The following is a 56,252-nucleotide window of genomic DNA, read 5'->3' as shown; positions in this document are numbered from 1 at the left end:
CGTGGTCGCGTGGGTCGCGCTGCGGGGGTTGCTGGCGCATCCGCTGCTGCCTCTGTGGGTGAAGACGTCGGTCTTCTGGGCGGTGCCACTCACCGCGGCCACCTGGTTGTTCATCATGGCGGCGGACGATCCCGTGCTGTTCCCGGAGACCGCACCCTGCCCCAGAGAGCCGTACGAGGAGGGCGTCATCGGGAGCGGGAAGGTGACGGGGGTCTCCACCCCGTTCCCGCCGCGCGCCTACTGCCTTTGGGAGGACGGCACCGTCTACGAGCTCGCGCCCGGGGCCGAGTTCCTGTTCTGGGTCTTCTTCGCCCTGACCGTCGTACCGCTCGCGGCCGGGCTGTGGCACGCCTTGCGGGATCCGAGGTCGCTCCTGCGGTAGGCGGGCCCCGCACCCGGGCGGGTACGGGGCCGCTCCGCTACCCGAACGCGTCCGCCAGGGGCGTCGGCAGCTCCCCGGTGTGCAGCACGCCCAGCCTCTGGGTGGCCCGGGTCAGGGCCACGTACAGGTCGCTGGTGCCGTAGCGGCCGGGCTCGACCACGAGGACGGAGTCGAACTCCAGGCCCTTGGCCTGGCGCGGGTCGAGCAGGACGACCGCCTGGGTGAGGTCGGGTTCGGCGCCCGCCGTGACGCCGTCCAGCCGGGCAGCCAGGGAGCGGTGGAGGTCGCGCGGGGCGATCACCGCGAGCCGGCCCTCGGCGGGGGTGAGTTCCCCGACCGCCTTGGCCACCGCGCCCGGGAGGTCGTCGGTGGCGCGGGCCCAGGGGCGCACGCCCGTGGAGCGGACCGAGCTGGGCGGTTCGAACCCCGGCTGCTCGGCGCGCACCACGGCCGCCGCGACGTCCATGATCTCGGCCGGGGTGCGGTAGTTGACGCCCAGCCGGGTGTGCTCCCAGCGGTCCTCGACGTACGGGGAGAGGATGCCCGACCAGGAGCCGACCCCGGCCGCCTCCGACGTCTGGGCCGGGTCGCCGACCAGGGTCATCGAGCGGGTCGGGCTGCGCCGCATCAGCAGCCGCCACGCCATCGGCGACAGCTCCTGCGCCTCGTCGACGATGATGTGCCCGAACGCCCAGGTGCGGTCGGCGGCGGCGCGCTCTGCGGCACTGCGGTGGTCGTCCTCCTCGTGCCGCTCGGCGAACCGCTCGGCGTCGATGATGTCGTGCGCGGACAGCACCTCCGAGCTCTCGGGGTCGTCCTCCTCCTTGTCCTCGAACTCGTAGGTCCGGGACGCGTAGGACACGTCGAGCACGCCCTGCGCGTAGGCGATCTGCCGCTGCCGCTCGCGCTCGGCGCGGTCGCGGGCGAGCCGGTCGTCGTCGCCGAGGAGTTCGGCGGCCTCGTCGAGCAGCGGCACGTCCGCGACCGTCCAGCGCCGGGTCACCGGGCGGCGTACGGCGTCGGCGTCACCGGCGGGCAGGAATTCGTCCGGCGCGGCGAGGAAGTCCGCGACGAGCCGCTGCGGGGTCAGCAGCGGCCACAATTGGTCGACGGCCGACCAGACCTCGGGGTTCTCGGCGAGGTCGTCGCGGATCTGGGTGATGTCGCTGGGGTCGAGCAGGCTGGACCCGTCGAAGGGGTCGGTGCCGATCCGCTCGGCGTACAGGTCGGTGAGGGCGTTGAGGATGTGGCCCTCGAAGTGCTCGCGGGCGGCGTTGTGCGGCAGCTTGGCGGCACGGGTGCGCTCGCGGGCGACGTTGACCAGGCCGTCGTCGAGCATGAGGACCTCACGGTCGTGCTCGATGGCGATCACCGGGTCGGGCAGCGCCTGCCGGCTGCGCACGACCTCGGCGAGCACGTCGGCCATGCCGGCCCGGCCCTTCACGGCGGCGGCCTCGGGCGTGTCGGCCGCGGTCGCCTTGACGCCGGGGAACAGCTCGCCGACGGTCGCGAGGAGCACGCCCGTCTCGCCCAGGGAGGGCAGCACCTCGCCGATGTAGCCGAGGAACGCCGGGTTGGGCCCGACGATCAGCACGGCCCGCTTGGCGAGCAGCTCCCGGTGCTCGTAGAGCAGGTAGGCGGCGCGGTGCAGGGCGACGGCCGTCTTGCCGGTGCCCGGGCCGCCCTCCACCACCATGACGCCGCGGTGCGGAGCGCGGATGATGCGGTCCTGGTCGGCCTGGATGGTCTGCACGATGTCGCCCATGCGGCCGGTGCGCGCGGAGTTGAGGGCGGCGAGCAGTACGGCGTCGCCCGTCGGGTCCTCGTGGCCGGTGCGGGTCTCGTCGCCGAGGTCGAGGATCTCGTCGTGCAGATGGGTGACCCGGCGGCCGTCGGTCGCGATGTGCCGCCGGCGCCTGAGGCCCATCGGGGTGTGGCCGGTGGCCAGGTAGAAGGGGCGTGCGACATCGGCGCGCCAGTCGATGAGGACCGGGGTGCGTTCGGCGTCGTCGGTGCGCAGGCCGATGCGGCCGATGCGGTGGGTGACGCCCGAGGTGAGGTCGATCCGGCCGAAGCACAGGGAGCCGTCCACCGCGTTCAGCGCGGCGAGCAGCCCGGAGCGCTCGGCGACGAGGATGTCCCGCTCCAGTCTGGCCTGCATGGGGGTGTTGCCCTGCGCGAGCGCGTCCGTGACGGAGGTCTCGGCGTCGCCGCGCAGCGCGTCGACACGCGCGTACAACCCGTCGATGAATTCCTGTTCCTGTCGCAATTCATCGTCCGGAAATTCGGTGTTTGACAATTCCGCTCCCGCCCGGATATACTGTGCTCACTGAAACTTCCGTGACTGCAATAGACTTGAAGTCACGAACAGACAAATATACGCAAGGAAATCCCCCGAGCGCAATTGCTCGGGGGATTTCTTGTTGTCCGGGCGGGTCGCCTAGATCACGTCCGCGAGCTCCTCCAGCAGCTTCCGCTTGGCCCGCGCCCCCACCATCGCCTTCACGGGCTCGCCGCCGCGGAACACCATGAACGTCGGCACGGAGAGCACCTTGTAGGCGTTGGTCGTCGCCGGGTTGGAGTCGACATCGAGCTGCACCACCTTCAGCCGGTCGCCCTCCTCGGCGGCGAGGGCCTTGAGCACCGGGCCCATCTGGCGGCAGGGCGGGCACCAGCCGGCGGTGAACTCCACGAGCACCGGGAGTTCCGCGCCGAGCACCTTCACCTCGGAATCCGCGTCGGTCACATCGGTCACTCCGGTCACTCCGGTCACCATGGATCCCCTCCCAGTTCGCACACGGGCTCCGGACCGCCCGGAACCTCCGCCTCGGCGGCCAGCTCGGCCCGGGCCAGCTGCCGGGAGACCGTCTCCCTCACGGTGCTCAGCTGGCCGATCAGCGCGTCGAGTTCGCCCAGCTTGCGCCGGTAGACCGCGAGCGACGCCGGGCAGGAGTCGCCCTCAGGATGCCCGGCGCGCAGGCACTCCACGAAGGGCCGCGTCTCCTCCAGGTCGAACCCGAAGTCCTGGAGCGTCCTGATCTGCCGCAGCAGCCGCAGGTCGCTCTCGTCATAGGACCGATACCCTCCCCCAAGCTCTCGGCTTCGCTCGAGCAGGGGGGACCCCCATCCGCTGCGCCGCGCGGGCAGCAGCCCTCGCGACTCGTAGTACCGCAGCGTCCGCGTCGTGGTCCCGGCCCGTGCGGCCAGCTCGCCGATTCGCATGTGCTCGAACGTAATCCTTGACCCCGGCGTCAAGGCAACAGCGGTTTCCGCTCCACCGGGGAGGTCAGCACGATCGAGGTCGTGGTGCGGCCGAGTGCGGACACGGCCTCCAGGACCTCCTCCAGGTGGACGGTGTCCCGCACCGCGACCTTGAGGATCCAGCAGTCCTCCCCCACCACGTGGTGCACCTCGGTGATCTCGGGCCTCTCGATCAGTTCCAGGGTCCTGGGGTGCTTGAGGTTGTAGCCGCCGTGCGGGTTGACGCGGATGAACGCCTGGATGCCGTAGCCGAGCCGGGACGGCACGACGTGGGCGCCGTAGCCGCTGATCACGCCCGCCGCCTCCAGCCGCCGCACCCGCTCGGTGACGGCCGCGGGGCTCAGCCTGACCCGGCGGCCCAGCTCGCTGAGCTTGATCCGGCCGTCGGTCTGGAGCAGCTGCAGGATCTGCCGGTCCAGCGCGTCGAAGGCCACCGATGTTTCGTCGGCGGCGGTCCGCAACTGCCGTGGTTCTTTCGGCGCGGCGGCCTGAACTCCCATGGTTCCCCCTTCAGAGCGTGGATGTACGCCGGGAGAATTATGGCCATGGAAAAGGTTCTGGACGTCCTGGTCATCGGCGGCAACCGGTACGTCGGAAAGCGGCTGATCGCACGGCTGCTCGCCGAAGGCCACCGCGTCACCGTGCTCAACCGCGGGTCCTCCCCGCCGCCCGCCGGGGTGGAGCACCTGCGCGCCGACCGGGACGACGAACGGTCGCTGACCGACGCGCTCGGCTCCCGTGTCTTCGACGTCGTCGTCGACCAGGTCTGCTACACCCCGCGCCAGGCCGCGATCGCCCGCCGTGTCTTCACCGGCCGTACGCGCCGCTACGTGATGACGTCGACGGTCGAGGTGTACGAGTACGAGGACTCCCCCGCCCCCGTGCGTGAGGAGGCCGTCGATCCGTCCACCGTCACCGTCGACCTGGGCCTGCCCTGGGACGACCCGGCATTTCTGGAGGCCCATTACGGGGAGGGCAAACGGCAGGCCGAGGCGGTCCTCTCGGCCGGACCGGAGTTCGCGTCCACGGTGGTGCGGGTCGCCCATGTGCTGGGCGGGGCCGACGACTTCACGGGCCGGCTGGCCCACTACGCCGAGCGGATACGCACCGGCGAGCCGATCGCCGTGCCGGCGGTGAACCGGCCCGCCACCTACGCGTACGTCGAGGAGATCGCCCGGTTCCTGGCCTGGACGGCGGGCGAGGACTTCACCGGGCCGGTGAACGCCGCCTCCCGCGGGGCGCTGAGCACCGAGGAGCTGTGCGCGGCGGTGGCCGCTCATGTGCCCGGCGGCCGGGTCGAGTTCCGGGCCGTGGAGGTCGGTGAGGTCTCGCCGTTCTCCTTCCGCCGCTCCTACGGCATGGACAACACCCGGGCCACCCGGCTCGGCTTCACCTTCGGCGAGGCCCGGCAGTGGCTGCCGCGGGCCGTCGCGGAGACGCTCGGGAAGGGCGACTGACATGCGGTACAGGGCACTTGGCGGACTGCGGGTGAGCGCGGTCGGGCTCGGCGCGATGCCGCTGTCCATCGAGGGCCGGCCGGACGAGGAGCGTGCCCTGGCCACCGTGCACGCCGCGCTCGACGCGGGCGTGACCCTCCTGGACACGGCCGACTCGTACCATCTGCCGGGCGCGGAGCCCGGGCACAACGAACGTCTGGTGGCCCGGGCGCTGGCCTCGTACGGCGGCGACACCTCCGGCGTCCTGGTGGCGACGAAGGGCGGACGCGGCCGGCCGGTGGGCGGTGACTGGACGGTGAACGGCTCGCCTCGCCACCTCAAGGCCGCCGCCGAGGCGTCGCGCAAGCGGCTCGGGGTGGAGGCGATCGGCCTCTACCAGCTGCACAAGCCGGACCCCGCCGTGCCCTTCGAGGAATCGGTCGGCGCGCTGCGCGAGCTGCTCGACGCGGGCACGATCCGGCTGGCCGGTGTGTCCAACGCGGACGCCGACCAGATCCGCACGGCCCGCGGGATCCTCGGAGACCGGCTGGTGTCGGTGCAGAACCGGTACTCCCCGGCCGTCCGGGACAGTGAGCCGGAGCTGCGGCTGTGCGGGAAACTGGGGCTCGCCTTCCTGCCGTGGAGCCCGCTGGGCGGCCTGGCCCGCAGCTCCCTGGACGGGCCGTCGCGCACGGAGGGGGAGCAGCGCTTCGCGGCGTTCCACGCGGTGGCGGCGGAGCGCGGTGTCAGCCCCCAGCAGATCGCCCTGGCCTGGCTGCTGTCCCGGTCCCCGGCGGTTCTCCCAATCCCGGGAGCGAGCCGGCCACGGACGATCAGGGACTCGGCGGCCGCGGCGGACCTGCTGCTCACCGCGGAGGAGCTGGCCCGGCTGAACGGGACGGCGGAGCCGGTGCGCGCCTAGGGGGACCCCGGGCGCGTGCGTGGCGCCTGCCGCCCATCGGCGGAGGCGCCACTCCCGCAACCGGCCCTAGCGGGTCCCGGACGACTCCAGTTCCCTGTTCTCCTCGACGGGCTCGGCCGCCGTCTTCTCCTTGCCGGGCAGCAGCAGCGCCACCACCACCGTGCCGACGCCCAGGATCACGGCCCCGATCAGGCTGGTGTGGGCGACCGCGTCGGAGAAGGAGGATCCGACCGCGTCGGCCATCTGCCTGGCCCCGCCGCCGAGTTGTTCGGCCTGCGCCCGGAGTCGCTCGGCCTGCTGGGGGTCGCTCGTGTGCGCGGCCTGCTCGGCGAGCTGCCGGGCCTTGTCGCCGATGCCCCGGGCGACGGCGTACCCGGCCCCGACGGAGTCCTGGGCCGTGGCGAGGGAGGACGCGGGGAGCTTGCTGCCGGCCGTCGCGTCCGAGAGGTGGCCGGAGTACGAGGTCGCCAGCAGCGAGCCGAGGATTGCGATGCCCAGCGAACCGCCGAGCTCCAGCGACGTGTCGTTCACCGCGCCGCCGACGCCCAGCTTGGATTCCGGGAACGCCCCCATGATCGCGTCCGTGCAGGGCGACAGCGCGAGCCCGATCGACAGACCGAGGACGATCAGCGGCGCGACGAAGTCGCCGTACGACGCGCCGGAGTCGACCTGGGTGAGCAGGGCCAGGGCCGCCGTGCCGCCGACCATGCCGGCCGTGACGGTCCACTTCATGCCGACCCGGGGGGTGAGCAGACCGGTGAGGGCCGCCCCGACGAACACGGCACCCGCCAGCGGCAGCATGCGCAGGCCCGTGTCCAGGGCGTCGTAGCCGAGGACGAACTGGAGGTGCTGCGTCAGGTAGTAGAACGCGCCGAAGACCGCCAGGAAGAACAGGGCGACGGCGAGGTTGGAGCCGGCGAAGCCGCGGTTCGTGAAGCGGCGGACGTCGAGCAGCGGGCGCGGGTGGCGCAGCTCCCACAGGACGAAGGCTACGAGCCCGGCTCCTGCGACGACCGCCGCCGTGACCGCCTTCACGCCCCAGCCGAAGTGCGGACCCTCGATGATCATGTAGACCAGCGCGGCGATCCACACCACCGACAGCAGCCCGCCCCCGTAGTCGATGCGACCGCGGTCAGCGGCCTGGGACGGCGGTACGAGGACGAAGGCGCCGACGAGGGCCAGGACGGCGACGGGGACGTTGATGAGGAACGTCGACGACCAGCCGTGGTCCTCCAGCAGCGCCCCGGCGACCAGCGGTCCGGCCGCGATGGCGAGTCCGGCCGTGGCGGTCCACAGGGTGATGGCCTTGGCGCGTTCGGCGCGCGGGAAGGTCGCGGCGAGCAGCGACAGCGTGGCGGGCATGATCATCGCCGCGCCCGCGCCCATCACGGCCCGGGCGGCGATGACCGTCGTGGAGCTGTCGGCGAGGTAGCCGAAGACGGAGCCGCCCGCGAACACGACCAGGCCGAGGACGAGCGCGCCCCGGCGGCTGTACTTGTCGCCGATCGCGCCGAGCAGCAGCATCAGCGCGGCGTACGGGACGGTGTAGCCGTCGATCACCCACTGCAGGTCGGCGCTGGACAGGCCGAGGTCCTCGGTCATGGCGGGCGCGGCGACGGTGAGGGCGGTGTTGGCCATCACGATGATCAGCAGGCTGAGGCAGAGCACGAGGAGCGCCCACCAGCGGCGCGGGTAGGGGCGGTCCATCCTCTCGGCCGGTTCGTTCATGACGAGTCGCATGGCAGGGGTCGCCTTCCCAGCTCGTAGTTGCACATGGGTGTGCATTTACACAACGCTGTGCAATCTACGCCGTTGCACAGCACTGTGCAACTTCATGAGGGAAGGGGCACAATGGCCTCCATGACCACGGGAACCAGCCGCGCCGACGCCAACCGCCGGCGCATCCTCGACGTCGCCCTCGCCGAGCTGCTGCGTGACCCCGACGCGTCCATGGACCAGATCGCACGGGCCGCGGGCGTCGTACGGCGGACGGTGTACGGGCACTTCCCGAGCCGCGAGGCGCTGATCAGCACACTCGTCGACGAGGCCGTGGAGGCGCTGTCGGCCGCGCACGCAGCGGGCCGCGCGGACGTGCGGGAACCGGCGGAGGCGGTGGCGCGCTCGGTGCTGGCGGTGTGGGCGATCGCCGACCGCTACCGGCTGCTGGTCGCCCTCGCCCAGCGCACGGTCACCATGCAGGGCATCCGGGAGCGGCTCGCCCCGGTCCGGGAAGCGAGCATCGAGCTGCTGCGGCAAGGGCTGGACCAGAAGGTCTTCAGCTCGCCGCTGCCGGCTCCGGCCCTGGCGTATGTGCACGAGCAGATGCTGTTCGCCGTGATGGAGGCCGTGAACGACGGACTGCTGGAAGCGCGAGAGGCGGGCCGCTGCGCCGCGGTCACCGTACTGACCGCGGCGGGCGTGCCCGCCTCTGAGGCCACCGAACTGGTGGCGAAGCTGAACGCGTGAACTTCTCGATGTGACGCTTGGACTTCCCGCTGTGTGGACCGGGCGGCTGAGCGACGGGGGGACACCCAGCCGCCCGGATTCTGCGGGGGCGGCGCGGCCGTCAGGCCTTCGCCAGCTCCTTCTCGCCGCCCTGCTCGGGCACCTCGGCCTCGACGTGGTCGTCGGCCGGGCCGCCGTGGCCGTCGTCCAGCAGCGTCTTCTCGTCGAAGGGCAGCTGACCGGCGAGGACCTGGTTCACGCGGTCCTTGTCGATCTCCTTGGTCCAGGTGCCGATCAGCACCGTGGCGACGGCGTTGCCGGCGAAGTTGGTCAGGGCGCGGGCCTCGCTCATGAAGCGGTCGATGCCGACGATGAGGCCGATGCCGTCCACCAGGGCCGGCTTGTGCGACTGCAGACCACCGGCCAGCGTGGCCAGACCCGCGCCGGTGACACCGGCGGCGCCCTTGGAGGCGACCAGCAGGAAGAGCAGCAGCGGGATCTGCTCGCCGAGCGACATCGGCGTGCCCATGGCGTCGGCGATGAACAGCGAGGCCATGGTCATGTAGATCATGGTGCCGTCGAGGTTGAACGAGTAGCCGGTCGGGACGGTGATGCCGACCACCGGCTTGCTGACGCCCAGGTGCTCCATCTTCGCGATGAGCCGCGGCAGCGCGGACTCGGAGGACGACGTGGACAGGATCAGCAGGAACTCCCGGCCCAGGTACTTGAACAGCGTGAAGATGTTCAGGCCGGAGATGACGCGCAGCAGGGCGCCGAGCACGATGAAGACGAACAGGAAACAGGTGACGTAGAAGCCGAGCATCAGCACGGCGAGGCTCTTGAGCGCGTCCAGTCCGGCGGAGCCGGTGACGGCGGCGATGGCGCCGAAGGCACCGATCGGGGCGGCCCACATGACCATCGCGAGGATGCGGAAGACGAGCCGCTGGATGTGCTCGATGCCGCGCAGGATGGGCTGGCCGGCCGACCCCATGCCCTGGAGGGCGAAGCCCGCGAGGAGCGCGATCAGCAGGGTCTGCAGGACCGACTCGTTGGTGAACGCCGAGACGATCGTGGTCGGGATGATGCCGAGCAGGAACTCGGTGGTGTCCTTGGCCTCGGCGTCGACCTGGGCGTGGCCGGCGTCCTTGATCGCGTCGGTCACCGCGAGGCCGGTGCCCGGCTCCAGGATGTTGCCGACGACCAGGCCGATGCCCAGCGCCACCAGCGACATCACCATGAAGTAGCTGAGGGCGATGCCGCCGACGGCACCGACCTTGGCGGCCTTGCGCACCGAGCCGATGCCCAGCACGATCGTGCAGAAGATGATCGGCGAGATCATCATCTTGATCAGGGCCACGAAGCCGGTGCCGATGGGCTTCAGCCCGACAGCGAAGTCCGGCGCGGCCAGGCCCACCGCGATACCGGCGGCGACCGCGATGATCACCGCGATGTAGAGATAGTGCGTGCGGTCCCTCTTGGCCTTGGGTGCGGCAGGTGCCGTATCGGCTGCGCTGGTCACGGCGGCCCTCCTTGACGACGTCGTCGGCATCACCGGCGTGCGGCTCACGTCCGGGGGAAAAGGGAGCGGGGAGCTCCCGGAGATGCGTTATGGGGAATGCCGTGACTATGTCCTGCTCTGTGAGCGCGGTCACCCTTCCGTTCATTTAGTTCACAATCAGCCACGAGGCAGACTGACGACATGCGCTTCACCGTCCCCGGCCCCCGCAGTCTGGCGGGCCAGCTCTTCGCCATGCAGGCCGTTCTGATAGCGGTCGTCGTGGCCGGATACGCGCTGTTCTCCTACGTCAGCGACCGCAGCCAGGCGGAAGAGGCCGCGACCCGCCAGGCCAGGGCGGTGGCGCGGTCCGTCGCGGACTCCCCGTCGGTGCTGGCGGCGACCCGCACCCCCGACCCGACGGCCGAGCTCCAGCCGTACGCGCTGAAGGTGATGCGGGACACCGAGGTCGACTTCATCACGATCATGGACCCGCGGGGCATCCGCTGGACGCACCCGGACCCCCGGCAGATCGGCCAGACCTTCCAGGGGCACACCGAGCGGGCCCTGAAGGGCGAGACCTTCACCGAGACCTACACGGGCACGCTCGGCCCGTCGGTCCGCGCGGTCACCCCGATCCAGGACGGCGGCAGGGTCGTCGGCATGGTCAGCGCGGGGATCCGGGTCGAGCAGATCACCCAGCGGGTCCAGGACCAGCTGACGGCCCTGCTCGGCGTCGCGGCCGGCGCGCTGGTGCTGGGCGCGGTCGGCACGTACGTCATCAACGCCCGGCTGCGCCGCCACACCCACGGCATGAACGCCGCCGAGCTGAGCCGGATGCACGACTACCATCAGGCCGCCCTGCACGCCGTGCGCGAGGGGCTGCTGATGCTGGACGGGCAGTACCGTGTGGCGCTGATCAACGACGGAGGTCGGGAGTTGCTCGGCGTGGCCGGGGACGTGGTGGGCAGGTCGGTGGCGGAGCTGGGGCTGCCGGCCCCGCTGACGGGTGCCCTGCTGGCGTCGGAGCCGCGGGTGGACGAGGTGCATCTCACGGCGTCCCGGGTCCTGGTGATCAACACCTCGCCGGTGTCCGGCGGTGAGCGGCGCGGTACCGTCGTCACCCTGCGCGATGTCACCGAACTCCAGTCGCTGATGGGCGAGTTGGACTCGGAGCGGGGCTTCACACAGGCGCTGCGCTCGCAGGCGCACGAGGCGGCGAACCGGCTGCACACGGTGGTCTCGCTGATCGAGCTGGGCCGGGCGGCGGAAGCGGTGGAGTTCGCGACGGCCGAGCTGGAGCTGGCACAGGCACTGACCGACCAGGTCGTGGCGGCGGTGAGCGAGCCGGTACTGGCGGCGCTGCTGCTGGGCAAGACGGCCCAGGCGAACGAGCGGGGCGTGGAGCTGATGGTGTCGGAGGACAGCAGCCTGGACGACGGCCTGCTGCCCGAGTCCCTGCCGGCGCGGGACCTGGTGACGATCCTGGGCAACCTGATCGACAACGCCGTGGACGCGGCGCAGGGCAGCGCACGGGCCCGGGTGACGGTGGCGGCGTACACCCGCGGCTCCGGCGACGTCCCGGAGCTGGTGCTGCGGGTCTCGGACACGGGGCCGGGCGTGGACCCCGAGCACGCGGAGGCGGTCTTCCAGCGTGGCTTCTCGACGAAGCCGGCGGGCCCCGGCGGGCGGGGCCTCGGGCTGGCGCTCGTCCGTCAGGCGGCCCAGCGGCACGAGGGCTCCCTGACGGTCGCGGAGGCCGACGGGGGCGGGGCGGAGTTCGAGGTGCGGCTGCCGCTGCGGGAGCCGGGGACGCCGGCGGACGCCGTGCCCTCCGGGGCCGCCTCGGTGGCCAGAGGCGCTGGAGGCGACGCATGACGAGCAACGAGAAGGCCATCCGCGTCCTCGTGGTGGAGGACGACCCGGTCGCCGCCGACGCGCACGTCCTGTACGTCGGGCGGGTGCCCGGGTTCGTGGCGGTGGGCAAGGCGCACTCGGGCGCGGAGGCCCGCCGGGCCCTGGAGCGCACCCCGGTGGACCTCCTCCTGCTCGACCTGCACCTGCCGGACGGGCACGGACTGCACCTGGCCCGGTCCCTCAGGGCGGCCGGCCACCACGCGGACGTGATAGCGGTGACGTCGGCCCGCGACCTGGCCGTCGTACGCGAGGGCGTCTCCCTCGGAGTCGTGCAGTACGTCCTGAAGCCGTTCACCTTCGCGACCCTGCGCGACCGCCTCGTACGCTACGCCGAGTTCCACGCGGCGGTCGGCGAGGCGAGCGGCCAGGACGAGGTGGACCGGGCGCTCGCCGCCTTGCGCGCGCCGGGCCCGGCCGCGCTGCCCAAGGGGCTGAGCGCGCCGACGCTGGAGCGGGTGACGGTGACCCTGCGCGACAGCGCGGAGGGCCTGACGGCCGCCGGAGTCGCCGAGACCGTGGGCATCTCCCGCATCACGGCCCGCCGTTACCTGGAGCATCTGGTCGACGCGGGCCGCGCCGCACGCCGCCCGCAGTACGGCACGGTGGGACGGCCGGAGCTGCAGTACCGCTGGGTCACGGGCCAGTGACCGTTCATCGGCCACCGAACCCCGTGCACCCCTTCCGCCTCGGGAACCGCCCGCTCGGCGCCGCCGTCCGGGGCGACTACCGCACCAGACACGGCCGCTTCGGGTCGAACCGCCAGCCCGGGACCAGGTACTCCATGCCCGCCGCATCGTCCCGGGCCCCCAGCGCCTTCTCCCGGTACAGCTCGTGCGCCGCCAGCAGCCGGTCCATGTCGAGCTCGACGCCCAGCCCCGGCCCGGCCGGCACGGCGATCTCCCCGTCCACGATCCGCGGCGGCCGGACGGTCAGCCGCTCCAGCCCCTCCTGCCAGATCCAGTGCGTGTCGAGCGCGTTGTACTCCCCCGGCGCCGCCGCCCCGCAGTGGGTCACCATCGCCAGCGAGATGTCGAAGTGGTTGTTGGAGTGGCACCCCCATGTCAGCCCCATCTCGTGGCACAGCTGCGCCACCCGCACCGACCCCTGCATCGTCCAGAAGTGCGGATCGGCCAGCGGGATGGACACCGACTGAAGAGCCAGGGCGTGGGCCAGCTGTCGCCAGTCCGTGGCGATCATGTTCGTCGCGGTCGGCAGCCCCGTGGCCCGCCGGAACTCCGCGAGCACCTCCCGCCCCGAGTATCCGCCCTCCGCCCCGCACGGATCCTCGGCGTAGGCGAGCGTCCCCACCAGCGGCCGGCACAACTCGACGGCCTCCCGCAGCGACCACGCCCCGTTCGGGTCGAGAGTGACCCGGGCCTCGGGAAAGCGCCGCTTCAGCGCCCGCACCGCCGCGACCTCCTCGCTCCCCTCGTGTACACCCCCCTTGAGCTTGAAGTCCTGGAACCCGTACAGGTCGTACGCCGCTTCGGCCTGCCGCACGATCGCCTCCGCCGACAGCGCCTCCTCGTGCCGCACCCGGTACCACTCCACCGAGGAGCCGGGCTCCCGCACGTACTCCAGATCGGTCCGGTCCGGGTCGCCCACGTAGAACAGATAGCCCAGCACCCGCACCGAGTCCCGCTGCTGCCCGTCCCCCAGCAGCGCCGCCACCGGCACGTCGAGGTGCTGCCCCAGCAGGTCGAGCAGCGCCGACTCGACCGCGGTGACCGTGTGCACCGTGGTCCGCAGGTCGAACGTCTGCGCACCCCGGCCGCCCGCGTCCCGGTCGGCGAACCGCTCACCGATCTCGCGCAGCACCCGCTTGTAGTCGCCGATCTTCGCCCCGACGACGAGGGACTCCGCGTCCCGCAGCGTCCGCGTGATCTTCTCGCCGCCGGGCACCTCCCCCAGCCCGGTCCGTCCCTCGGAGTCGGTGAGCACGACGACGTTGCGGGTGAAGTACGGCCCGTGCGCGCCGGAGAGGTTCAGCTCCATGCTGTCCCGTCCGGCGACGGGATGGACGGCGAACGACGTGACGACCGGCTGCCGGCCGATGCTCCCTGTGCTCATGGATCGCCTTTCTAGAAAACCCGGTTCACTGACTCAGAACGTCGAGCACCCACTCGACCACCAGCACCCCGCCCAGCCCGAGCACGGCGAGCACCGTCGTGTAGGACGTGCGGACCTTGATCGCCTCGATGACAGACAGGTTGAAGTACTCCTTGAACAGCCAGAACCCGGGGTCGTTCACATGCGAGAACGCGATGGAGCCACAGGCGACGGCCAGCACCATCACCTCCGGGTGGATGCCGCTCCCCGCGAGCAGTGGCAGGGCCACCCCGGAGGCCGTGACCACGGCGACCGTGGCCGAGCCGAGGGCGATGCGCAGGACGACGGCGACGAGCCAGGCGAGGACGATCGGGGAGACGGACCAGCCGTCCGTGGTGTCCTTGATGTAGTCGGAGATCCCGCCTTCGACGAGGACGTTCTTGAACGCCCCGCCCGCGCCGATCACCAGCAGGATCATCGCCATCGCCTGGGCCGCCGACGTACAGGACGCCCCGACGTCGCTCAAGCTGCGCCCGATGCGCGGCCCGAACGCCCACACGGCCAAACAGAGCGTCAGCAGCAGCGCGATCGGCGCCGACCCGATGAACGCGACGGCGTGCAGCAGGGGGCTCTCCCCCGACGTGGCCATCTCGGTCACCGCGGCGGCGACGATCAGCACCACGGGGAACAGCGCCACGCACAGCGACCAGCCGAGCCCGGGCATCTCCTCGACGCCGAACTCGCGTTCGCTGACCAGGCCCTTGGGGATGGACGGTGTCAGCCGCGCGACGAACGGAAGCCGGGGCCAGGTGAGGGCGACGAGCGCGCCGGCGGGGACGGCGACGAACAGACCGTAGAACAGGGTCAGTCCGGCGGAGGCGTGGAAGGTCGCGGCGACGGCGGTGGGCCCGGGGTGCGGCGGCAGGAAGCTGTGCATGGTGGACAGGGCGACGGACATCGGCAGGCCGATCCACAGCAGCTTCGCCCCGGTGACCCTGACCAGGGTGAACGCGATGGGCACGATGATGATGAACGCGACCTCGTAGAACATGGTCACGCCGATCAGCATGGCCGTGACCACCATGGCCACCTGGACCCAGCGTGGGCCGAAGGCGTCGAGGAGACGGCCGGCTATGCGCTGGGCGGCGCCCGAATCCCCCATCACGCGGCCGACCATGGCGCCGAGCCCGATGGTCAGCATCGTGTCGCCGACCTGATCGCCGATGCCCTCGGAGAGGACGTCCGGGATGGTCGCCACGGGGATGCCCTGCACCAGCGCCACGCCCACCGCCACGAGCAGCAGGGCCGCGAAGCCGTTCAGTCTCAGCCTGGTCATGAGCAGAAGCAGGATCACGACGCTGAGACCGACGACGAGCAGAGGCAAGGCAGTTCCCCTTTGAACCGGTGTCGCATCCCTGGTGAGGCATCCCTACGGAGCCGTCTCTGTATGAAGATGACGTCCACGTATGGAGATGGAGGCTAAGTGGGTGAACGGTCGGGGTCAATGGGTCGGACGATCACGCTTGGGCCTGACGGTCACACCTGGGCCGGCTCGCCGCACGCGCGGGAGCGCCCGGCGAGACCTGCTCGCCGGGCGCTCCGATGACCAACCGCCCGCGGGTGAGAGTTCGGCCGACGGGTGAGAGCTCGGCCCGCGGGTGAGGCTTCAGTCCGCCGTCCCCTCCGGCAGCACGCCCGCCCGGAACGGCTCGACACCGTCCAGCCTCCGTACCCGTGTCGGCTCGATCAGCAGCATCACCCGGCGCTCGCCCGGCAGCAGCCACGGATACCGGTCCTCGCCGAGGTACTTCCGCGCCAGCCGGTCCATCGCCCGCTCCGCCTCCTCGCCCTCCACGAACCGGACGACCCGGCCCCGGATCTCCGCCCGGTCGTACGGGTTCTCGGGGTCGTGGTGCGACAGCGAAACGTACGGATTGCGCCGCACGTTCTCCTCCTTCACCCGCCCCACCGAGGTGTTGACCATGACGTACTCCCCTTCGATGTCCGCCCACATGGGCGACACCTGGGGCGCACCGTCCGCCCCCACCGTCGCGAGATGCCAGAAGTTCGGCGCGAGAAGACGCTCGCGAATATGCCCGTTGAGCTTGCCGTTCACGTGAGTCACTGCCTTTCCGGGCCCGTGATCATCGGGCCCGGCGCCATCCTCGCCGCGCCCGCACCCCCGCCGACAGACGATCTTCAGCCCCGGTCGAACCCGCCGGTAGCCGTAGCTTCGTACAATCCGTGATCCTGGCCGAACAGACCGTAGTCAGCCCCTCGCGGCCGTCCTAGCTTGTGGGCCGTGCGCCGACCTTCAGCCCGACAGAACCGCCCGTCCCCCTCTCCCCCGACGCAGACCGCCCCCACCACCCGGCCGTTCAACGCCCCCGCCGCCCGCCGGCTGCGCGCGGCCCTCGGCATGGCACCCGAACATGTCGCCCACGGCATGCGCGTCTCGTACGGACATCCCCACATCACCCCGGACCACGTGATGGCCTGGGAACGCGGGGCCGCCGCCCCGACCGACTCCGAACTCACCGCGCTCGCGGGCGTGCTGTGGTGCTCACCCGCCGAACTGATCGGCACACCGCGCACCCTGCGCGAACACCGCATCGCCCGCTGCCTCGCCCCGGAGGACGTGGCCCGGGCCGTGGGGCACGAGGTACACGCGTATCTCCACATGGAGGAGACCGACAGCTGGCGCGGCACGGAACGCCAGGCCGCCGCCCTCGCCGATCTGCTCGGACTCGGGCTGCCCGACCTCATGACCGTCACGGGCCGGAACGCCAGACTGGGCGACCTGCTGCGCAGCGCCGCGACCACCCGCTGGCAGGCCTACATCCGCCCGGTGGCCAGACTCGTTCCCCTGGACCGGCGGTCCCTGGAGCAGGCCCTGCGGGGCCTGCACGAGGACTACCAGGGCCACATGGCCACCACCCTGAGCTGGGGCGGCGGCAGCGGCGACGCGGGCGACGCCGGCCAGGACTTCCTCGACCGGATCGTGGAGCACTTCTGGACGCGGCTCCAGGACGACACCGACGCGGAGCCAGGCCGGAGGACCGGCCTCTAGAAGACCGACTCGGCCTCGTCCATCCGGTCCTTCGGTACCGTCTTCAGCTCGGTCACGGCCTCGGCGAGCGGGACCATCACGATGTCCGTCCCGCGCAGGGCGGTCATCCGGCCGAACCGGCCCTGGTGCGCCGCCTCCACCGCGTGCCAGCCGAACCGCGTCGCGAGCACCCGGTCGTAGGCGGTCGGCACACCACCGCGCTGGACATGGCCGAGGATGACCGGCTTGGCCTCCTTGCCGAGGCGCCGCTCCAGCTCGTGCGCGAGGGCGGTGCCGATGCCCTGGAAGCGCTCGTGGCCGAACTTGTCTATGGCGCCCTTGTTGTAGTCCATGGAGCCCTCGGCGGGGTGGGCGCCCTCGGCGACGCAGACCACCGCGAACTTCTTGCCGCGGGAGAAGCGCTCCTCGACCATCTTCACGAGGTCGGCCGGGTCGAACGGCCGCTCCGGCAGGCAGATCCCGTGCGCACCGGCCGCCATGCCGGACTCCAGGGCGATCCAGCCGGCGTGCCGGCCCATGACCTCCACCACCATGACCCGCTGGTGGGACTCGGCGGTGGTCTTCAGCCGGTCCATCGCCTCCGTGGCGACACCCACCGCGGTGTCGAAGCCGAAGGTGCGGTCCGTGGAGGAGATGTCGTTGTCGATCGTCTTCGGGACGCCCACGACGGGCAGGCCCGCGTCGCTCAGCATGCGGGCGGCCGTCAGCGTACCCTCGCCGCCGATCGGGATCAGCGCGTCGATGCCGAACTGGTGGATCATGTCGGAGGCGTTCTCGCAGGCCTCGCGCAGCCGGTCGCGCTCCAGACGGGACGAGCCGAGGATGGTGCCGCCGCGGGCCAGGATGCCGCTGACGGACTCCAGGTCGAGGCTGCGGTAGCGGCCGTCGAGCAGGCCCGCGTAGCCGTCCTCGAAGCCGATGACCTCGTCGCCGTAGTTGTCGACCGCCCGGTGCACGACCGACCGGATCACGGCGTTCAGGCCGGGGCAGTCGCCGCCTGCGGTGAGAACTCCGATACGCATCGTGCTGTGTCTCCTGCTCGCTGTTGACACCGGTGAGCCACTGCCGATTGTTTCACGCTCCACAGCCCGGTGCGGCACCCCTACGCTGACGGGCGCCTTATCCAGCGGCAGAGGTATTGTCAAGAGGGTTCTGCTCACCTCGGTGGGCGATTTTTGTGCCCCTGGCTGGATAGCAGTGGGGCGAGAGGCATACCCCCATCCGAGACGAACGGAGAGCGCGCGTGACCCGCAGCGTGTACGTGACCGGCATCGACCGCGGCGACGGACGCCAGGTCGTCGAACTGGGGGTCATGGAGCTCCTCACCCGGCAGGTCGACCGGGTCGGCGTGTTCCGCCCCCTGGTCCACGACGGGCCCGACCGCCTCTTCGAGCTGCTGCGCGCCCGCTACCGGCTCACCCAGGACCCGGCGACCGTCTACGGCATGGACTACCACGAGGCGTCCGCCCTCCAGGCCGAGGCCGGCACCGACGAGCTGGTGTCCACCCTCGTCGACCGTTTCCACCTGGTCGCCCGGGACTACGACGTCGTGCTGGTCCTCGGCACCGACTACGCCGGCACCCAGCTCCCGGACGAGCTGTCGCTCAACGCCCGGCTGGCGAACGAGTTCGGCGCGTCCGTGATCCCGGTCGTCGGGGGCCGCAAGCAGACCGTCGAGTCCGTGCTCGCCGAGACGCGCAACGCCTACCGCGCCTACGACACCCTGGGCTGTGACGTGCTGGCCATGGTCACCAACCGGGTGGCCCGCGAGGACCGTGACGAGATCGCCGGGCAGCTCGGCTCGCGGCTGCCCGTGCCCTGTTACGTACTGCCCGACGAGCCCGCGCTGTCCGCGCCGACCGTCTCGCAGATCGGCCACGCCCTCGGCGCCAAGGTGGTGCTCGGCGACGACTCGGGGCTCGCCCGGGACGTGCTCGGCTTCGTCTTCGGCGGCGCGATGCTCCCCAACTTCCTGAGCGCCCTGACCCCGGGCTGTCTCGTGGTCACCCCGGGCGACCGCGCCGACCTGGTCGTCGGCTCGCTCGCCGCGCACAGCGCCGGCACCCCGCCGATAGCCGGCGTGCTGCTCACCCTGGACGAGGTGCCCGGCGACCACATCCTCACCCTCGCCGACCGTCTCGCCCCGGGCACCCCGGTGCTGTCGGTGGCGGGCACCAGCTTCCCCACCGCCGAGCAGCTGTTCTCCCTGGAGGGCAAGCTGAACGCGGCCACGCCGCGCAAGGCGGAGCGGGCCCTCGGCCTGTTCGAGCGGTACGCCGACACCGCCGACCTCGCCCGCCGGGTCTCGGCGCCGAGCAGCGACCGCGTCACCCCGATGATGTTCGAGCACAAGCTGCTGGAGCAGGCCCGCTCCGACCTGCGCCGGGTCGTCCTGCCCGAGGGCACCGAGGAGCGGGTGCTGCACGCCGCCGAGGTGCTGCTGCGCCGGGGCGTGTGCGAACTGACGCTGCTCGGGCCGGTCGACCAGATCCGCAAGAAGGCCGCCGACCTCGGCATCGACCTCGGCGAGTCCCAGCTGATCGACCCGGCGACCTCCGAGCTGCGTGACGCCTTCGCCGAGCAGTACGCGGCCCTGCGCGCCCACCGGGGTGTCACCGTGGAGCTCGCCTACGACGTCGTCTCGGACGTGAACTACTTCGGCACGCTGATGGTCCAGGAGGGCCTCGCCGACGGCATGGTGTCGGGCTCGGTGCACTCCACTGCCGCGACCATCCGCCCGGCGTTCGAGATCATAAAGACGAAGCCGGACGCCGACATCGTCTCGTCCGTGTTCTTCATGTGCCTGGCCGACAAGGTCCTGGTCTACGGCGACTGCGCGGTCAACCCGGACCCGAACGCCCAGCAGCTCGCCGACATCGCCATCCAGTCGGCGACCACGGCCGAGCAGTTCGGCGTGGAGCCGCGCATCGCGATGCTGTCGTACTCCACCGGCACCTCCGGCTCCGGCGCCGACGTCGACAAGGTGCGCGAGGCCACCGAGCTGGTCCGCGCGCGCCGGCCCGACCTGAAGATCGAGGGCCCGATCCAGTACGACGCCGCCGTGGAGCCGTCGGTCGCGGCGACCAAGCTGCCCGGCTCCGAGGTCGCCGGGCAGGCGAGCGTGCTGATCTTCCCCGACCTGAACACCGGCAACAACACCTACAAGGCCGTGCAGCGCTCGGCCGGCGCCATCGCCGTCGGCCCGGTGCTGCAGGGTCTGCGCAAGCCGGTCAACGACCTGTCCCGGGGCGCCCTCGTCCAGGACATCGTCAACACCGTCGCCATCACGGCGATCCAGGCCCAGACCCCCGCCCCGTCCCCGAGCGAGAAGGCGACCGCCCAGTGAGCAGCCCGACCCGTGTCCTCGTCCTCAACTCCGGCTCCTCGTCGGTGAAGTACCAGCTGCTCGACATGCGCGACAGCAGCCGGCTTGCGGTGGGCCTGGTCGAGCGCATCGGCGAGCAGACCTCCCGTCTGAAGCACACCCCGGCGGGCGGTGAGAGCCGGGAGCGCGGCGGTGCGATCGCCGACCACGACGCCGCCCTGAAGGCCGTCGCCGAGGAGCTCGCCAAAGACGGCCTCGGGCTGGACTCGCCCGAACTGGCCGCGATCGGGCACCGGGTGGTGCACGGCGGCAAGACCTTCACCGAGCCGACCGTGATCGACGACGCGGTGCTCGCCGAGATCGAGCGGCTCATCCCGGTGGCGCCGCTGCACAACCCGGCCAACCTCACCGGGATCCGCACGGCCCAGGTGCTGCGACCCGACCTGCCGCAGGTCGCCGTCTTCGACACCGCGTTCCACACGACCATGCCGGAGTCGGCCGCCCGCTACGCGATCGACGTGAAGACCGCCGACGAGCACCGAGTGCGGCGCTACGGCTTCCACGGCACCTCCCACGCCTACGTCTCCCGGGCCACGGCGGAGCTGCTGGGCAAGGACCCCGCCGACACGAACGTGATCGTGCTGCACCTGGGCAACGGGGCGTCCGCCTCGGCCGTGCGGGGCGGACGCTGCGTGGACACCTCCATGGGACTGACGCCTTTGGAGGGGCTCGTGATGGGTACGCGCTCCGGAGACATGGACCCGGCCGTCATCTTCCATTTGATGCGTGTTGGTGGAATGTCCGCCGACGAGATCGACACTCTTCTCAACAAGAAGAGCGGTCTGATCGGTCTGTGCGGTGACAACGACATGAGGGAGATCCGCCGTCGCGTCGACGAGGGCGACGAGCAGGCGGAGCTGGCGTTCGACATCTACATTCACCGCCTGAAGAAGTACATCGGCGCCTATTACGCCGTGCTCGGGCGGGTGGACGCGGTCGCCTTCACCGCCGGTGTCGGCGAGAACGCGGCTCCCGTGCGGGCGGCCGCCCTGGCGGGCCTGGAGGAGCTGGGCCTGGCGTTGGACGGCGAGCGCAACGCCGTGCGCGGCGACGAGGCGCGGCTCATCTCGCCGGAGGGGGCCCGCGTCGCGGTGGCGGTGGTCCCTACTGACGAGGAATTGGAGATCGCGACACAGACCTACGCGCTGGTAATTGGTTCGGGGAATCACACCTGAGCGGCAACCCGCCCTTTTGTATTTTCCGCCAGACGGAATATTCCGCCGGGAAACAAACCGATAGGATCGCCCCCATGCGCCGTTCGAAAATCGTCTGTACTCTCGGCCCCGCGGTCGACTCCCACGATCAGCTTGTCGCGTTGATCGAAGCCGGCATGAACGTGGCCCGCTTCAACTTCAGCCACGGCTCGCACACCGAGCACCAGGGCCGGTACGACCGGGTCCGTGCCGCCGCCAAGGAGACCGGCCGGGCCATCGGTGTCCTCGCCGACCTGCAGGGCCCGAAGATCCGTCTCGAGACCTTCGCCGAGGGTCCCGTGGAGCTGGTGCGCGGTGACGAGTTCACCATCACCACCGAGGACGTCCCGGGCGACAAGACGATCTGCGGGACGACCTACAAGGGTCTGCCCGGCGATGTCACCAAGGGCGACCAGGTCCTCATCAACGACGGCAACGTCGAGCTGAAGGTCACCGCGGTCGAGGGCCCCCGGGTGAAGACGATCGTCATCGAGGGCGGCGTCATCTCCGACCACAAGGGCATCAACCTGCCCGGCGCGGCCGTCAACGTGCCCGCGCTGTCCGAGAAGGACATCGAGGACCTCCGTTTCGCGCTGCGCATGGGCTGCGACCTGGTCGCGCTGTCCTTCGTCCGCGACGCCAAGGACGTCCAGGACGTGCACCGCGTCATGGACGAGGAGGGCCGCCGCGTCCCGGTCATCGCCAAGGTGGAGAAGCCGCAGGCGGTGCAGAACATGGAGGACGTCGTGATGGCGTTCGACGGTGTGATGGTCGCCCGCGGTGACCTCGCCGTCGAGTACCCGCTCGAGAAGGTCCCCATGGTGCAGAAGCGCCTGATCGAGCTGTGCCGGCGCAACGCCAAGCCGGTGATCGTGGCGACCCAGATGATGGAGTCGATGATCACCAACTCCCGTCCGACCCGCGCCGAGGCCTCCGACGTGGCCAACGCGATCCTGGACGGCGCGGATGCCGTCATGCTGTCGGCGGAGTCTTCGGTCGGCGCGTACCCGATCGAGACGGTCAAGACGATGTCGAAGATCGTCGCCGCGGCCGAGCAGGAGCTGATGTCCAAGGGCCTGCAGCCGCTGGTTCCGGGCAAGAAGCCGCGCACGCAGGGCGGTTCGGTGGCCCGGGCCGCGTGTGAGATCGCCGACTTCCTCGGCGGCCGGGGTCTGGTGGCGTTCACCCAGTCCGGCGACACCGCCCGCCGGCTCTCGCGCTACCGCGCGGTCCAGCCGATCATCGCCTTCACCACCGACGAGGGCACCCGCAACCAGATGGCGCTGAGCTGGGGCGTGGAGCCGTACGTCGTGCCGTTCGTGAACAGCACCGACGAGATGGTCGACCTGGTGGAGCAGGAGCTAGTCAAGCTCAACCGCTTCAACGACGGCGACATCGTGGTCATCACCGCCGGTTCGCCCCCCGGCGTCCCCGGCACCACCAACATGGTCCGCGTCCACCACCTGGGCGAAGCCAAGTCCTGACCCGGAGAGGGCCGTGAAGGCCCCTGAACGGCACCGAGGGCGCCCCCTGGATCCCAGGGGGCGCCCTCGTCTCTTACGTGGCCTTTGCCACTGAGAATCCCTCTACCGCTCTTTCGTTTCCTGTGCAACTCTTGTGAAGCCCTTGGGGAGAGGGTGCGGGGGAAGCGTGCCTGACCAGCGCGCGAGTGCATCTGTCCAACTTGGACGACTCCTGACGAAAGTGACCTGCCGGCAGTCCGACCAGGACTGCCTCGCAGCCATGTCCGCCTGCCCTCCTCCTGGGTCGACCATTCATCCAGCAGACAGGCGACGACATGCGAAGAGCCCTGCGCTCAAGGGGGTTAGCCGGCACCGCCCTGGTGGCGGCATCCGCCGTAATGACGGGATTGGTGTACGCGGCACCGGCCCGGGCCGACGATCCGCCGGCCGAGGACCCGGACGCCGGCAGCTTCCGGATCAGTCTCGGAGTGAGCGCCCGGATGGACCGGTGTGTAGCCGGTATGGCACTGCACATCGGCGGACCCGCGCTCAAGGCCGCGGCGGCAAAGGCCCTCAACGGAACCGACGCCGAACTCACCGCGGCCCTGGAAGGGCACCAGGTGGGCCTCGGAGCACTCGGCGACGCCCGCTCCAAGGACAACGACAGTGTCATCGACTACCTGAACCTCTCCAACAAGCGCAAGCAGCGCTGGGAGGCGGCCAACGAGATCTACGCGAAGACGGGCTGGAGCTCGGGCACGGAATACCACGCTCCCGAGTTCGACAAAGAAGTCGTCGCCTTCACCCTCGGTCCGCAGCGGGACCTGTACGGCAAGCTGGGGCAGGACGGTCGCAGTGTGCCCACCAAGGCCTCGGTGGACCAGGCGAAGAAGATTGCCGAAGACATCAAGGGCCAAGACGACTGGAACGACTTCGCGATCGGCTCGATGTTCGGGGAAACCGACGTTCGCGGCCCCTACAACATGACCACCGGCAGTGACGTCGCCTCCTTCCTGCGCCACGGCGGCTTGGTCAACAAGCCGCTGGAGGAGGGCTCCGCCGAGTACCGCATGGAGGTCGAGGCCCTCAAGGTCGCCTGGGGCGGCTGCGACAGCTTCAACCCCGCCGACGCCCGGCGGCACCTCACCCCGGTGGTCGTGACCGCTCATCAGGAGTGGGAGCAGGAGTATGCCGCTCAGGCCAGGCCGCGGACCACCATTGTGGGCGCCGAGGCGACCGCGTCGGCCGAGGCCCGCAAGGCCACCGAAGCGATGATCGAGTCCATTGGGCAGGCGTGGCTGGCCGAGCAGATCCTGCTGTGGCAGAAGTATTGGGCGGGCCAGCCCAAGGACGACATCCTCCGGCCCAAAGCGGCAGTGTTCACCCAGGCCAGGACGGACCTGGCCAACGCACAGAAGCGGGCTGCGGACCAGCTGACGCTGGCCAACAAGGCCGTGGCGACCGCCAAGACGGCCTCCGGACAGGCCACAACGGCGCAGAACGACGCGTACGCCATCGCTGACGCAGCCAAGACCCCCCGCGGCCGGGGACTGCTCTACGCTCAGCAGTCGGTACAGGTCGCCAAGGCCTCGTACGCAGCGGCCCAGGCAGCGGCGAAGGCCACCCAGACCGCGGTGAACGCCGCCAAGGCGACAGTGGCCGACAGCAAGGCACTGTTCGCCCTCTCCAAGACCCAGGCGCACGCCGTCAACACCGAGTTCCGGCGAATCGCCGCGCAGGAGGCGGCGGCGCAGGCGAAGGCGGCCAGGGTGTCCGCGGACGCGCTGGCCAAGGAGGCCGCCGCCAACGCCACGAAGGCGAAGAACGCCCAAGCGACGGCGGAGGCGGCCGAGAAAACGGCCAAACAGGGGGCCGCGACGGCGGCGGCCGAACGGGCCAAGGCCGAGAAGGAACGCGACACCGCCAAGCGAGAGCGGGCCAACGCGGCGGCCGAACGGGCCAAGGCGAAGGATGCCGAGCAGCGAGCGCAGGCGGATCGAGATGCCGCTGGCCGGGCACGCGGCGCCGCGGAAACGGCGGGCGGCACCGCCGCCGCCAAGCGTCAGGAGGCCGAGGAGGCCGAAGCGCAGGCGTACTTGGCCCGCGATCTGGCCGTCTCGGCCGAACGGAAGCGCGACTCCGCCAAGTCCAGGGCGGCCGCCCTGGAGGCCGCCGCCGAAGCTGCCAAGGGTTCGGCGGCCGCGGGTGAGGCCCGTGAGGCCGCGACAGAAGCCCGCTCCGCCGCCACCGAGGCGACTGAAGAGGCACGCGACGCCCGGGCCGCGGCCGACGATGCGAGCGAGGCCGCAGTGAAGGCTCGGGCGGCCGCCACGCGCGCCGGCGCCGCAGCGTCCCGTTCCCGCGCCGCTGCCGACAACGCGTGGTCCGCGTACGAGACCACACGCGCCGCGGCCGCCACGGCGCACGCCGCCGCGGCCGAGGCGATCGACGCCGCAGCCGCGGCCAAGAAGAACGCCGACGACGCCGAGGCCGAGGGCAAGAAGGCCGCCGCTGCGGCGGTCACGGCACGCCAGGAGGCCACGGCCGCGAAGGCCGAGGCCGCCAAGACGGCCACCTGGGCCGCCACCACGGCCGGTCACGCCTTCGCGGCGGGTGAGGCGGCCACCGCCGCCCGCGACTCGGCCGCCGAGGTGATCAAGCCTGCCAACCAGGCCATCGCCATGGGCACCCCCTACAAGGAGACCGACGTCTCGGCCGCGTTCGCGATCCTCGTGGGACAGACGTCCAAGCCGATCGCGGAACGCCAGGCCGCCGCCGCCAAGGCCAAGGCCGATGAGGCCGCCAGGGCGGCCAAGGAGGCCAAGGCCCTGGCGGAGAAGGCGAAGGGCGACGCCAAGCTGGCCGCCCAGGCCGCCGCCGCGGCAGCCGACGACGCGGCACAGGCCGCGGCGTCGGTGGCCGCCGCGCGCGCCTCCGCGGCCGAGGCCGCCACCGCCGCGGAAGCGGCGAAGAAGGCCGACGCCAACGCCCAGAAGTACGACCAGCAGGCCGGTACGGACGCCGTCTACGCCGGGATGGCCGCGAACGAGGCGGAGTCCGAAGCCGCCGCGGCGGACCGTGAGGCCGGCGAGGCGGAGAAGGACGCCAGCAGTGCCCGCTCGGCCGCCACCGCGGCGGAGAAGGACGCTGCGAGTGCCCGCGGCACCGCCACCAAGGCGGAGCAGGACGCCACGGCGGCCGAGACGGCGGCCAAGAACGCCGACGGTGCCGCGAAGGAGGCCGACCAGGCTGCCGATCGCGCGGAACAGGAGGAGCGCAAGCGGCTCGAACAGCAGCGCCGTGAAGCCATGGAGGCGGGCGACACCGGTGTGTCCGGAGGGAATCCGGGACCGGCCCTGAGCGCCGATGACGAGGCCATCCTGCGGGCCCAGTGCGGCCAGCAGTGCGTCGACGACTTCCGTGCGGCTCAGGCGGCCGTCTCGTTGAGCGTGATCGACTGGGTGAAGGCCAACGGCGGCGAGATCCTGCTGGAGGTGCTGGGCGTCAACAACGTCAAGCGCTGCTTCGGTGAGGACGACATCGAAAGCTGCCTGTGGTCCTTCGTCGACGTGGCGTCCCTCGCGCTGGTCGTGGGCAAACTCCCTGCCGTCGGCAAGGCGATCGTCCGGGTCGCCAGCGGTATCTCCGAGTTCTTCGAGAAGGCCGCGTGGGGCAAGAAGACCCTCGCCCGGCTGAAGGACATCATCGAGAAGTACCGCAAGGGCCAGCTCGGCGAGTGCGTGCTGGACGCCGCGGACCTGTTCAGCGGCGCGGCCGGGGTTTCCAAGGCCAAGAGTCTCGCCGCCGCCAAGGCGGCCGGGGGCAAGAAGCGGTTCTGCGGGATCGACCACGTCTCGCCGATCGACGGGGACTGGTGCACCAAGCGGGGTGCGCACGTCAACCTGAAGAACGGCCGCGAGGTGGGGTTGCAGACCACCGACGTCAAGGGCGGCATCATGGGCTACCCGATCGACGTCAAGGCGGGACCGGCCACCAACGACGAGATCCGTGCGGTCGTCCAGACGCTCATCGACGACGACCGGCTCCGTGAGGATCTGATCGCCAAGTCGACGGACGCGATGCGCATCTTCAACCAGGATGCCGCGAACCAGAGGTACAACGAGAAGCTGGAGACTGGTCAGAAGCCCAAGCCGCTGAGGTGGGGCTGCAAGACCAACTTCGCGCCGAAACTGAAGTTCCTGATCGACGCGTTGAAGGAGATCAGCCGCCAGAAGGGCGTCGGGTAGGCACCTGCGCAGAGCTGAAGGGGGCCGGTCCGCGATGCGGGCCGGCCCCCGCCTTCGCCTCAGTGGCAGACGTGATGGGTGCCTCGGGCGATCGCGCTGTGCAGGACCGTGCCGCTGTCCCCGGACTCGCCCGGGGCGGTCCGGCGAAAGGTGAAGTGCACGTCCGCGGGGGAACGGCGCACCACGAGGGTGATCTGGTCGGCAGGCTCGGGCCAGAGCCCCTCCTCGGCCTGTATTCCCCTCGAGGAGAACGCATCGCGAAGCTGCGTGGCGGTCACGGCCGACGGCAGTTCCTCCGTCTCACCCGGCGCGCCGCTCGGAAGGTCGACGGGCCCGGCCCCGGTGCTCAGTGCCACTGTCTGGAGGACGTCGCAGCAGACCTCGAGACGTACGTCGCCGTAGCGCACGTTGCGCGGCTCGCCCCTCTTCCTCCGCCGGCCCGGGAAGTACTCCCCGTCCTGAGGCGGTCCCAGCCGCTCGGAGACGTCAGCGAGCGACGCCCCCGGTTTGAGAACGCCGATTCCGCCGGACTCGGCGAACCCCGTCAGCACGTCCACGATGGTCATGCCTCGATCATCCCCCATCTGTCCCGTACAGCAGCGAGGGCGCCCCCTGCGATCCAGGGGGCGCCCTCGAGTCCGTCGGGTACGTCAGTCCGTGACGTACTGATGCAGCCCCGGCACCGTCAGCGTGCCGCCGAACTGACCCGCCTGGGTGACCTTCACGTTGGTGAAATAGATCTCCGGGAGATTCAGGGGCGGCGGGTGCTCGGGGTCGAACGTGAGCGGGACCAGCCCGAGCAGGTTGCCCGAGATCTTCTCCGTGTACATCACCGTCTTGCCGTCAGTGATCGTGGACGTCGATCCCTTGGCCGCCTGGACGTGGTGGGTCTTGCCGGACTGCTTGTCCTTGACAAGTTGGTGCAGGTCCCCGATCTCGGTGCCCTTGGAGATGACGAACTTCAGGACCTTCTTGGTGGCACCACTTGCCGTCTTCACCTCGACGATGCCCTGGTAGTCGGCGCCGTGCAGCTTCAGCGAGCTGGCCTCCAGGCGCCAGGGTTCGTCGGGCACGAGGAACTCGTTGTCGACCCCGCCCTCGGCGTCCGTGGCGGTCGGACAGTTCTCGGGGTCCGTGGAGGCGCTCGCGGACGGGCTGGGAGAAGCGGTGGCTTTCTCCGCCGCCTTCTCGGCCGCCTTGGTGGCGTCCTCGACGGTCTTGGTGGTGTCCTCGATCGTCTTGGACGCCTTGTCGGTGGTGTCGTTGACCGTGTCCTCGACCGTGCCGGTGGCCTTCTGGGCCGGGTCCTTCACGGTGCCGGAGGCGTCCTCCGCCGGCTTCTCGGTGCTCTCGGACGCCGAGACGGAAGGGGTCGGGCTCGGGCTCGGGCTCGCGCCGTCCTTGTTCCCACCGTTGAAGATGCCTCCGATGGCCTCGCCGATGTCCTCCAGCACGTTGCCGCCGCTCTCGGACGGCGAGGGGGACGGGGTGGCCGTCGAGTCGTCCCCCGTGGCGGTCTTGCTCGGGGACGGGGTCGGCTCAGGCTCGGCCTTGTCGTCGGAACCTGAATCCGGCGAAGAGGAACCGCCCTTGTCCGCGTCCGTGCCGCCCGAGGGGGACGGCGTCTGGGCGGTGTCGCCCTCGTCGTCCTTCTCGTCGGTCTTGCCATCGCTCGCCGACGGAGACGGGGTGGGCGAGGCCGAGCCGTCGCCCTTGGAACCCTTCTCGGAGTCCTCCAGGGCTGCCACGCAGTCCTTGTACTCGTCTGCCGTCAGGTTCTTCGCCGACGGCGTCGCCGGAGTTCTGCTGTCGGCTATCGCGAGCGTCGACGTGAAGCCCATCCCCATGAGGACCGCAGTCGGCATCGCCGCCATGGCTATCGCCTTGCCGGCAGGCATGTGGAACCGGGTGAAGAGCGGCTTCTTGGGTGCCGCGTGACGCGGCCCGGTTCTCACACGGGACGCTCCCACATCAGCCCCGTGGGTCACCTCGTCAGCCGGCACTGTGCCTCCCGTTCGCCCCGTTCGCCGGGCTCGTTCCTGACAGATCGTTCGGCTCGCCCGCCACGGGCCTGAGGACCGTGGTGTCGGGGTCCGCGGCACCCGCGGGTGCGCTCTCCCCACCCGCCGCGTCCCTCTGCACCGGCTGTGCGTCGGCGTCCTCGCCGGGCGCCCACGCCACCGCCATCGCGCCGCCGACGAGGGTGAACAGGAAACCGACGACGAAGCCGCCGAAGTTGGACACCGGAATGGACACCAGGCCCAACAGAATTGCCGCGGCACCCGCGAAGGTCCGGATGTGCTTCTGGAACCAGAGGCTGATGCCCAGCACAACGAGCAGCACACCGATGATCAGGGAGCCGGCGCCCGCGGTGGTGGCCATCGCCAGGGTCAGGTGGCCGATCTGGAGGTTCGCGTACGGGAAGTACATGATCGGAAAGCCGCCGATCATGATGAACAGGCCGGCCCAGAACGGCCTTGTGCCCCGCCAGGCGCGGAACTGCAGCCTCCGGCGGGTGAACTGACCGGGCGCGGCAGAGATCTCGGCGCTCATGGAAAACAGCTCCCTGGTGCGGCGTTGCTGTGGTGAGGGTGGTACGGCGATGAGGGGTGGGGGTGAAGAGGCGGCCGGAGGCCGGACGGGCGGGGCGCCATCGGCCCCCCGCCCGCCACGGAGTGCTCAGTAGCACTCGACGCCGGCACCCTTGCCCTTGTGCAGCGACATGTGCAGACCGCTCAGTTTGAAGGTTCCGGCAGTGGTCGCCCACGCCGTCTGCTTCACGTCCCGCAGCGTCGCCGACTGCGCCTGCTGGCCGAAGCCGTTCGAGTTGGCCTTTTCCTCGCCACCCTTCATGCCGGGGCCGGGGCCGTTCTTCATGTCACCGGCCGCTACACCGATGTCGATGTTACGGAACTCGGCATCCGCCTGGAGATCCTCGACGTCGATGTACAGGTTCTTGGCATAGACCTGCTTCTTCTGGTCGCTGCTGTCACCTGCCTCCAGCCTCAGAGTGATGTCCCCGACGAACGGCACGCTCGGAGTGACAACGGACTGGCACATCTTCTGGATGTAGGCCGATTCGAACGCCGAGACCGCCACCGCGTGAGCGGTCTTCTCGCCGGAGAGCGTAGTCCCCGGGTCGACGGCCCCGTACTGGGAGAAGCCCGTACCGTTGAGCTCCTTCGCCGTGACCTTGAACGACTGCCCCGACACACTGAACGACGCGGCGAGAGCACCCTGAGCGAGGGCGACACCTATCGCAGCCGTGGCGGCGACGCTGGGCACCATGACCACAGCGAACCGCTTCCATCTGGTCCCGCCACGCACCTGGGACTCCATATTTCCTCCTTCTCGGACGTACATCTCCTGTCCTGGCTCGCCCCGATTGGCGCTCAGCCGGGCAGGGATGGGAGAAGTGCTACGTCCTCGGGAAGGAGAGCGCCTGCACTCGGCGGCGCAACTGCGCCCGAATCACCGGCGATCACCCCCGAGCGACAACCACTGGTCGCGCCTGACACGCATCACGCACAACCCTGCTGGACAGGCTTCACCGAAAGGGCGAAGACCCCCCTGTCCAAGAGCCGGCGCCACTGCCGCCGGCTCTGCTCGGTGGGGACCCAGATTGTCCCGCGACCCAACCGGCTGCCGGGGTACGGGAATGGACCGAGCGTGGCCGATCGTGGTGCATTCTCGCCGCCCGCACAAGGGGGATCGTTACTCGCTAGTAACGGCCGGATAACCGAACAACGACCCATCGGTCTCGGGCGACGACTCAGGGTGGCGCCGTACGGCGTTACAAAGCTGTTGATCGATGGACAGAATCCGACAGATCAACGCCCGCGGCTTACTCCTAGTAACAGCGGCCGCGATTACCAAGTTTTGGTAAAGCGCGGCCGCAGTGACCCTCTGTGGGCAAACTTTTCACGCGGGCACCACACGCCCGCGCGTTTAACGACTGGTCAGAACAGGGCGCGCGCCAAGGCCCTGCGGGCCGCGATCACGCGGGGATCGTCCGGTCCGACGACCTCGAACAGCTCCAGCAGCCGCATCCGCACGGTGTCCCGGTCGTCACCCACCGTGCGCTGCACGGTCTCGATGAGCCGGCCGAACGCGTCATCGACATGGCCGCCCACCAGATCCAGATCGGCGGCGGCGATCTGCGCCTGCACATCGGCGGGCTTGTCGGCCGCGTCCCGGCGCACCTGCTGCGGGTCGACGCCCTGCACCCGCTGGAGCAACTCGGCCTGCGCGAGGCCCAGTTTGGCCTCCTCGTTGCCCGGGTCCTCGTTCAGCACGTTTTTGTACGCCTGGACGGCACCGGACAGATCGCCCGAGTCCAGCGCCTGCACCGCGGCCTCGAGAAGCCCGTCGTGCGGGCCGGCCGGCCGCTCGGGAGCCGCCGGGGCCCCGCCCGGCACGGCCTCGGGGTCGACGGTGAGACCGGTCAGGCCGAAGCGCTGCTCGCCGACCTGCACCAGCTGGTCGAGGGTCTGCCGGATCTGGGCCTCGCCCGCCGCTCCCTGGAAGAGCGGCAGCGCCTGCCCCGCGACGACCGCGAACACCGCGGGGATTCCCTGGATGCCGAACTGCTGCATCAGCATCTGGTTGGCGTCGACGTCGACCTTGGCGAGCAGGAAGCGGCCGTTGTACTCGACGGCCAGCCGCTCCAGGACCGGGCTGAGCTGCTTGCAGGGCTCGCACCACTCGGCCCAGAAGTCGATGACGACGGGGACCTCGGCGGAACGCTGCAGGACGTCCCTCTCGAACCCCGCCTCATCGACGTCGATCACCAGATCGGCCGGGGAGATCGCCCCCGTCCCGCCCTCCCGGGCTGCTTGCGCGCGCGCCTGCTCCGCCTTCGCCTTGGCCTCCTGGGCCGCCTTCACCGCGGCGAGGTCGACGACTCCGCTCATGGACATGTTCCGTGGCTGCATGCGCCTATCCTCCCCCGTACTGCGCGCGTGTGTGAAAAACGGTGTGAAAGCAAGGCCGGTCCGTGCCTTTCGGCGCCGGGTCCCCACCCCACGCCGGATGTATCGAGGCCCGTGTACGTCCCTCACGGGCTTTCGCTACGAGTCGTAGCGTAATGCCACACCGCACCGCCCGGACACCACGCCCCGGTGATCTCCCTCACGGCGCCCCGCGGGAACCGCCGGTTTATGGTCGGGAGATGCAGAGCCGCAGCCCAGCCAGCCGCACCGGGCGTCCGCGCAGTGCCACGGCGGACGCCGCGATCCTGGCCGCGACGCGCGAGGCGCTCGTGGAACTGGGCTGGTCCAAACTCACCCTGGGAGACGTCGCGACGCGCGCCGGGGTTGCGAAAACCACGCTCTACCGCCGCTGGGCGGGCAAGAACGAACTGGTCGTCGACGCGGTTGCGGAACTCTTCGACGAGCTGGAACTCCCCGACCGCGGCTCCCTGGCCGCCGACATCGAGGGTGTGGTCCTGCAGTTCGCCACGATCCTGGCCCTTCCGGAGGCGAAGAGCGGCCTGATGGCGGTGGTGGCGGAAGCAACCCGCGACGAGGCGCTGCGCGAACGCATCCGGGCCTCGGTCGTCGACCGTCAGAAGCGCCTGGTCCTGGAGGGCCGCGCACGGGCCCAGGCCCGGGGCGAACTCCCCCCGGAGCCGGACCCCGCCGCGGCCGACCGCACGGTGGACCTGATCTTCGACATGGTGGCGGGTGCGGTGGTCCACCGCACCCTGGTGAGCGCGGAACCGGCGGACGAGGAGTGGGTCCGCAGCTTCACCAGGGTGCTGCTGCACGGGCTGAACAGCTAGATCAGAACCCCGCGGGCTCGGTGTACACCCCCCACTCGTCCCGCAGCACTCCGCAGATCTCCCCGAGCGTGGCCTCCGCCCGTACCGCGTCCAGCATCGGCTCGATCATGTTGGCCCCGCTGCGGGCGGCGGCCAGCATGGCGTCGAGCGCCGTACGCACCGCGGCGTCGTCGCGGGCCGTCTTGCGCCCGCCGAGCGCGCGGACCTGCTCGCGCTCCACCTCGTGGCTGACCCGCAGGATCTCCAGGTCCCCGGTCACCGACCCGTCGTGACAGTTCACGCCGACGACCCTCTTGTCGCCCTTCTCCAGCGCCTGCTGGTACCGGAACGCCGACTCGGCGATCTCCCCGGTGAACCAGCCGTCCTCGATCCCGCGCAGGATCCCGGAGGTGATCGGGCCGATCGGGTGCCGCCCGTCGGGGTGCGCCCGCAGACCGCGCTCCTTGATCTGGTCGAAGATCTTCTCCGCGTCCGCCTCGATGCGGTCGGTCAACTGCTCGACGTACCAGGAACCGCCCAGCGGGTCGGCCACGTTGGCGACCCCGGTCTCCTCCATCAGCACCTGCTGCGTGCGCAGCGCGATCTCCGCGGCCTGCTCGCTCGGCAGGGCCAGGGTCTCGTCGAGCGCGTTGGTGTGCAGCGAGTTCGTGCCGCCGAGCACGGCCGCCAGGGCCTCCACGGCCGTCCGTACGACGTTGTTGTACGGCTGCTGCGCGGTGAGGGAGACGCCCGCGGTCTGCGTGTGGAACCGCAGCCACTGCGCCTTCTCGGACTTGGCGCCGTAGACGTCGCGCATCCAGCGGGCCCAGATGCGGCGCGCCGCGCGGAACTTGGCGATCTCCTCGAAGAAGTCGACGTGCGCGTCGAAGAAGAAGGACAGGCCAGGGGCGAAGACGTCCACGTCCAGCCCGCGCGACAGGCCCAGTTCGACGTACCCGAAGCCGTCCGCCAGGGTGTACGCCAGCTCCTGCGCGGCCGTCGAGCCGGCCTCGCGGATGTGGTAGCCGGAGACGGACAGCGGCTTGTAGGCGGGGATGCCGGCCGCGCAGTACTCCATGAGGTCGCCGATGAGCCGCAGATGCGGCTCGGGCTGGAAGAGCCACTCCTTCTGGGCGATGTACTCCTTGAAGATGTCCGTCTGGAGCGTGCCGTTGAGGACGGACGGGTCGACGCCCTGCCGCTCGGCGGCGACCAGGTACATGCAGAAGACGGGGACGGCCGGACCGCTGATGGTCATCGACGTCGTGACGTCACCGAGCGGGATGTCCTTGAACAGGACCTCCATGTCGGCCGCCGAGTCGATGGCGACCCCGCAGTGCCCGACCTCGCCCAGCGAGCGCGGGTCGTCGGAGTCACGGCCCATGAGCGTCGGCATGTCGAAGGCGACCGAGAGCCCGCCCCCGCCGTTGCGGAGGATCATCTTGTAGCGCTCGTTGGTCTGCTCGGCGTTGCCGAACCCGGCGAACTGCCGGATGGTCCACGTCCGCCCCCGGTAGCCGGTCGCGTACAGGCCACGGGTGAAGGGGTACTCACCCGGCCAGCCGATCCGGTCGAAGCCGTCGTAGGTGTCACCGGGCCGGGGCCCGTACACCGGCTCCACGGGGTCGCCGGAGAGCGTGGTGAAGTCGGCCTCGCGCTTGCGCGCGGCGTCGTACCGGGCCTGCCAGCGGATGCGGCCCTCGTCGATGGCGTCAGCGTCCATACCCTCGAATTTACTTGGACGTCCTAGTAAATGTCGATGGCTGACGGGAGTGACCTGGCGAACGGGTGAGAACGACCGCCGCACGCGTGCGTGCGGCGGTGCTGGTGATGGCGCCCGCGCGGGGCTATGCCTTGGCGGGCGTCGGCGCGTCCTCGGCGATCCGGGCCTCCAGCTCGTGGCTGATCCGGCGCTCCACGAAGAACGCGGCGGTCGGAACGGTCCCGGCGAGCAGCACCCACAGCTGCTTGCCGACCGGCCACTTCGCCTTGGAGCCCAGGTCGAAGGCGAAGATCAGGTACAGGACGTACAGCCAGCCGTGCGCGATGCCGACGACGCGCGTGAAGTCATCGGCGCCGTCCATCTTCAGCAGGTACTTGGCGATGACGCCGATGGTCAGCAGGACCAGCAGTACGCCGGTGACGTAGGCCATCACGCGGTAGCGGGTCAGCACGCTCTTCTTCATGCCGTCGAGCGTAACGACCCGTTCCGGGAGATCTTGCCCCGGGTCACTCCTCCTCGAAGTCGCCCGCCGAGACGCGCAGCGGCCGCAGCATCGCGAAGATCTCCGCGCATTCCTCGGCGTCGTACACCCCGAGCCCGAAGTCCATCGCCATCAGGTCGCGGGTGGCCGCCTCGACGACCTCGCGGCCCTTGTCGGTGATGCTGGCGAGGGTGCCCCGGCCGTCGTTCGGGTTGGGCCGCTTGGCGACCAGACCCGACTTCACCAGCCGGTCCACGGTGTTCGTCACGGAGGTGGGATGCACCATGAGCCGTTCGCCGATCTTGGACATCGGCAGCTCGCCGGACTTCGAGAAGGTGAGCAGCACCAACGCCTCGTAGCGCGCGAACGTCAGCCCGTACGGCCTGACCACCGCGTCGACCTCGGCGAGGAGGATCTGCTGGGCACGCATGATCGAGGTGATCGCGGCCATGGACGGCACGTTCCCCCAGCGCTGCTTCCAGCGTTCGTCGGCACGCGCGATCGGATCGAAGGAGAGACTGAGCGGCTTCGGCACGAAGCCGACCTTACCGGCCGGTCACATGGTGGTCAGCACTGTCTCGCCCTTCGGGCCGCGGGCACCGACGCCGGTACGCGGGCCGCCGTCGACGACGAGAACCCCGGCCCGCACGGGCCGGGGTTCTCGAAACAGCTCGCGCGGAACGGCTACTCGGCGAGGTGCCGCTCCACTGTCTCCACCTTGGACGTGAGGCCGTCCGTCACGCCGGGGCGGATGTCCGCCTTGAGGACCAGGGAGACCCGGGGCGCGCGGCGCTCGACCGCGGCGACCGCGCGCCGGACGACGTCCATGACCTCGTCCCACTCCCCTTCGACGGACGTGAACATCGCGTCGGTGCGGTTAGGCAGTCCGGACTCGCGCACCACCCGTACGGCGTCGGCGACGTACTCCCCCACGTCCTCGCCGACCCCGAGCGGCGTCACGGAGAAGGCGACGATCACGCGCCCACCACGCCTTCCTTGCGGGCCCGCGTCGCGATGACGGCGTCCTCGGCCTCACGCCGCAGCCTGCGCTCGGCGAAGAACCCGCCGGCGGGCAGCACCGAGAGGACGAAGTACAGCGCGGCGGTCTTCAGCGACCACTTCGCCCGGTTCCACGCGTCGGCCCAGAAGATCACGTACAGGACGAACAGCACCCCGTGCACCATGCCCATCACCGGCACGGCGTTGAAGTCCGTGGTCCGCTTCAGCACCGAGCAGACCAGCAGGAGGAGGAAGGAGATCGCCTCGGGGGCCGAGACCAGGCGGAGGCGGCGGATGGCGGTGGCGGTCTTGAGGTCCACGGGTCACCTTCGGTGGGAGTTTCGCGGCGGTCTGGTCGATCGATACGGCTGGCACGGGTCCGACGGTTTGTGAACGCGCGCACAAGCGTCCCGCCCATTGTGGCAAACCGCTGCGGGCCCACCGGCCGGGGGTCCGTCTCCCCGACCCCCTACGGGTGCCGTCAGGGTCGTTCTCCACCCACGGGCCCTGTCCGCGGGGCCCGGCCTGCGGCTACCTTTCCCTTTCGTGGCGATGTTCCGACTTCAGAGCAGCAAGGTGCTCGCCGTCGACATGACCGGAGACGCCGTCAAGGCGAAGAACGGCTCGATGGTCGCGTACGACGGGGAGATGGCCTTCAAGAAGCTCAGTGGCGGCGGCGAGGGGATCCGGGGAATGGTGACCCGGCGGCTGACCGGTGAGCAGATGACGTTGATGGAGGTGAAGGGGCACGGGACCTGCTGGTTCGCGGACCGCGCATCCGAGATAAACCTGGTCAGCGTCCAGGGCGACAAGCTCTACGTCGAGTCGAGCAACCTGCTCGCGACCGACGGCGGGCTGCGCACGGGCACGGAGTTCACCGGTCTGCGCGGCGCCTCGCAGGGCAACGGACTGTTCACGACGACCGTCGAGGGCCACGGCCAGGCGGCGATCATGTCGGACGGCCCGGCCGTGGTGCTGCGGGTGAGCGCGCAGTACCCGCTGACCGTCGACCCGGGGGCGTACGTGGCGCACCAGGGGAATCTGCGGCAGTCCTTCCAGTCCGGTGTGACGTTCCGCACGCTGCTCGGGGAGGGCGGCGGCGAGGCGTTCCAGATGCGGTTCGAGGGGGACGGGCTGGTGTACGTGCAGCCGAGCGAGCGGAACACGATCGCGGGGGACGTCTGACATGGCCTTCCGGGAGATCAACGGAAAGATGGTCGAGGCGACGGTCGCGCCGGGGCAGCGGCTGTTCAGTCAGCGTGGGGCGATGCTCGCGTACAAGGGCGAGGTGTCGTTCACGCCCAACACGGCGGGCGGTCAGGGCGGGATCATGTCGATGATCGGCCGCCGGGTGGCGAACGAGGACACCCCACTGATGTCCGTCGAGGGCAGCGGCACGGTCCTCTTCGGGCACGGCGGGCACCACGTCCAGGTGATCCGCCTCACCGGCGACACGCTCTGCGTGGAGGCGGACCGCCTCCTGGCCTTCGAGGGCACGCTCCAGCAGGGCACGATGTTCCTGGGCTCGCAGGGCGGCGTCATGGGCATGGTGCGCGGCCAGGTCAGCGGCCAGGGGCTGTTCACCACCACGCTGAAGGGGCACGGGGCCGTCGCGGTCATGGCCCACGGCGGAGTCATCGAGATCCCGATCAGCCCCCGGCGGCCGGTCCATGTGGACCCGCAGGCCTACGTCGCCCACCACGGCGACGTCCGCAACAAGCTGTCCACGGCGCTGGGCTGGCGGGACATGGTGGGCCGCGGCTCGGGCGAGGCCTTCCAGCTGGAGCTCAGCGGCAGCGGTGCGGTGTACGTCCAGGCGTCGGAGGAGAAGCTGTGAGTACGTACGGAACCCCGGGCGCCGGCCCCGTGGTCTTCGACCCGGCGACGCTGCCCCCGGACGACAACGTCAATGCCTACACCTTCTGCGTGGAGCTCAAGGGGAGCCAGTGGTTCCTGCAGAAGGGGAAGATGATCGCCTACTACGGCTCGATCGACTTCAACGGCGTCGGACACGGCCGGCTGGACCGTCTCGTGCGCACCTCGTTCCATTCGCCACTGCACGCGAGCGACTGGGTCGTGGCGGAGGGCTCGGGCAAGATGCTCCTCGCCGACCGGGCATTCGACGTCAATTCGTACGACCTCGAGGACGGCAATCTGACCATTCGCTCGGGCAACCTGCTCGCTTTTCAGCCAACTCTGGCACTGAAGCAATCAATCGTGCCGGGTTTTCTGACCCTCATCGGAACCGGAAAGTTCGTGGCCGCGTCGAACGGACCGGTGGTGTTCATGGAACCCCCGATCCGGGTCGACCCCCAGGCCCTGGTCGGCTGGGCCGACTGCCCCTCTCCGTGCCACCACTACGACCACGGGTACATGACCGGCGTCATGGGCGGTCTACGTGCGCTGACGGGCCTCGGAGGCGCCTCCGGCGAGGAGCACCAGTTCGAGTTCGTCGGCGCCGGGACGGTGCTGCTCCAGTCGTCCGAGACCCTGATGGCCGAGCAGGCCACCGGGGCCGTTCCGCACCAGGCCGGCGTGCCCGGCGGCGGGGCGCACAGCCCCCAGGCGGGGCAGTCGGGCGTACCGCGTCTTCCCGGACAGCTGGGCGACCTCCAGCGTCGCTTCGGGCTGTGAGCGGTAGTCTGCGGAGTGTGACATCGAACGCCTACGCACCCGTGTTCGGCAGGTGTGCGCTGTCACACGAAACCCCTCACTAGTTCGCCTTTCAACTTTTTAGGTAGACTTCATTCATGGAGACCGAGACGGCCACCCGCTGGCTGACCGATGCGGAGCAGTGCGCCTGGCGCACCCACCTGGAGGTCAACAGGCTGTTGACGTACCAGCTCGAGAAGGACCTGCAGCCGTTCGGCCTGACAATGAACGACTACGAGATCCTGGTGAATCTCTCCGAGTCCCCGGACCAGAGGATGCGGATGAGCGACCTCGCCTCCGCCACCCTCCAGTCCAAGAGCCGCCTCTCGCACCAGATCACGCGCATGGAGAACGCGAACCTGGTCCGGCGGGAGAACTGCGAGTCGGACCGCCGGGGCCTCTACGCGGTCCTCACCGACCACGGCATGGCGACGATGCAGAAGGTCGCGCCCCACCATGTGGCGTCCGTGCGCAGGCACTTCATCGACCTGCTGTCCCCCGAGACCCTGACCGAGCTCGACAAGGGCCTCAAGCCCATCGCGGAGCACCTGCGCGGCCAGCGCGGGCGCCCGTAACCGCAGCCCCCTCTAGACGAGCGGCAGGCGGAGTTCGAACAGGGCTCCGCCTGCGGGTCCCCGCCCGGCCGTGAGCGTGCCGCCGTGCCGGACGGCGACGTCCCGGGCGATGGCGAGCCCCAATCCGGCTCCGCCGTCGTCGCGGCTGCGGGCGGCGTCCAGCCGGACGAACCGTTCGAAGATCCGCTCCCGGTCGTCCTCGGGCACCCCGTCGCCGTCGTCCGCCACCCCGACCACGGCCCGGTCCCCCTCCTGCCGCACGGTCACGGTGACGGCCGACCGGGCGTGCCGCTGGGCGTTGTCGAGCAGATTGGCGAGCACCCGCCCCAGCTGCCCCCGCGATCCGGCCACCTCCACCGGCTCCGCGTCCACGGTGACACCCGTCCGGCCCTCGGCCTGCTCCCCGGCGAGTCCGGCGAGGTCGACCTTCGCTTCGCTGGGCCGCTCCCCCGCGTCCAGCCGGGCGAGCAGCAGCAGATCGGCCGCCAGCCGCTGCAGCCGCACGGTGTCCTCCACGGCCCCGTCGAGGTCCAGCAGCTCGGGGTGCGCGGCGGCCACCTCCAGTTGCGTCCGCAGCGAGGCGATCGGACTGCGCAGCTCGTGGGAGGCGTCGGCGACGAACCGCCGCTGCCGCTCCACGGACGTCTCCAGCGCCGCGAGCGTCTCGTTGGTGGTGCTGGCGAGCCGGGCGATCTCGTCGTGCGTGTCCGGCTCCGGAACGCGCCGTGCGAGATCCTCCGACTGGGTGATCGCGGCCATCTCGCGCCGGATCCCCTCCACGGGCCGCAGGGCACGCCGGGTGACCAGCCAGGTCACGGCCGCGACGACGCCGAGCAGCAGCGGGAAACCGATCAGCATCACCGTCAGCGCGGTCCGCACGGCCCCGTGTTCGGCGGCCAGCGGGGAACCGGCGTAGACCTTGAGGTGCCCCCGGTCGTGGGTCTCCACCTCGACGGCGGCGAAGCGGTAGTCCTCCGCTTCGCCGTCGATCGTCGCGGACCCGTTGCTGAAGACGCTCTCCCCGGAGATCTCACCGGCTTCGAGGGGCTCGCCCGCGTCGTCGGAGTCGTCATCGTCATCAGCCGTCGGCTTCACCGCCGGCTGCGGCTTCACCTGCCCGCTGTCGGTCCCGCTGATCTTCTCCAGATCCTCACTGGCCGCGACCAGCCGCCGGTGCTCGTCCAGGACCTGCACCGGCCCGTCGTCACCGTCGAGCCCGGAGAGCTTGTCGTACGGCGTTCCGGCGGCGAGCTCGGAGGCGACCGCCCGCGCGGAGCGCTCCGCCTGCGTACCGGCCTCGCCGATCAGGTTGGACCGCAGGGACAGCAGCACGGCGGCCCCGGCGGCGACGAGCGCCACCGCGACCACGAGGGTCGCTCCCAGCGTGGCCCGCGCGCGGACGGACCCGAACAACCGCCTCACGGTGACGTCTCCAGCCGGTAGCCGGCCCCGCGCACGGTCCGGATCAGCCCGGCCCGCAGTTTCCGCCGCAGCGTGCTGACGTAGACCTCGACGATGTTCGGATCACCCTCGTACGCGAAGTCCCAGACGTGCTCCAGGATCTCGGACTTGGACACCACCTCGCCGGCCCGCAGCACGAGCTGCTCCAGCACCGAGAACTCCTTGGCGGTGAGGGCGATCTCGTCGTCACCCAGGAACACCCGCCGGGCCGCCGTGTCCACCTTCAGATCACCGTGCACATGCACGGGCGAGGCCCCGGCCCCCTGCCCACGCCGCCGCAGCAGCGCCTTGACCCGCGCGACCAGCACGACGTACGAGAACGGCTTGGTCAGGTAGTCGTCCGCACCCGTGTCGAGCCCCTCGGCCTCGTCGTACTCGCCGTCCTTGGCGGTCAGCATCAGGATCGGCACGTCGTGCCCGGCGGCGCGCAGGGCGGCGCAGACCCGGTAGCCGTTGAGGCCGGGCAGCATGATGTCGAGGATGACCAGGTCGTACGTGCCCTCCGAGGCCTGGTACAGCCCTTCCCGGCCGTCGTGGACGACGTCCACGGCGTACCCCTCGGCCGTCAGGCCCCTGGCGAGCGACAGGGCCAGCCGCTTCTCGTCCTCCACGATCAACAGGCGCATGCGTAAAGAGTGGCAAAAGCAAGCTGAAGATCCCTTCAGGGGGCTTCAGGTTCCTCTCAGCCTCCGTCAGCCAGAGTCGAAGACGTCGAAAACGAAATGACTCGGGAGGAATCCGCATGAAGCGCAACATCGTGATCGCCGCCGTGACCGCCGCCGCCCTGATCGGAGGCGGGACGGCCACGGCCCTCGCGACCACGGGAGACGACCAGGGCTCGGCGCGGCAGGCGGCAGGCACCCAGCTGTCGAAGGACACGCAGGACGATCGCGACGACCGGGACGACGACGCAGCCCGGGCCGCCTCCGCGGACGTCACGGCGTCCGAGGCCATCGCCTCCGCGCTGAAGCACACGTCGGGCACGGTCGTCTCCGCCGAGCTGGACGACGAGGACGACAGCGGCAAGGTGGTCTGGAACGTCGACGTCCTGTCGGGCGACAACACCTGGCACAGCGTGAGCGTCGACCCGGCCAACGGCAAGGTCCTGGGCTCGCAGACCGACGACGAGGACGACACGGCGCAGGTGCGGGCGGCTCTGAAGGGCTCGTCGGTGACCGCCGAGGAGGCCGCGAAGGCTGCCGCCGGCAAGGGCGTCGTGACGTCGGTCGACCTCGACGAGGACGGCAAGAACAAGTCCTGGGAGGCCGAGACCCGCAAGTCCGGCGGAGCCGAGCAGGACTGGAAGATCGACCTCACCTCGGGCAAGGTCACGGCGGACCGCGCCGACGCGCAGGACGACGACGCTGACGACCAGGACTGATCAGCGGCTCCCCTCTTCACGGCCCCGGCATCCACACGGACGCCGGGGCCGGGTGGGTCCGCGACCGTGCGCCGCGGGGTGCCGCTGCGTCGGTGCAGAGGCAGGGTGGGTCCGCAGCCCAGGGGAACGGGGTGCCGCTGCGCCCACCCGTGCCGCCCCTGGCGGCACGCATGCCCGCAGCGGGGGCGGGACGCAGCCGGGCGGAGCGGGCGAGCTGGGGCAGCCGCCGCGCGCACGCAGGACAAGCTGGCACCCGCACGCATGCGGCGCTGGGCAAGACGCGCCGCACCCGTACGCCCGCTGCGCAAGCCACGCCGCTCCCGCACCCGCGTACGGCGAGAAGGGGACGTGTCGGGGGGTGTCCGCCCGCAGCGGTTGGCGCGTCGACGCCGGTCAGTCGGTAAGAAGGTCCATCGCGCCGTTCCGAGGACGGACACCCCCCGGCGCGGCCCCGACCCCCACACGGCGAACAGGCGCAACGCGCACTCCCACCGAAGCAGCCACAGGCCGCCGCAGGCACCCGCCCAACTCAGCGATCGACGAAGACACGCAAAGCCCCCCCGACGCGGCCCTGAGCCACCCGGCGACGGGCAGCCGACAGCGACAGCCCACGCCCGGCGCCAGGGCCGCGGCGGTGCCGACGCCGACAGGCGCCAGACGCCAGACGAACGCGTGTCCCCACCCCGGCGAGCGAACGCCAGGGCCTCAGCCCTCCGTCAACCCCGCGACCAGCTCGTCAGCCGCCCGGTAAGGATCCAGCTCACCCGCGATGATCCGCTCCGCCAGCGCCCCGAGGCGCCGGTCCCCGTGCAGGTCCCCGATCCGCTCCCGCAGCGCCGTCACCGCGATCGTCTCGACCTCCCGCGACGCCCGGGACAGACGCCGCTCCGCGAGCACGCCCCGCTCCTCCATCCAGGCCCGGTGCTTCTCCAGCGCCTCGACGACCTCGTCGACGCCCTCACCCCGCGCGGCGACCGTCTTCACGATCGGAGGCCGCCAGTCTCCCGGCCCCCGGGACTCCCCCAGCCCCAGCATGTGGTTCAGCTCGCGTGCCGTCGCATCCGCCCCGTCCCGGTCCGCCTTGTTCACGACGTACACGTCGCCGATCTCCAGGATCCCGGCCTTGGCCGCCTGGATCCCGTCGCCCATCCCGGGCGCGAGCAGCACGACGGACGTGTCCGCCTGCGAGGCGATCTCCACCTCGGACTGCCCGACCCCCACCGTCTCGACCAGGATCACGTCGCAGCCGGCGGCGTCCAGCACCCGGATCGCCTGCGGGGCCGCCCAGGCCAGCCCGCCCAGATGCCCGCGCGTCGCCATCGACCGGATGTACACACCCGGGTCGGACGCGTGGTCCGACATCCGCACCCGGTCCCCGAGCAGCGCACCGCCCGAGAACGGGGAGGACGGGTCGACGGCGAGCACGCCGACCCGCTTGTCCTGCTTGCGGTACGCGGAGACCAGCGCCGAGGTCGACGTCGACTTGCCGACCCCGGGCGACCCGGTCAGCCCCACCACGTACGCCCCACCCGTCAGCGGCGCGAGCGCCGCCATGACCTCCCGCAACTGCGGGGACGCCCCCTCCACCAGGGAGATCAGCCGGGCCACGGCCCGCGGCCGGCCTTCCCTGGCCTGGGCCACCAGGGTGGAGACGTCCTGCATCACAGCTCCGTTCAGACGAGGGGCGTACGGATAAGGGGATGTACCGACGAGGGACGTACCACCTGCGGACGTACCGCCGACGGACGTCCCGACGAGGGTGTACCGAAACTCAGGCCTTGGGCACGCGCACGATCAGCGCGTCACCCTGCCCACCGCCACCGCACAGCGCGGCCGCACCCACGCCACCCCCACGCCGCTTCAGCTCCAGCGCGAGATGCAGCACCAGACGCGCGCCGGACATCCCGATCGGGTGACCCAGGGCAATCGCGCCGCCGTTGACATTCACCTTTTCGGTGGACACTCCGAGGTCCTTCATGGACTGCACGGCGACCGCCGCGAACGCCTCGTTGATCTCGATGAGGTCGAGGTCCTCGACGCCCAGCCCCTCCTTCTTCAGCGCGTGCTGGATCGCGTTGGACGGCTGGGACTGGAGCGAGTTGTCCGGCCCGGCCACGTTCCCGTGCGCCCCGATCTCGGCGATCCACTCGAGGCCCAGCTCCTGCGCCTTGGCCTTGCTCATCACGACGACGGCGGCGGCACCGTCGGAGATCTGCGAGGCGGAACCGGCCGTGATCGTGCCGTCCTTGGAGAACGCCGGACGCAGCTTCCCGAGCGACTCCACGGTCGTGTCACCGCGAATGCCCTCGTCCTTGCTGAACAGCACCGGGTCGCCCTTGCGCTGCGGGATCTCGACGGGCGTGATCTCGGCCTCGAACAGGCCGTTCTTCTGCGCGGCGGCGGCCCGCTGGTGCGACAGCGCGGCGATCTCGTCCTGCTCGGGCCGGGCGATGCCCAGACGGGTGTTGTGCTTCTCCGTCGACTCGCCCATGGCGACGCCGTCGAAGGAGTCGGTCAGACCGTCGTGGGCCATGGCGTCGAGCATCTCGACCGCGCCGTACTTGAAGCCCTCGCGGGACTTCGGCAGCAGGTGCGGGGCGTTGGTCATGGACTCCTGGCCACCGGCGACGACCACGTCGAACTCACCCGCGCGGATGAGCTGGTCGGCGAGCGCGATGGCGTCGAGACCCGACAGACACACCTTGTTGATGGTCAGCGCCGGCACGTTCATCGGGATGCCGGCCTTGACCGCGGCCTGACGGGCCGGGATCTGCCCCGCACCGGCCTGGAGCACCTGCCCCATGATCACGTACTGCACCTGGTCGCCACCGATCCCCGCACGGTCGAGGGCGGCCTTGATCGCGAAGCCGCCGAGGTCGGCTCCGGAGAAGGACTTCAGCGATCCGAGCAACCGCCCCATGGGCGTACGCGCGCCCGCGACGATCACCGAGCTGTTCGCTCCGGAAGTTCCGGGTGTTCCAGAAGTCATGAGCTGCGATCCCCTTACCGGCCTGCACAGCCGAGGAGTGAACGAGGGTTTACTTCGAATGTACTGAGTGGCACTCCGTGCCGTCATCGGGCCGTCGGTGTGATCGCGCGCACGTTGCGTAACCACCCCGGGGGCGCTCCACTGAATCCATGCTGACGCGAATCGACCACATCGGAATCGCCTGTTTCGACCTCGACAAGACCGTCGAGTTCTACCGTGCCACCTATGGCTTCGAGGTGTTCCACTCCGAGGTCAACGAGGAGCAGGGCGTGCGCGAGGCCATGCTCAAGATCAACGAGACGTCCGACGGCGGCGCCTCCTACCTGCAGCTCCTGGAGCCGACCCGCGAGGACTCCACCGTCGCCAAGTGGCTCGCCAAGAACGGGGAGGGCGTCCACCACATCGCTTTCGGTACGGCGGATGTCGACGGTGACGCCGAGGAGATCAAGGGCAAGGGCGTACGCGTGCTGTACGAAGAGCCGCGAGTCGGTTCCATGGGGTCACGGATCACCTTCCTGCACCCCAAGGACTGCCATGGCGTACTGACAGAACTGGTCACTTCGGCGCCTGTTGAGTCACCTGAGCACTGACCCTCGTACATAGGGGCCGGTAGGGTTGGGGGCGGTCGCCGCTCAGTCCAGGGTGACCGCGGTCCCGCCGTGCGACGGCAGGACCACCGGGGTCCGGGTTTCGGGGGACGAGCGTCGGGGCAGCAGCCTCTGCTCCGCCGATGATCTGACACCATTCCCCGGGGGCCCCGTTCGGCGTATGGACGGAGCTCGTTCGGTAAGAGTTGCGACCAGGGGACGGATGGGACCGCGCAGTGCGGGGCTACGAGAGCCAGGAGCGAGAGCCGGCGGCTGACGTCGACCACCTCTCTCGGTTCGAAGCCGAGATGAAGCGGCTGAAGACCGAGCGGGAAAAGGCGATTCAGCACGCCGAGGACCTCGGCTACCAGGTCGAGGTGCTGCGCGCCAAGCTGCACGAGGCGCGGCGGACCATCATGACCCGGCCCTCCTTCGACGGGGGCGACATCGGCTGGCAGGCCGAGCAGTTGCTGCGCAACGCGCAGGTGCAGGCCGACCAGATCCGCGCGGACGCCGACCGCGAGCTGAGCGAGGCCCGGGCCCAGACCCAGCGGATCCTCCAGGAGCACGCCGAGCAGGCGGCCCGGCTCCAGGCGGAGCTGCACCAGGAGGCGGTGACCCGCCGCCAGCAGCTGGACCAGGAGCTGTCCGAGCGCCGCCAGACGGTCGAGTCGCACGTCAACGAGAACGTGGCGTGGGCCGAGCAGCTGCGGGCGCGTACCGAGCAGCAGGCCCGCCGGCTGCTGGAGGAGTCCCGCGCCGAGGCCGAGCAGGCTCTGGCCACCGCCCGCGCGGAGGCCGAGCGGCTGGCGACCGAGGCCCGGCAGCGGCTGACGAGCGCGGCCGAGGAGGCCCGGGCCGAGGCCGAGCAGATTCTGCGCCGTGCCCGCACGGACGCCGAGCGCCTGCTCAACGCCGCCTCGACGCAGGCCCAGGAGGCCACGGACCACGCCGAGCAGCTGCGGACCTCGACCGTCACCGAGTCGGAGTCCGCGCGCCGCGAGGCCCAGGAGCTGAGCAAGGCCGCCGAGCAGCGGATGGCCGAGGCCGAGGAGGCGCTGCGCAAGGCGCAGACCGAGTCGGAGAAGCTGGTCGCGGAGGCCAAGGAGGCCGCCGCCAAGGCCCTGGCGAGCGCCGAGTCGGCGAACGAGACGCGCACGCGCACCGCCAAGGAGCAGGTCGCCCGGCTGGTCGAGGAGGCCACGAAGGAGGCCGAGAACACCAAGTCCGAGGCCGAGCAGATCGTCGCCGACGCCAAGGCCGAGGCCGAGAAGATCGTCGCGGAGGCCTCCGAGAAGGCCCGCACGCTCACCGCCGAGGAGACCGCGACCCAGCTGTCCAAGGCGGCCAGGACCGCCGAGGAGGTCCTCAACAAGGCGTCGGAGGACGCCAAGAAGACCACGAAGGCCGCCGCCGAGGAGGCCGAGCGGATCCGTTCGGAGGCCGAGGCCGAGGCGGACCGGCTGCGGGCCGAGGCGCACGACATCGCCGAGCAGCTCAAGGGCGCGGCGAAGGACGACACCAAGGAGTACCGCGCCAAGACGGTCGAGCTGCAGGAGGAGGCCCGCCGGCTGCGCGGCGAGGCCGAGCAGCTGCGGGCGGACGCGGTCGACGAGGGCGAGAAGATCCGCGCCGAGGCCCGCAAGGAGGCCGTGGCGCAGATCGAGGAGGCGGCGAAGTCCGCCGAGGAACTGCTCGCGAAGGCCAAGGCGGACGCGGACGAGCTGCGCACGACGGCCCAGACGGACAGCGAGCGGGTCCGCACCGAGGCCATCGAGCGGGCGACGACCCTGCGCCGGCAGGCCGAGGAGACCCTGCAGCGCACCCGGCAGGAGGCCGAACGGCACCGCGAGGAGGTCGTCGAGCAGGCCGAGGCGCTCAAGGAGGACGCGGAGCGCGCGGCGCGGGAGCTGCACGAGGAGACCGAGCGGGCCATAGAGGCCCGTCGGGCCGAGGCCGCCGAGGAGCTGACCCGGCTCCAGACGGAGGCGGAGGAGCGGCTGACGGCCGCCGAGCAGGCGCTGTCGGACGCCCGTGAGGAGGCCGCGCGGATCCGCCGCGAGGCCGCCGAGGAGAACGAGCGGCTGCGTGCCGAGGCCGCCGAGCGGATCCGTACGCTCCAGCAGCAGGCCGAGGCGGAGGCCGAGCGGCTGCGCGACGAGGCCGTGTCGGACGCGTCCGCGGCGCGTGCCGAGGGCGAGGCCGTCGCCGTACGGCTGCGCTCGGAGGCGGCGAACGAGGCCGAGCGGCTGAAGTCGGAGGCGCAGGAGAGCGCCGACCGGATGCGTGCGGAGGCGCAGTCCGCCGCCGAGCGGCTCGCCACGGAGGCGTCGGAGACGCTGGCCGCCGCCCAGGAGGAGGCCAACCGGCGGCGCCGCGAGGCCGAGGAGCTGCTCGGGAGCGCCCGGCAGGAGGCCGACCAGGAGCGCGAGCGGGCCCGCGAGCAGAGCGAGGAGCTGCTGGCCTCGGCGCGCAAGCGCGTGGAGGACGCGCAGGCCGAGGCCGTACGGCTGGTCGAGGAGGCCGACCGCCGTGCCACGGAGATGGTGTCGGCGGCCGAGCAGCACGCCCAGCAGGTCCGGGACTCCGTCGCGGGGCTGCACGAGCAGGCCCAGGAGGAGATCACCGGCCTGCGCTCCGCCGCCGAGCACGCGGCGGACCGTACCCGCCGGGAGGCCCAGGAGGAGGCGGACCGGGTCCGTTCCGACGCCTACGCCGAGCGGGAGCGGGCGAGCGAGGACGCGAGCCGGCTGCGGCGCGAGGCGCACGAGGAGTCCGAGGCAGCCAAGGCGCTCGCCGAGCGGACGATGACCGAGGCGATCTCGGAGGCGGAGCGGATCCGCGCGGAGGTCGCCGAGCACGCCCAGCGGGTGCGCACGGAGGCGTCGGACGCGATCGCCGAGGCGGAGCAGAGCGCCTCGCGCACCCGGGCGGACGCCCGCGAGGACGCCAACCGCATCCGGTCGGACGCGGCGACGCAGGCGGACACCCTCATCACCGAGGCGCGCAACGAGGCGGAGCGGCTCACCACCGAGACGGTCCAGGAGACCGACCGGCTGCGGATGGAGACGGTCAACGAGGCCGAGCGGGTCCGCACGGAGGCCCTGTCCGAGGCCGAGCGCGTCCGGTCCGAGGCGGCCACGGAGGCCGACCGGGTGCGGGCCGAGTCCGTCGCCCAGGCCGACCAGCTGGTCGCGGAGGCCACCGGTGAGGCGGAGCGGCTGCGGGCCGAGGCCGCCGAGACGGTCGGTTCGGCGCAGCAGCACGCCGAGCGGATCCGCCGCGAGGCCGAGCGCGTCAAGACGGACGCGGAGGCGGAGGCGGAGCGGCTCGTCGGCACCGCGCGCGACGAGGCCGACCGCACGCTGGACGAGGCCCGCAAGGACGCCAACAAGCGGCGCTCCGAGGCGGCCGAGCAGGTCGACAAGCTCATCACGGAGACCACGGCCGAGGCGGACAAGCTGCTGGCCGAGGCGCAGCAGCAGGCGCACAAGACCACCGCGGAGGCCGAGTCGCGGGCCGACACGATGGTGGGCGCGGCCCGCAAGGAGGCCGACCGGCTCGTCTCCGAGGCGACGGTCGAGGGCAACTCCCGGGTGGAGAAGGCCCGTACCGACGCCGACGAGCTGCTGGTCGGCGCGCGCCGGGACGCCACGCAGATAAGGGAGCGTGCCGAGGAGCTGCGCGACCGCATCACCTCCGAGATCGAGGAGCTGCACGAGCGGGCCCGCCGCGAGTCGGCCGAGACGATGAAGTCGGCGGGCGACCGCTGCGACGCGCTCGTCAAGGCGGCCGAGGAGCAGCTGGCGAAGGCGCAGGCGAAGGCCAAGGAGATCGTGTCGGAGGCCAACTCCGAGGCGGGCAAGGTCCGTATCGCCGCGGTGAAGAAGGCGGAGGGGCTGCTCAAGGAAGCCGAGCAGAAGAAGTCCACGCTGGTCCGGGAGGCCGAGGAGCTCAAGGCCGAGGCGATCCGCGAGGCCAAGCGCACCGTCGAGGAGGGCAAGCGCGAGCTGGAGGTCCTGGTCCGCCGCCGGGAGGACATCAACGCCGAGATCTCCCGTGTCCAGGACGTCCTGGAGGCGTTGGAATCCTTCGAGGCACCCGCCGGCTCCAAGGACAGCGGAGTCAAGGCGGGCGCGACGGTCGGTGCGCCCCGATCGGGTGGCAAGTCCTCGGACGGCTAGCGGTACGGCCGGGCCGGGGAGCCCGATTCCGGGGCCATCCGGGGGCTTTGACCAAGTTTTGGCAAGCGATCCGTCGCTTAGCCACTCAAAAGGGGTCTCATTTTCCAGATCAAACGCGCATCCGCTCGATGACACACCGTTTCGGCCCCTAGGATTCCACCTATCACCTCACCGGTCTCATTCGACAGGAACCCCATGAGCGACACTTCCCCCTACGGCTTCGAGCTTGTGCGGCGTGGGTACGACCGCGCTCAGGTGGACGAACGTATCTCCAAGCTCGTCTCCGACCGTGACAGCGCTCTCGCCCGCATCACCGCTCTGGAAAAGCGCATCGAAGAGCTCCACCTCGAGACGCAGAACGCCCAGGCCCAGATCACCGACGCCGAGCCGTCGTACGCGGGTCTCGGCGCGCGCGTGGAGAAGATCCTCCGCCTCGCCGAGGAAGAGGCGAAGGACCTGCGCGAGGAGGCCCGGCGCGCGGCCGAGCAGCACCGCGAGCTCGCCGAGTCGGCGGCCCAGCAGGTGCGCAACGACGCCGAGTCGTACTCGGCGGAGCGCAAGGCGAAGGCCGAGGACGAGGGTCTGCGGATCGTCGAGAAGGCCAAGAGTGACGCTTCCCAGCTGCGTTCCGAGGCGCAGAAGGACGCGCAGTCCAAGCGCGAGGAGGCGGACGCCCTCTTCGAGGAGACCCGCGCGAAGGCCGCTCAGGCCGCCGCCGACTTCGAGACGAACCTCGCCAAGCGCCGCGAGCAGTCCGAGCGCGACCTGGCCTCCCGTCAGGCCAAGGCCGAGAAGCGCCTCGCCGAGATCGAGCACCGCGCCGAGCAGCTGCGTCTGGAGGCCGAGAAGCTGCGCACGGACGCCGAGCGCCGCGCCCGCCAGACGGTGGAGACGGCCCAGCGCCAGGCCGAGGACATCGTGGCCGACGCCAACGCCAAGGCCGACCGCATCCGTTCGGAATCCGAGCGCGAGCTGGCCGCCCTCACCAACCGCCGCGACAGCATCAACGCCCAGCTGACGAACGTGCGCGAGATGCTCGCGACGCTCACGGGCGCCGCGGTGGCCGCCGCCGGCACGCCGGCCGAGGACGAGCCGATCTCCCGTGGGGTCCCGGCCCAGCAGTCCCGGTAACACCGGGGTATACGGAGTCTGAACCTCCGCAAAGCCCTCTGCCGCTCGGGTGGCAGAGGGCTTTGCCACGCTCTAGCGTGGCGGCATGATTGAGCTCGAGGGGCTGACGAAGCGGTACGGCGAGAAGGTGGCGGTCAACAACCTGTCCTTCACCGTCAGACCGGGCATCGTCACCGGCTTCCTCGGGCCGAACGGCGCGGGCAAGTCGACGACCATGCGGATGATCCTCGGCCTCGACCATCCGACCGCCGGCGACGTCCGTATCGACGGCAAGCACTACCCGCAGCTCAAGGACCCGCTGACGTACATCGGCGCCCTGCTGGAGGCCAAGGCCTGGCACGGCGGGCGCACCGCCTACAACCATCTGCTGTGCCTCGCGCAGAGCAACGGCATTCCGCGCAGCCGGGTGGGTGAGGTGCTGGAGACGGTCGGGCTGACGGCGGTCGCCAAGAAGAAGACCAAGGGCTTCTCGATGGGTATGGGGCAGCGGCTCGGCATCGCGGCCGCGCTGCTCGGCGATCCCCGGATCCTGATGTTCGACGAGCCGGTCAACGGCCTCGACCCCGAGGGCATCCACTGGATCCGCACCCTGATGAAGTCGCTCGCCGCGCAGGGCCGGACCGTGTTCGTCTCCTCCCACCTGATGAGCGAGATGGCCCTGACGGCCGAACACCTCGTCGTCATCGGGCAGGGGCGGCTCCTCGCGGACACCTCCATGGCGGACTTCATCGACCGCAACTCACGCTCGTACGTCCGGGTCCGCAGCCCGCAGCGGGAGCGGCTGCTCGACGTGCTGCACCAGGCCGGGATCGTGGCCGCGGAGAGCGGTGACGGGGTGCTGGAGGTGGACGGCGGCAAGGCCGAGCACATCGGGGAGCTGGCGGCACAGCACCGGATCACGCTGCACGAGCTGAGCCCGCAACAGGCCTCGCTGGAGGAGGCGTTCATGCAGCTGACGGCGGAGTCGGTGGAATACCACGCCCACAGCGGGACGGGCGCGACGAGCCCCGAGCCACCGCGGCAGCAGTGGGGCGACGGCTGGAAGAGGGGCTGAGGCATGGCGGTGACACAGGTCGTACGGTCGGAATGGACCAAGATCCGGTCGGTGGCGTCCACGGTGTGGACACTCTCGCTGGTGGTGGTCGTGACGGTCGCCCTCGGCATGCTGATCTCGGCGCTGTCGAAGAGCGAGTTCGACTCGATGAACGCGCAGGACCGGGCCGACTTCGACCCCACGTTCATCAGCTTCGCGGGGATGAGCCTGGGGCAGCTCGCGATGATCGTGTTCGGTGTGCTGGTCGTGTCGAACGAGTACAGCACCGGCATGATCCGCACCTCGCTGGCCGCGGTGCCGCAGCGCGGCTCCTTCCTGTTCAGCAAGATCGCCGTCGCCAGTGGGCTCGCCCTCCTGGTCGGCCTCGTCACCAGCTTCGCCGCCTTCTTCCTGGGGCAGGCGATGCTGGGCTCGCACCGGGCGGAGATCGGCGATCCGGGGGTGCTGCGGGCCGTGCTCGGCGGGGGGCTCTACATGGCGCTGATCGCGATGTTCTCCATGGGCGTCGCCGCGATGCTGCGCTCGCCGATGCTGTCGCTGGGCATCCTGATGCCGTTCTTCTTCCTGATCTCCAACATCCTCGGCAACGTCGACGCGACGAAGAAGGTCGGCCGGTTTCTTCCCGACCAGGCCGGCAGCAAGATCATGCAGGTGGTCACCCCGATCGACGACGACACTCCGTACGGACCGTGGGGCGGCCTCGGGATCATGGGGCTGTGGGTGCTCGCGGCGCTCGTCGGCGGTTACGTGCTGCTGAAGAAACGCGACGCATAGGGGGACGGACGCGGCCCGACCTTTTACCTCCTCTTGGAAGGAACCGTCAGCGCCTCGATATCCTCCTAACCCTTACGGGGGCGTGTGCCCCGCTGTCCTGAACCTTGCGATGGGTGCGGAGCATGATCGAAGCAGTCGGCCTGACGAAGCGCTACGGCGACAAGACCGCTGTGTACAACCTTTCCTTCCAGGTACGGCCCGGAGCCGTCACCGGCTTCCTCGGACCGAACGGCTCGGGCAAGTCGACGACGATGCGCATGATCCTCGGCCTGGACAACCCGACGGCCGGGCAGGTGACGATCGGCGGCTATCCGTACCGCAGGCTGCCCAACGCCGCCCGGCAGGTCGGTGCCCTGCTGGACGCCAAGGCGGTGCACGGCGGCCGGTCCGCCCGCAACCACCTGCTGTCCCTGGCCCAGCTCTCGGGCATCCCGTCCCGGCGGGTGGACGAGGTGCTCGGGGTCGTCGGTCTGCAGGACGTGGCCAAGAAGCGGTCCAAGGGCTTCTCCCTCGGCATGGGGCAGCGGCTCGGCATCGCCGCCGCGCTGCTCGGCGACCCGCAGGTACTGCTGTTCGACGAGCCGGTCAACGGCCTCGACCCCGAGGGCATCCTCTGGGTGCGCAACCTGATGAAGGCGCTGGCGGCGGAGGGCCGTACGGTCTTCGTCTCCTCCCACCTGATGAGCGAGATGGCTCTCACCGCCGACCACCTCATCGTCATCGGACGCGGTCAGCTGCTCGCGGACATGAGCGTCACCGACTTCATCTCCGCGAACTCGGCGGACTTCGCGCGCGTACGGACGCCCGACACCGAGCCGCAGCAGCGCGAGAAGCTGTCGGCCGCGCTGACCGAGGCGGGCGGTCATGTACTGCCCGAGCAGGACGGCGCGCTGCGCGTGACCGGGCTGCCGCTGCCCCGCATCAGCGACATCGCGCACGGCACCGACGTACGTCTGTGGGAGCTGTCCCCGCACCAGGCGTCCCTGGAGGAGGCGTACATGCGGATGACGCAGGGCGCCGTCGACTACCGCTCGACCATCGACCAGAAGGAAGGGCTCCAGCAGCCGCTGCCGCCCGGGGCGCAGCCGCCGATGCCGGTGCCCGGGCAGGGCCAGCCGGGCTGGTACGCCCCGCCGCCGCCCCAGCAGGGCGGCGCACCGGGCCAGGCTCCGGCGGGCCCGTACGGCGCCCCGGGGGCTCACGGCGCCGCCCCGAGCGCCCCTGGCGCCCCCGCCCCGAGCGCCCCCAACCCGTACGCCCAGCCCGGGCCCCAGGCGCCCCAGCAGGCGCCGCGGAACGAGGCGGGCGGGCCGGTCGGCGCATCCGTGGCCCCGGCGCCCCAGAGCGCTCCGCAGGGCTCCGCCCAGCCCGGGCCCCAGGCCACCCCGGGTCAGGCCCCGGCAGCCGCCCCGCCCGCGACCCAGAGCGCTCCGCAGCCCGCGCCGCAGCCGGCCGCCGCACCCGCGCGGCCCGCCGCCGCGCCGTCCGCGCCCGCCGCCGCCCCGACCTCCGACCTGACCAAGCCCGAGGACGCCCGATGAGCAGCCCCCAGTCCCAGATGCCGCAGGCCGCGCCCGCCTGGCAGGCGGCTCCCGGTTCCGCCCCCCACCCGGGCGGTCCCGGCTACACCTCGCCGATCCCGGTCGTGCGCACGCACCTCGGCAACGCCATCGCCTCCGAGTGGACGAAGATCAGGTCGGTGCGCTCGACCCTGTGGACGCTCGGTGTGTTCGTCCTGCTCGTCCTCGGCATCGGCACGCTGACCGGCGTGGTGGTGGCCGGGTCCGACCCGGCCCTGGACGGTGAGAGCCCCCTCGGCCTGGGCTTCTTCGGGCTGCTGCTGGGCAGCATGTGCATCATCACGCTGGGCGTGCTGACCACGGCCTCGGAGTACGGCACCGGCATGATCCGCACCACGATGGTCGCGTGCCCGAGCCGGGGCAGGGTGCTGGCGGCGAAGGCCGTGGTGTTCTTCCTGACCGCGTTCGTCGTGACCCTGGTGTCCGCGTCCCTCGTCGCCTTCCTGCACGTGGCGATGCTGCAGGGCGACGGCGCCAAGTCCCCCTCCGGCGGTGAGTGGCTGAAGGGCACGGTCGGCATCTCGCTCTACATCGCGCTGCTCGGCCTGCTCTCGCTCCTCATCGGCTCGATCATCCGGCACTCGGCGGGCGCCATCACGATCATGATCGGCGCGGTGCTGGCCCCGCTGGTGATCGCGCTGTTCATGTTCTCGGAGTCGCTGCAGGGTGTGCGCGACGCCCTGTTCGAGTACTCGATCCCGAACCAGCTCAGCGTCTTCTACGCCAACTCCCTCAGCCAGTCCGGCCCGTCCGGCTGGGACCCGCTGTGGATCATCCTCGGCGTCACGGCCGTCGCCTTCGCCGGCGCCTTCGTGCTCCAGGAGAAGCGGGACGTCTGAGTCCGGTCAGAACCTCGGCGCGTTACGGGACCGCCGCACCCCCGGGGTGCGGCGGTCCCGCGCGTTCCAGCAGGCCTTGTGCCAGTGTCTGCGGTCGTCGACGCCCGTGTGCTCCGCCCAGGCCACCACGTGCGGCACCCCGTCGGGGATCATCTGGTCGCAGCCGGGACAGCGGTACGACTTGCCCTGCGCGCTCGCGCCGGCCACGTGCCGCACGCTCCAGTTCTCGCCCTGCCAGTTCTCCGAGGACTGCCAGCCGCCGTAGCGGCCGGGGCGGTCGTCCTCGGCGCTCCGGCCGGAAGAACCGGCGTCCTTGGGTCGGTTGCGACGCGGGGACACGGGACACCTCTCGGGGCTATACAGGAAGCACGGGCCGCGTCCAGCCTACGCGGCGCGCACACGGGTACGCGTACGGCACCAATCGCCATAAGTGCCTCGCGGGCCCGGCCCGGGTGCTCTCCCCGGGGCTCCCGGCGGAACCGCGCATTCTGCAGACAATCCGCAAAATACTCCGCCCGGCCGTGTCCTCGGCACGTGTCAGACGGTTATGCGCTGTGGGGGAGCTCCGTGTCGGAGCCAAGGAAGCAGGAAAGCAATGCGCGTTGGAAGTTTCGTGTTGGCGGCCCAGTTCCCCGGTCAGGGCGAGGGAGAGGCGCTGCATCGCGCGGTCCGCTCGGCCGAGGTGGCCGAGGAGGCCGGGCTGGACACGGTCTGGCTGGCCGAGCACCACTTCGTGCCGTACGGCACGTGCCCGTCGGCCATCACCCTGGCCGCCTTGCTGCTGGGCCGCACCCGGCGTATCCGGGTCGGCACGGC

Annotated in this window: 50 protein-coding genes (2 of these 50 cut by a window edge); 25 read left to right on the top strand and 25 right to left on the bottom strand. The window is 70.9% G+C overall.

All coding sequences use genetic code 11. The features are described 5' to 3' along the window. A protein-coding gene (locus ACFY5B_RS35705; protein WP_389978104.1) for a hypothetical protein crosses the window boundary here: on the top strand, window positions 1-382 show its 3' portion. Its footprint begins 29 nt before the window's first position; only the last 382 of its 411 coding nucleotides appear in the window; its start codon lies off the left edge, out of view; it ends in the stop codon at window positions 380-382. A gap of 37 nt (window positions 383-419) precedes the next feature. Here ACFY5B_RS35705 and ACFY5B_RS35700 read toward each other — a convergent pair whose 3' ends face one another. The 4 genes from ACFY5B_RS35700 to ACFY5B_RS35685 all read right to left on the bottom strand — a co-directional run bounded on the left by ACFY5B_RS35700 (window position 420) and on the right by ACFY5B_RS35685 (window position 4,143). Further along, a complete protein-coding gene (locus ACFY5B_RS35700) occupies window positions 420-2,651 on the bottom strand; it encodes a HelD family protein (protein WP_389978101.1) in 2,232 nt (743 codons plus the stop codon). Window positions 2,652-2,822: 171 nt separating this feature from the next. After that, window positions 2,823-3,158 carry a thioredoxin family protein gene (locus ACFY5B_RS35695; protein WP_389978098.1) on the bottom strand — a complete coding sequence of 112 codons (336 nt, stop codon included), beginning with the start codon at window positions 3,156-3,158 and terminating at the stop codon, window positions 2,823-2,825. Beyond that, on the bottom strand, window positions 3,152-3,604 hold the full coding sequence (locus ACFY5B_RS35690; protein ID WP_389978095.1) for a MerR family transcriptional regulator: 453 nt from the start codon (window positions 3,602-3,604) through the stop codon (window positions 3,152-3,154). Before ACFY5B_RS35690 ends, ACFY5B_RS35695 begins: the two co-directional genes overlap by 7 nt. Window positions 3,605-3,633: 29 nt before the next feature. Further along, window positions 3,634-4,143, bottom strand: a complete 510-nt coding sequence (locus ACFY5B_RS35685) for an Lrp/AsnC family transcriptional regulator (protein WP_389978092.1) — start codon at window positions 4,141-4,143, stop codon at window positions 3,634-3,636. Between the two features lie 45 nt (window positions 4,144-4,188). On the opposite strand from ACFY5B_RS35685, the gene ACFY5B_RS35680 reads away from it, so the two are divergent. Both ACFY5B_RS35680 and ACFY5B_RS35675 read left to right on the top strand, forming a co-directional pair. Next, window positions 4,189-5,100 carry an NAD-dependent epimerase/dehydratase family protein gene (locus tag ACFY5B_RS35680; protein WP_389978089.1) on the top strand — a complete coding sequence of 304 codons (912 nt, stop codon included), beginning with the start codon at window positions 4,189-4,191 and terminating at the stop codon, window positions 5,098-5,100. A gap of 1 nt (window position 5,101) precedes the next feature. After that, window positions 5,102-6,001, top strand: a complete 900-nt coding sequence (locus ACFY5B_RS35675) for an aldo/keto reductase (RefSeq protein WP_389978086.1) — start codon at window positions 5,102-5,104, stop codon at window positions 5,999-6,001. Window positions 6,002-6,067: 66 nt separating this feature from the next. Here the strand turns inward: ACFY5B_RS35675 and ACFY5B_RS35670 are convergent, their stop codons facing one another. Continuing rightward, window positions 6,068-7,741, bottom strand: a complete 1,674-nt coding sequence (locus ACFY5B_RS35670) for a DHA2 family efflux MFS transporter permease subunit (protein ID WP_389978083.1) — start codon at window positions 7,739-7,741, stop codon at window positions 6,068-6,070. A 111-nt stretch (window positions 7,742-7,852) separates the two neighbouring features. Here ACFY5B_RS35670 and ACFY5B_RS35665 point away from each other — a divergent pair, with 111 nt between their 5' ends. Continuing rightward, complete coding sequence (locus ACFY5B_RS35665) at window positions 7,853-8,467, top strand: TetR/AcrR family transcriptional regulator (RefSeq protein WP_389978080.1); 615 nt, start codon at window positions 7,853-7,855, stop codon at window positions 8,465-8,467. Window positions 8,468-8,567: 100 nt separating this feature from the next. Here ACFY5B_RS35665 and ACFY5B_RS35660 read toward each other — a convergent pair whose 3' ends face one another. Continuing rightward, window positions 8,568-9,965 carry a cation:dicarboxylate symporter family transporter gene (locus ACFY5B_RS35660; protein WP_389978077.1) on the bottom strand — a complete coding sequence of 466 codons (1,398 nt, stop codon included), beginning with the start codon at window positions 9,963-9,965 and terminating at the stop codon, window positions 8,568-8,570. 180 nt (window positions 9,966-10,145) lie between these two features. On the opposite strand from ACFY5B_RS35660, the gene ACFY5B_RS35655 reads away from it, so the two are divergent. Next, a complete protein-coding gene (locus tag ACFY5B_RS35655; RefSeq protein WP_389978074.1) occupies window positions 10,146-11,819 on the top strand; it encodes an ATP-binding protein in 1,674 nt (557 codons plus the stop codon). Continuing rightward, window positions 11,816-12,505, top strand: coding sequence for a response regulator (locus ACFY5B_RS35650; RefSeq protein ID WP_389978071.1), 690 nt, complete (start codon window positions 11,816-11,818; stop codon window positions 12,503-12,505). Before ACFY5B_RS35655 ends, ACFY5B_RS35650 begins: the two co-directional genes overlap by 4 nt. 76 nt (window positions 12,506-12,581) lie before the next feature. On the opposite strand, the gene ACFY5B_RS35645 is transcribed toward ACFY5B_RS35650, so the two are convergent. The 3 genes from ACFY5B_RS35645 to ACFY5B_RS35635 all read right to left on the bottom strand — a co-directional run bounded on the left by ACFY5B_RS35645 (window position 12,582) and on the right by ACFY5B_RS35635 (window position 16,032). After that, window positions 12,582-13,928: an enolase C-terminal domain-like protein gene (locus ACFY5B_RS35645; RefSeq protein WP_389978068.1), complete on the bottom strand. Its 1,347-nt coding sequence runs from the start codon at window positions 13,926-13,928 to the stop codon at window positions 12,582-12,584. A gap of 25 nt (window positions 13,929-13,953) precedes the next feature. Further along, window positions 13,954-15,291, bottom strand: a complete 1,338-nt coding sequence (locus ACFY5B_RS35640) for a gluconate:H+ symporter (RefSeq protein WP_389978065.1) — start codon at window positions 15,289-15,291, stop codon at window positions 13,954-13,956. Between the two features lie 282 nt (window positions 15,292-15,573). Next, on the bottom strand, window positions 15,574-16,032 hold the full coding sequence (locus ACFY5B_RS35635; RefSeq protein ID WP_389978062.1) for a PPOX class F420-dependent oxidoreductase: 459 nt from the start codon (window positions 16,030-16,032) through the stop codon (window positions 15,574-15,576). A gap of 177 nt (window positions 16,033-16,209) precedes the next feature. Here ACFY5B_RS35635 and ACFY5B_RS35630 point away from each other — a divergent pair, with 177 nt between their 5' ends. Continuing rightward, window positions 16,210-16,977: a helix-turn-helix domain-containing protein gene (locus ACFY5B_RS35630; protein WP_389978059.1), complete on the top strand. Its 768-nt coding sequence runs from the start codon at window positions 16,210-16,212 to the stop codon at window positions 16,975-16,977. Here ACFY5B_RS35630 and ACFY5B_RS35625 read toward each other — a convergent pair. Continuing rightward, on the bottom strand, window positions 16,974-17,999 hold the full coding sequence (locus ACFY5B_RS35625) for an ATP-dependent 6-phosphofructokinase (RefSeq protein WP_053670536.1): 1,026 nt from the start codon (window positions 17,997-17,999) through the stop codon (window positions 16,974-16,976). The two genes, ACFY5B_RS35630 and ACFY5B_RS35625, sit on opposite strands and share 4 nt — an antisense overlap. Window positions 18,000-18,220: 221 nt before the next feature. Between ACFY5B_RS35625 and pta the strand changes: the two genes are divergently transcribed. The 4 genes from pta (at window position 18,221) to ACFY5B_RS35605 (ending at window position 27,265) form a co-directional block, all read left to right on the top strand. Then, window positions 18,221-20,323: a phosphate acetyltransferase gene (pta, locus tag ACFY5B_RS35620; RefSeq protein WP_389978056.1), complete on the top strand. Its 2,103-nt coding sequence runs from the start codon at window positions 18,221-18,223 to the stop codon at window positions 20,321-20,323. Beyond that, on the top strand, window positions 20,320-21,537 hold the full coding sequence (locus tag ACFY5B_RS35615; protein WP_389978053.1) for an acetate kinase: 1,218 nt from the start codon (window positions 20,320-20,322) through the stop codon (window positions 21,535-21,537). Before pta ends, ACFY5B_RS35615 begins: the two co-directional genes overlap by 4 nt. A 74-nt stretch (window positions 21,538-21,611) precedes the next feature. Then, window positions 21,612-23,039, top strand: coding sequence for a pyruvate kinase (pyk, locus tag ACFY5B_RS35610; RefSeq protein ID WP_389978050.1), 1,428 nt, complete (start codon window positions 21,612-21,614; stop codon window positions 23,037-23,039). Window positions 23,040-23,416: 377 nt separating this feature from the next. Next, window positions 23,417-27,265 carry a hypothetical protein gene (locus tag ACFY5B_RS35605; protein ID WP_389978047.1) on the top strand — a complete coding sequence of 1,283 codons (3,849 nt, stop codon included), beginning with the start codon at window positions 23,417-23,419 and terminating at the stop codon, window positions 27,263-27,265. A 59-nt stretch (window positions 27,266-27,324) separates the two neighbouring features. On the opposite strand, the gene ACFY5B_RS35600 is transcribed toward ACFY5B_RS35605, so the two are convergent. From ACFY5B_RS35600 to ACFY5B_RS35580, 5 genes are all read right to left on the bottom strand, one after another. Then, window positions 27,325-27,831 carry a hypothetical protein gene (locus tag ACFY5B_RS35600; RefSeq protein ID WP_389978043.1) on the bottom strand — a complete coding sequence of 169 codons (507 nt, stop codon included), beginning with the start codon at window positions 27,829-27,831 and terminating at the stop codon, window positions 27,325-27,327. An 84-nt stretch (window positions 27,832-27,915) separates the two neighbouring features. Beyond that, window positions 27,916-29,268, bottom strand: a complete 1,353-nt coding sequence (locus ACFY5B_RS35595) for a hypothetical protein (protein WP_389978040.1) — start codon at window positions 29,266-29,268, stop codon at window positions 27,916-27,918. Beyond that, window positions 29,258-29,818 carry a DUF6114 domain-containing protein gene (locus ACFY5B_RS35590; RefSeq protein WP_389978037.1) on the bottom strand — a complete coding sequence of 187 codons (561 nt, stop codon included), beginning with the start codon at window positions 29,816-29,818 and terminating at the stop codon, window positions 29,258-29,260. The genes ACFY5B_RS35595 and ACFY5B_RS35590 overlap by 11 nt, the downstream gene beginning before the upstream one ends. Window positions 29,819-29,944: 126 nt before the next feature. After that, complete coding sequence (locus tag ACFY5B_RS35585; RefSeq protein WP_389978137.1) at window positions 29,945-30,604, bottom strand: DUF6230 family protein; 660 nt, start codon at window positions 30,602-30,604, stop codon at window positions 29,945-29,947. Between the two features lie 620 nt (window positions 30,605-31,224). Continuing rightward, complete coding sequence (locus tag ACFY5B_RS35580) at window positions 31,225-32,199, bottom strand: tetratricopeptide repeat protein (RefSeq protein ID WP_389978034.1); 975 nt, start codon at window positions 32,197-32,199, stop codon at window positions 31,225-31,227. A gap of 236 nt (window positions 32,200-32,435) precedes the next feature. On the opposite strand from ACFY5B_RS35580, the gene ACFY5B_RS35575 reads away from it, so the two are divergent. After that, entirely contained in the window at window positions 32,436-33,047 is a 612-nt protein-coding gene (locus ACFY5B_RS35575) for a TetR/AcrR family transcriptional regulator (RefSeq protein WP_389978031.1), read from the top strand. Between the two features lies 1 nt (window position 33,048). Here ACFY5B_RS35575 and ACFY5B_RS35570 read toward each other — a convergent pair whose 3' ends face one another. From ACFY5B_RS35570 to ACFY5B_RS35550, 5 genes are all read right to left on the bottom strand, one after another. Beyond that, window positions 33,049-34,749 carry a methylmalonyl-CoA mutase gene (locus ACFY5B_RS35570; protein WP_389978028.1) on the bottom strand — a complete coding sequence of 567 codons (1,701 nt, stop codon included), beginning with the start codon at window positions 34,747-34,749 and terminating at the stop codon, window positions 33,049-33,051. A gap of 124 nt (window positions 34,750-34,873) precedes the next feature. After that, window positions 34,874-35,212, bottom strand: coding sequence for a DUF3817 domain-containing protein (locus ACFY5B_RS35565; RefSeq protein ID WP_344458830.1), 339 nt, complete (start codon window positions 35,210-35,212; stop codon window positions 34,874-34,876). A 43-nt stretch (window positions 35,213-35,255) separates the two neighbouring features. Beyond that, window positions 35,256-35,765 carry a MarR family transcriptional regulator gene (locus ACFY5B_RS35560; protein WP_344458829.1) on the bottom strand — a complete coding sequence of 170 codons (510 nt, stop codon included), beginning with the start codon at window positions 35,763-35,765 and terminating at the stop codon, window positions 35,256-35,258. A 149-nt stretch (window positions 35,766-35,914) separates the two neighbouring features. Further along, a complete protein-coding gene (locus ACFY5B_RS35555) occupies window positions 35,915-36,208 on the bottom strand; it encodes an MTH1187 family thiamine-binding protein (RefSeq protein WP_030854324.1) in 294 nt (97 codons plus the stop codon). After that, entirely contained in the window at window positions 36,205-36,549 is a 345-nt protein-coding gene (locus ACFY5B_RS35550; protein ID WP_344458828.1) for a DUF3817 domain-containing protein, read from the bottom strand. The genes ACFY5B_RS35555 and ACFY5B_RS35550 overlap by 4 nt, the downstream gene beginning before the upstream one ends. 232 nt (window positions 36,550-36,781) lie before the next feature. On the opposite strand from ACFY5B_RS35550, the gene ACFY5B_RS35545 reads away from it, so the two are divergent. From ACFY5B_RS35545 to ACFY5B_RS35530, 4 genes are all read left to right on the top strand, one after another. Then, on the top strand, window positions 36,782-37,414 hold the full coding sequence (locus ACFY5B_RS35545; RefSeq protein ID WP_389978134.1) for an AIM24 family protein: 633 nt from the start codon (window positions 36,782-36,784) through the stop codon (window positions 37,412-37,414). 1 nt (window position 37,415) lies between these two features. After that, window positions 37,416-38,066: an AIM24 family protein gene (locus ACFY5B_RS35540; protein ID WP_389978022.1), complete on the top strand. Its 651-nt coding sequence runs from the start codon at window positions 37,416-37,418 to the stop codon at window positions 38,064-38,066. Then, window positions 38,063-38,863 (top strand): AIM24 family protein, encoded by an 801-nt coding sequence (locus tag ACFY5B_RS35535; protein ID WP_389978019.1) that lies wholly within the window; start codon window positions 38,063-38,065, stop codon window positions 38,861-38,863. The genes ACFY5B_RS35540 and ACFY5B_RS35535 overlap by 4 nt, the downstream gene beginning before the upstream one ends. A 116-nt stretch (window positions 38,864-38,979) precedes the next feature. Further along, a complete protein-coding gene (locus tag ACFY5B_RS35530) occupies window positions 38,980-39,456 on the top strand; it encodes a MarR family transcriptional regulator (protein ID WP_344458825.1) in 477 nt (158 codons plus the stop codon). A gap of 12 nt (window positions 39,457-39,468) precedes the next feature. Here the strand turns inward: ACFY5B_RS35530 and ACFY5B_RS35525 are convergent, their stop codons facing one another. Both ACFY5B_RS35525 and ACFY5B_RS35520 read right to left on the bottom strand, forming a co-directional pair. After that, window positions 39,469-40,878, bottom strand: a complete 1,410-nt coding sequence (locus tag ACFY5B_RS35525) for an ATP-binding protein (protein ID WP_389978015.1) — start codon at window positions 40,876-40,878, stop codon at window positions 39,469-39,471. Then, window positions 40,875-41,543 carry a response regulator transcription factor gene (locus tag ACFY5B_RS35520; RefSeq protein WP_389978012.1) on the bottom strand — a complete coding sequence of 223 codons (669 nt, stop codon included), beginning with the start codon at window positions 41,541-41,543 and terminating at the stop codon, window positions 40,875-40,877. The genes ACFY5B_RS35525 and ACFY5B_RS35520 overlap by 4 nt, the downstream gene beginning before the upstream one ends. Before the next feature lie 116 nt (window positions 41,544-41,659). Here ACFY5B_RS35520 and ACFY5B_RS35515 point away from each other — a divergent pair, with 116 nt between their 5' ends. Further along, on the top strand, window positions 41,660-42,298 hold the full coding sequence (locus ACFY5B_RS35515) for a PepSY domain-containing protein (RefSeq protein WP_389978009.1): 639 nt from the start codon (window positions 41,660-41,662) through the stop codon (window positions 42,296-42,298). A 705-nt stretch (window positions 42,299-43,003) separates the two neighbouring features. Here the strand turns inward: ACFY5B_RS35515 and meaB are convergent. Next, entirely contained in the window at window positions 43,004-43,960 is a 957-nt protein-coding gene (gene meaB, locus ACFY5B_RS35510; protein WP_185013201.1) for a methylmalonyl Co-A mutase-associated GTPase MeaB, read from the bottom strand. 109 nt (window positions 43,961-44,069) lie between these two features. Beyond that, complete coding sequence (locus ACFY5B_RS35505) at window positions 44,070-45,287, bottom strand: acetyl-CoA C-acetyltransferase (protein WP_389978006.1); 1,218 nt, start codon at window positions 45,285-45,287, stop codon at window positions 44,070-44,072. 149 nt (window positions 45,288-45,436) lie between these two features. Here ACFY5B_RS35505 and mce point away from each other — a divergent pair, with 149 nt between their 5' ends. The 7 genes from mce (at window position 45,437) to ACFY5B_RS35470 (ending at window position 55,436) form a co-directional block, all read left to right on the top strand. Next, a complete protein-coding gene (gene mce, locus ACFY5B_RS35500) occupies window positions 45,437-45,877 on the top strand; it encodes a methylmalonyl-CoA epimerase (RefSeq protein WP_031107947.1) in 441 nt (146 codons plus the stop codon). A gap of 233 nt (window positions 45,878-46,110) precedes the next feature. Continuing rightward, complete coding sequence (gene scy / locus ACFY5B_RS35495; protein WP_389978003.1) at window positions 46,111-50,058, top strand: polarized growth protein Scy; 3,948 nt, start codon at window positions 46,111-46,113, stop codon at window positions 50,056-50,058. A 195-nt stretch (window positions 50,059-50,253) separates the two neighbouring features. Then, window positions 50,254-51,189: a cellulose-binding protein gene (locus ACFY5B_RS35490; protein ID WP_031140747.1), complete on the top strand. Its 936-nt coding sequence runs from the start codon at window positions 50,254-50,256 to the stop codon at window positions 51,187-51,189. 85 nt (window positions 51,190-51,274) lie between these two features. Continuing rightward, window positions 51,275-52,243, top strand: coding sequence for an ABC transporter ATP-binding protein (locus ACFY5B_RS35485; RefSeq protein WP_389977999.1), 969 nt, complete (start codon window positions 51,275-51,277; stop codon window positions 52,241-52,243). A gap of 3 nt (window positions 52,244-52,246) precedes the next feature. Further along, window positions 52,247-53,017 (top strand): ABC transporter permease, encoded by a 771-nt coding sequence (locus ACFY5B_RS35480; protein WP_389977996.1) that lies wholly within the window; start codon window positions 52,247-52,249, stop codon window positions 53,015-53,017. Window positions 53,018-53,139: 122 nt separating this feature from the next. Then, complete coding sequence (locus ACFY5B_RS35475) at window positions 53,140-54,558, top strand: ABC transporter ATP-binding protein (protein ID WP_389977993.1); 1,419 nt, start codon at window positions 53,140-53,142, stop codon at window positions 54,556-54,558. Continuing rightward, the gene (locus tag ACFY5B_RS35470; protein ID WP_389977990.1) at window positions 54,555-55,436 is read left to right on the top strand and encodes an ABC transporter permease subunit; all 882 of its coding nucleotides are present in this window, start codon (window positions 54,555-54,557) and stop codon (window positions 55,434-55,436) included. The genes ACFY5B_RS35475 and ACFY5B_RS35470 overlap by 4 nt, the downstream gene beginning before the upstream one ends. A gap of 6 nt (window positions 55,437-55,442) precedes the next feature. Here ACFY5B_RS35470 and ACFY5B_RS35465 read toward each other — a convergent pair whose 3' ends face one another. After that, a complete protein-coding gene (locus tag ACFY5B_RS35465) occupies window positions 55,443-55,775 on the bottom strand; it encodes an ATP/GTP-binding protein (protein WP_389977987.1) in 333 nt (110 codons plus the stop codon). Window positions 55,776-56,031: 256 nt separating this feature from the next. Between ACFY5B_RS35465 and ACFY5B_RS35460 the strand changes: the two genes are divergently transcribed. Further along, a protein-coding gene (locus tag ACFY5B_RS35460; protein ID WP_389977984.1) for an LLM class flavin-dependent oxidoreductase crosses the window boundary here: on the top strand, window positions 56,032-56,252 show its 5' portion. The gene runs 808 nt beyond the window's last position; only the first 221 of its 1,029 coding nucleotides appear in the window; it begins with the start codon at window positions 56,032-56,034; the stop codon falls past the right edge of the window.

It is taken from the genome of Streptomyces sp. NPDC013187, assembly GCF_042899705.1.
GTDB classification, from domain to species: domain Bacteria; phylum Actinomycetota; class Actinomycetes; order Streptomycetales; family Streptomycetaceae; genus Streptomyces; species Streptomyces hawaiiensis_A.
The sequence above is the reverse complement of the archived record's forward strand: the minus strand, read 5'-3'. Positions and strand labels throughout refer to the sequence as shown.

What these genes read in the sequence shown, in the direction of transcription:
- ACFY5B_RS35695 (WP_389978098.1), bottom strand. Translation starts at nt 3,158, where the DNA reads ATGGTGACCGGAGTGACCGGAGTGACCGATGTGACCGACGCGGATTCC.
- ACFY5B_RS35690 (WP_389978095.1), bottom strand. Translation starts at nt 3,604, where the DNA reads ATGCGAATCGGCGAGCTGGCCGCACGGGCCGGGACCACGACGCGGACG.
- ACFY5B_RS35685 (WP_389978092.1), bottom strand. Translation starts at nt 4,143, where the DNA reads ATGGGAGTTCAGGCCGCCGCGCCGAAAGAACCACGGCAGTTGCGGACC.
- ACFY5B_RS35680 (WP_389978089.1), top strand. Translation starts at nt 4,189, where the DNA reads ATGGAAAAGGTTCTGGACGTCCTGGTCATCGGCGGCAACCGGTACGTC.
- ACFY5B_RS35675 (WP_389978086.1), top strand. Translation starts at nt 5,102, where the DNA reads ATGCGGTACAGGGCACTTGGCGGACTGCGGGTGAGCGCGGTCGGGCTC.
- ACFY5B_RS35670 (WP_389978083.1), bottom strand. Translation starts at nt 7,741, where the DNA reads ATGCGACTCGTCATGAACGAACCGGCCGAGAGGATGGACCGCCCCTAC.
- ACFY5B_RS35665 (WP_389978080.1), top strand. Translation starts at nt 7,853, where the DNA reads ATGGCCTCCATGACCACGGGAACCAGCCGCGCCGACGCCAACCGCCGG.
- ACFY5B_RS35655 (WP_389978074.1), top strand. Translation starts at nt 10,146, where the DNA reads ATGCGCTTCACCGTCCCCGGCCCCCGCAGTCTGGCGGGCCAGCTCTTC.
- ACFY5B_RS35650 (WP_389978071.1), top strand. Translation starts at nt 11,816, where the DNA reads ATGACGAGCAACGAGAAGGCCATCCGCGTCCTCGTGGTGGAGGACGAC.
- ACFY5B_RS35645 (WP_389978068.1), bottom strand. Translation starts at nt 13,928, where the DNA reads ATGAGCACAGGGAGCATCGGCCGGCAGCCGGTCGTCACGTCGTTCGCC.
- ACFY5B_RS35625 (WP_053670536.1), bottom strand. Translation starts at nt 17,999, where the DNA reads ATGCGTATCGGAGTTCTCACCGCAGGCGGCGACTGCCCCGGCCTGAAC.
- pyk (WP_389978050.1), top strand. Translation starts at nt 21,612, where the DNA reads ATGCGCCGTTCGAAAATCGTCTGTACTCTCGGCCCCGCGGTCGACTCC.
- ACFY5B_RS35605 (WP_389978047.1), top strand. Translation starts at nt 23,417, where the DNA reads ATGACGGGATTGGTGTACGCGGCACCGGCCCGGGCCGACGATCCGCCG.
- ACFY5B_RS35600 (WP_389978043.1), bottom strand. Translation starts at nt 27,831, where the DNA reads ATGACCATCGTGGACGTGCTGACGGGGTTCGCCGAGTCCGGCGGAATC.
- ACFY5B_RS35590 (WP_389978037.1), bottom strand. Translation starts at nt 29,818, where the DNA reads ATGAGCGCCGAGATCTCTGCCGCGCCCGGTCAGTTCACCCGCCGGAGG.
- ACFY5B_RS35585 (WP_389978137.1), bottom strand. Translation starts at nt 30,604, where the DNA reads ATGGAGTCCCAGGTGCGTGGCGGGACCAGATGGAAGCGGTTCGCTGTG.
- ACFY5B_RS35580 (WP_389978034.1), bottom strand. Translation starts at nt 32,199, where the DNA reads ATGCAGCCACGGAACATGTCCATGAGCGGAGTCGTCGACCTCGCCGCG.
- ACFY5B_RS35575 (WP_389978031.1), top strand. Translation starts at nt 32,436, where the DNA reads ATGCAGAGCCGCAGCCCAGCCAGCCGCACCGGGCGTCCGCGCAGTGCC.
- ACFY5B_RS35570 (WP_389978028.1), bottom strand. Translation starts at nt 34,749, where the DNA reads ATGGACGCTGACGCCATCGACGAGGGCCGCATCCGCTGGCAGGCCCGG.
- ACFY5B_RS35565 (WP_344458830.1), bottom strand. Translation starts at nt 35,212, where the DNA reads ATGAAGAAGAGCGTGCTGACCCGCTACCGCGTGATGGCCTACGTCACC.
- ACFY5B_RS35545 (WP_389978134.1), top strand. Translation starts at nt 36,782, where the DNA reads ATGTTCCGACTTCAGAGCAGCAAGGTGCTCGCCGTCGACATGACCGGA.
- ACFY5B_RS35540 (WP_389978022.1), top strand. Translation starts at nt 37,416, where the DNA reads ATGGCCTTCCGGGAGATCAACGGAAAGATGGTCGAGGCGACGGTCGCG.
- ACFY5B_RS35530 (WP_344458825.1), top strand. Translation starts at nt 38,980, where the DNA reads ATGGAGACCGAGACGGCCACCCGCTGGCTGACCGATGCGGAGCAGTGC.
- ACFY5B_RS35520 (WP_389978012.1), bottom strand. Translation starts at nt 41,543, where the DNA reads ATGCGCCTGTTGATCGTGGAGGACGAGAAGCGGCTGGCCCTGTCGCTC.
- ACFY5B_RS35515 (WP_389978009.1), top strand. Translation starts at nt 41,660, where the DNA reads ATGAAGCGCAACATCGTGATCGCCGCCGTGACCGCCGCCGCCCTGATC.
- meaB (WP_185013201.1), bottom strand. Translation starts at nt 43,960, where the DNA reads ATGCAGGACGTCTCCACCCTGGTGGCCCAGGCCAGGGAAGGCCGGCCG.
- ACFY5B_RS35505 (WP_389978006.1), bottom strand. Translation starts at nt 45,287, where the DNA reads ATGACTTCTGGAACACCCGGAACTTCCGGAGCGAACAGCTCGGTGATC.
- mce (WP_031107947.1), top strand. Translation starts at nt 45,437, where the DNA reads ATGCTGACGCGAATCGACCACATCGGAATCGCCTGTTTCGACCTCGAC.
- ACFY5B_RS35490 (WP_031140747.1), top strand. Translation starts at nt 50,254, where the DNA reads ATGAGCGACACTTCCCCCTACGGCTTCGAGCTTGTGCGGCGTGGGTAC.
- ACFY5B_RS35485 (WP_389977999.1), top strand. Translation starts at nt 51,275, where the DNA reads ATGATTGAGCTCGAGGGGCTGACGAAGCGGTACGGCGAGAAGGTGGCG.
- ACFY5B_RS35480 (WP_389977996.1), top strand. Translation starts at nt 52,247, where the DNA reads ATGGCGGTGACACAGGTCGTACGGTCGGAATGGACCAAGATCCGGTCG.
- ACFY5B_RS35475 (WP_389977993.1), top strand. Translation starts at nt 53,140, where the DNA reads ATGATCGAAGCAGTCGGCCTGACGAAGCGCTACGGCGACAAGACCGCT.
- ACFY5B_RS35470 (WP_389977990.1), top strand. Translation starts at nt 54,555, where the DNA reads ATGAGCAGCCCCCAGTCCCAGATGCCGCAGGCCGCGCCCGCCTGGCAG.